The 50636-nt window shown below is 68.1% G+C and carries 39 protein-coding genes and 7 pseudogenes; 20 read left to right on the plus strand and 26 right to left on the minus strand.

Translation table 11 applies throughout. The features are described from left to right. Both AB0G13_RS16060 and AB0G13_RS16065 read right to left on the minus strand, forming a co-directional pair. Positions 1-536, minus strand: a 536-nt coding sequence (locus AB0G13_RS16060; protein WP_357874597.1) for a transposase family protein, incomplete at its 3' end; no start/stop codon positions are given. A 61-nt stretch (positions 537-597) separates the two neighbouring features. Further along, the gene (locus AB0G13_RS16065; protein ID WP_357874601.1) at positions 598-1032 is read right to left on the minus strand and encodes a hypothetical protein; all 435 of its coding nucleotides are present in this window, start codon (positions 1030-1032) and stop codon (positions 598-600) included. Positions 1033-1239: 207 nt separating this feature from the next. On the opposite strand from AB0G13_RS16065, the pseudogene AB0G13_RS16070 reads away from it, so the two are divergent. Further along, positions 1240-1511: pseudogene (locus AB0G13_RS16070) on the plus strand (DUF6112 family protein). A gap of 256 nt (positions 1512-1767) precedes the next feature. Here the strand turns inward: AB0G13_RS16070 and AB0G13_RS16075 are convergent. Further along, positions 1768-2646 carry a MaoC/PaaZ C-terminal domain-containing protein gene (locus AB0G13_RS16075; RefSeq protein WP_357874604.1) on the minus strand — a complete coding sequence of 293 codons (879 nt, stop codon included), beginning with the start codon at positions 2644-2646 and terminating at the stop codon, positions 1768-1770. A 77-nt stretch (positions 2647-2723) separates the two neighbouring features. Then, positions 2724-4373 (minus strand): condensation domain-containing protein, encoded by a 1650-nt coding sequence (locus AB0G13_RS16080; protein ID WP_357874607.1) that lies wholly within the window; start codon positions 4371-4373, stop codon positions 2724-2726. Between the two features lie 230 nt (positions 4374-4603). Between AB0G13_RS16080 and AB0G13_RS16085 the strand changes: the two genes are divergently transcribed. After that, positions 4604-4924 carry a phosphopantetheine-binding protein gene (locus AB0G13_RS16085; RefSeq protein ID WP_357874609.1) on the plus strand — a complete coding sequence of 107 codons (321 nt, stop codon included), beginning with the start codon at positions 4604-4606 and terminating at the stop codon, positions 4922-4924. Between the two features lie 218 nt (positions 4925-5142). Here the strand turns inward: AB0G13_RS16085 and AB0G13_RS16090 are convergent, their stop codons facing one another. The 4 genes from AB0G13_RS16090 to dpgA all read right to left on the minus strand — a co-directional run bounded on the left by AB0G13_RS16090 (position 5143) and on the right by dpgA (position 8197). After that, positions 5143-5448, minus strand: a complete 306-nt coding sequence (locus AB0G13_RS16090; protein WP_357874611.1) for a hypothetical protein — start codon at positions 5446-5448, stop codon at positions 5143-5145. A 245-nt stretch (positions 5449-5693) separates the two neighbouring features. Next, positions 5694-5996, minus strand: coding sequence for a serine hydrolase domain-containing protein (locus tag AB0G13_RS16095; protein ID WP_357874614.1), 303 nt, complete (start codon positions 5994-5996; stop codon positions 5694-5696). Between the two features lie 318 nt (positions 5997-6314). Beyond that, positions 6315-7058: an enoyl-CoA-hydratase DpgB gene (dpgB, locus tag AB0G13_RS16100; RefSeq protein WP_357874617.1), complete on the minus strand. Its 744-nt coding sequence runs from the start codon at positions 7056-7058 to the stop codon at positions 6315-6317. Next, on the minus strand, positions 7055-8197 hold the full coding sequence (gene dpgA / locus AB0G13_RS16105) for a 3,5-dihydroxyphenylacetyl-CoA synthase DpgA (protein WP_357874619.1): 1143 nt from the start codon (positions 8195-8197) through the stop codon (positions 7055-7057). Before dpgA ends, dpgB begins: the two co-directional genes overlap by 4 nt. Positions 8198-9133: 936 nt before the next feature. Between dpgA and AB0G13_RS16110 the strand changes: the two genes are divergently transcribed. Next, a complete protein-coding gene (locus tag AB0G13_RS16110) occupies positions 9134-9682 on the plus strand; it encodes a dihydrofolate reductase family protein (RefSeq protein ID WP_357874621.1) in 549 nt (182 codons plus the stop codon). 430 nt (positions 9683-10112) lie between these two features. Here the strand turns inward: AB0G13_RS16110 and AB0G13_RS16115 are convergent, their stop codons facing one another. The 4 genes from AB0G13_RS16115 to AB0G13_RS16130 form a co-directional block, all read right to left on the minus strand. Beyond that, on the minus strand, positions 10113-15146 hold the full coding sequence (locus AB0G13_RS16115) for an amino acid adenylation domain-containing protein (protein WP_357874695.1): 5034 nt from the start codon (positions 15144-15146) through the stop codon (positions 10113-10115). Between the two features lie 17 nt (positions 15147-15163). Next, positions 15164-15373 (minus strand): MbtH family NRPS accessory protein, encoded by a 210-nt coding sequence (locus tag AB0G13_RS16120; protein ID WP_357874624.1) that lies wholly within the window; start codon positions 15371-15373, stop codon positions 15164-15166. Between the two features lie 208 nt (positions 15374-15581). Next, positions 15582-16880, minus strand: a complete 1299-nt coding sequence (locus AB0G13_RS16125; protein WP_357874627.1) for an aminotransferase class I/II-fold pyridoxal phosphate-dependent enzyme — start codon at positions 16878-16880, stop codon at positions 15582-15584. Positions 16881-17123: 243 nt separating this feature from the next. After that, the gene (locus AB0G13_RS16130; RefSeq protein WP_357874629.1) at positions 17124-18794 is read right to left on the minus strand and encodes a hypothetical protein; all 1671 of its coding nucleotides are present in this window, start codon (positions 18792-18794) and stop codon (positions 17124-17126) included. A gap of 461 nt (positions 18795-19255) precedes the next feature. Between AB0G13_RS16130 and AB0G13_RS16135 the strand changes: the two genes are divergently transcribed. Together AB0G13_RS16135 and AB0G13_RS16140 are read left to right on the plus strand one after the other, a co-directional pair. After that, positions 19256-20506, plus strand: a complete 1251-nt coding sequence (locus AB0G13_RS16135) for an NAD(P)/FAD-dependent oxidoreductase (protein ID WP_357874632.1) — start codon at positions 19256-19258, stop codon at positions 20504-20506. Between the two features lie 107 nt (positions 20507-20613). Further along, on the plus strand, positions 20614-21411 hold the full coding sequence (locus AB0G13_RS16140; RefSeq protein ID WP_357874635.1) for an alpha/beta fold hydrolase: 798 nt from the start codon (positions 20614-20616) through the stop codon (positions 21409-21411). Between the two features lie 775 nt (positions 21412-22186). Here AB0G13_RS16140 and AB0G13_RS16145 read toward each other — a convergent pair. Next, positions 22187-23050 (minus strand): AraC family transcriptional regulator, encoded by an 864-nt coding sequence (locus tag AB0G13_RS16145; protein WP_357874638.1) that lies wholly within the window; start codon positions 23048-23050, stop codon positions 22187-22189. Between the two features lie 453 nt (positions 23051-23503). On the opposite strand from AB0G13_RS16145, the gene AB0G13_RS16150 reads away from it, so the two are divergent. Together AB0G13_RS16150 and AB0G13_RS16155 are read left to right on the plus strand one after the other, a co-directional pair. Continuing rightward, complete coding sequence (locus AB0G13_RS16150; protein ID WP_357874698.1) at positions 23504-24886, plus strand: FAD-dependent monooxygenase; 1383 nt, start codon at positions 23504-23506, stop codon at positions 24884-24886. 17 nt (positions 24887-24903) lie between these two features. Continuing rightward, complete coding sequence (locus tag AB0G13_RS16155; RefSeq protein ID WP_357874642.1) at positions 24904-26064, plus strand: epoxide hydrolase family protein; 1161 nt, start codon at positions 24904-24906, stop codon at positions 26062-26064. 261 nt (positions 26065-26325) lie between these two features. Here AB0G13_RS16155 and AB0G13_RS16160 read toward each other — a convergent pair whose 3' ends face one another. Beyond that, the gene (locus AB0G13_RS16160; protein WP_357874703.1) at positions 26326-26799 is read right to left on the minus strand and encodes a hypothetical protein; all 474 of its coding nucleotides are present in this window, start codon (positions 26797-26799) and stop codon (positions 26326-26328) included. Between the two features lie 7 nt (positions 26800-26806). Beyond that, a pseudogene (locus AB0G13_RS16165) lies at positions 26807-27009 on the minus strand (DUF1702 family protein); the annotation flags it as partial. Positions 27010-27496: 487 nt separating this feature from the next. Here AB0G13_RS16165 and AB0G13_RS16170 point away from each other — a divergent pair. Then, on the plus strand, positions 27497-28324 hold the full coding sequence (locus AB0G13_RS16170; RefSeq protein WP_357874645.1) for an AraC family transcriptional regulator: 828 nt from the start codon (positions 27497-27499) through the stop codon (positions 28322-28324). A gap of 135 nt (positions 28325-28459) precedes the next feature. Here AB0G13_RS16170 and AB0G13_RS16175 read toward each other — a convergent pair whose 3' ends face one another. Beyond that, the gene (locus AB0G13_RS16175; RefSeq protein ID WP_357874648.1) at positions 28460-28645 is read right to left on the minus strand and encodes a DUF1702 family protein; all 186 of its coding nucleotides are present in this window, start codon (positions 28643-28645) and stop codon (positions 28460-28462) included. A 33-nt stretch (positions 28646-28678) separates the two neighbouring features. On the opposite strand from AB0G13_RS16175, the gene AB0G13_RS16180 reads away from it, so the two are divergent. The 3 genes from AB0G13_RS16180 (at position 28679) to AB0G13_RS16190 (ending at position 30779) form a co-directional block, all read left to right on the plus strand. Next, positions 28679-28924: an MFS transporter gene (locus AB0G13_RS16180; protein WP_357874651.1), complete on the plus strand. Its 246-nt coding sequence runs from the start codon at positions 28679-28681 to the stop codon at positions 28922-28924. Positions 28925-29054: 130 nt separating this feature from the next. Beyond that, positions 29055-29378 carry an MFS transporter gene (locus tag AB0G13_RS16185; protein WP_357874654.1) on the plus strand — a complete coding sequence of 108 codons (324 nt, stop codon included), beginning with the start codon at positions 29055-29057 and terminating at the stop codon, positions 29376-29378. 522 nt (positions 29379-29900) lie between these two features. Beyond that, positions 29901-30779 (plus strand): S41 family peptidase, encoded by an 879-nt coding sequence (locus AB0G13_RS16190; protein ID WP_357874657.1) that lies wholly within the window; start codon positions 29901-29903, stop codon positions 30777-30779. 215 nt (positions 30780-30994) lie between these two features. Here the strand turns inward: AB0G13_RS16190 and AB0G13_RS16195 are convergent, their stop codons facing one another. Then, a complete protein-coding gene (locus AB0G13_RS16195) occupies positions 30995-31177 on the minus strand; it encodes a hypothetical protein (protein ID WP_357874659.1) in 183 nt (60 codons plus the stop codon). A 597-nt stretch (positions 31178-31774) separates the two neighbouring features. Here AB0G13_RS16195 and AB0G13_RS16200 point away from each other — a divergent pair. Further along, entirely contained in the window at positions 31775-32227 is a 453-nt protein-coding gene (locus AB0G13_RS16200; RefSeq protein WP_357874662.1) for an SgcJ/EcaC family oxidoreductase, read from the plus strand. Positions 32228-32756: 529 nt separating this feature from the next. Here the strand turns inward: AB0G13_RS16200 and AB0G13_RS16205 are convergent. Next, positions 32757-33131, minus strand: a pseudogene (locus tag AB0G13_RS16205) (transposase); the annotation flags it as partial. Positions 33132-33588: 457 nt separating this feature from the next. Between AB0G13_RS16205 and AB0G13_RS16210 the strand changes: the two are divergent. Continuing rightward, positions 33589-33843 carry a hypothetical protein gene (locus AB0G13_RS16210; RefSeq protein ID WP_357874664.1) on the plus strand — a complete coding sequence of 85 codons (255 nt, stop codon included), beginning with the start codon at positions 33589-33591 and terminating at the stop codon, positions 33841-33843. Between the two features lie 49 nt (positions 33844-33892). Here the strand turns inward: AB0G13_RS16210 and acs are convergent, their stop codons facing one another. From acs to AB0G13_RS16225, 3 genes are all read right to left on the minus strand, one after another. Further along, positions 33893-35872, minus strand: coding sequence for an acetate--CoA ligase (acs, locus tag AB0G13_RS16215; protein ID WP_357874666.1), 1980 nt, complete (start codon positions 35870-35872; stop codon positions 33893-33895). A 140-nt stretch (positions 35873-36012) separates the two neighbouring features. Further along, the gene (locus tag AB0G13_RS16220) at positions 36013-37017 is read right to left on the minus strand and encodes a methyltransferase domain-containing protein (protein ID WP_357874669.1); all 1005 of its coding nucleotides are present in this window, start codon (positions 37015-37017) and stop codon (positions 36013-36015) included. Between the two features lie 74 nt (positions 37018-37091). Then, positions 37092-38432 (minus strand): extracellular solute-binding protein, encoded by a 1341-nt coding sequence (locus tag AB0G13_RS16225; RefSeq protein WP_357874672.1) that lies wholly within the window; start codon positions 38430-38432, stop codon positions 37092-37094. A 323-nt stretch (positions 38433-38755) separates the two neighbouring features. On the opposite strand from AB0G13_RS16225, the pseudogene AB0G13_RS16230 reads away from it, so the two are divergent. Then, positions 38756-39204, plus strand: a pseudogene (locus AB0G13_RS16230) (transposase family protein); the annotation flags it as partial. 224 nt (positions 39205-39428) lie between these two features. Here the strand turns inward: AB0G13_RS16230 and AB0G13_RS16235 are convergent. After that, positions 39429-39536: pseudogene (locus AB0G13_RS16235) on the minus strand (enoyl-CoA hydratase-related protein); the annotation flags it as partial. 262 nt (positions 39537-39798) lie between these two features. Next, positions 39799-41271: an FAD-binding protein gene (locus AB0G13_RS16240; protein ID WP_357874675.1), complete on the minus strand. Its 1473-nt coding sequence runs from the start codon at positions 41269-41271 to the stop codon at positions 39799-39801. 459 nt (positions 41272-41730) lie between these two features. Here AB0G13_RS16240 and AB0G13_RS16245 point away from each other — a divergent pair, with 459 nt between their 5' ends. The 4 genes from AB0G13_RS16245 (at position 41731) to AB0G13_RS16260 (ending at position 46091) form a co-directional block, all read left to right on the plus strand. Then, positions 41731-42048: an AMP-binding protein gene (locus AB0G13_RS16245; protein WP_357874678.1), complete on the plus strand. Its 318-nt coding sequence runs from the start codon at positions 41731-41733 to the stop codon at positions 42046-42048. A 94-nt stretch (positions 42049-42142) separates the two neighbouring features. Continuing rightward, on the plus strand, positions 42143-42313 hold the full coding sequence (locus AB0G13_RS16250) for an AMP-binding protein (RefSeq protein ID WP_357874681.1): 171 nt from the start codon (positions 42143-42145) through the stop codon (positions 42311-42313). A gap of 666 nt (positions 42314-42979) precedes the next feature. Beyond that, on the plus strand, positions 42980-44548 hold the full coding sequence (locus AB0G13_RS16255) for a 4-hydroxyphenylacetate 3-hydroxylase N-terminal domain-containing protein (protein ID WP_357874700.1): 1569 nt from the start codon (positions 42980-42982) through the stop codon (positions 44546-44548). Between the two features lie 553 nt (positions 44549-45101). Next, positions 45102-46091 carry an LLM class F420-dependent oxidoreductase gene (locus AB0G13_RS16260; protein ID WP_357874684.1) on the plus strand — a complete coding sequence of 330 codons (990 nt, stop codon included), beginning with the start codon at positions 45102-45104 and terminating at the stop codon, positions 46089-46091. Positions 46092-46612: 521 nt separating this feature from the next. Here AB0G13_RS16260 and AB0G13_RS16265 read toward each other — a convergent pair. Then, positions 46613-46972, minus strand: a complete 360-nt coding sequence (locus tag AB0G13_RS16265) for a hypothetical protein (protein WP_357874686.1) — start codon at positions 46970-46972, stop codon at positions 46613-46615. A 401-nt stretch (positions 46973-47373) separates the two neighbouring features. After that, complete coding sequence (locus AB0G13_RS16270; RefSeq protein WP_357874689.1) at positions 47374-48570, minus strand: MFS transporter; 1197 nt, start codon at positions 48568-48570, stop codon at positions 47374-47376. A 441-nt stretch (positions 48571-49011) separates the two neighbouring features. On the opposite strand from AB0G13_RS16270, the pseudogene AB0G13_RS16275 reads away from it, so the two are divergent. Both AB0G13_RS16275 and AB0G13_RS16280 read left to right on the plus strand, forming a co-directional pair. After that, positions 49012-49739, plus strand: a pseudogene (locus AB0G13_RS16275) (transposase family protein); the annotation flags it as partial. Positions 49740-50225: 486 nt separating this feature from the next. Further along, entirely contained in the window at positions 50226-50369 is a 144-nt protein-coding gene (locus tag AB0G13_RS16280; protein WP_357874692.1) for a hypothetical protein, read from the plus strand. An 84-nt stretch (positions 50370-50453) separates the two neighbouring features. On the opposite strand, the pseudogene AB0G13_RS16285 reads toward AB0G13_RS16280, so the two are convergent. Then, a pseudogene (locus AB0G13_RS16285) lies at positions 50454-50636 on the minus strand (HAD family hydrolase); the annotation flags it as partial.

Here is a 50636-nt window from a genome sequence, read left to right on the forward strand (position 1 = left end):
AGCCGACCGATCGGGTCGCAGATCACGAGGGCTTTCATCGTGTTCAGCCGGGCCTTGCCGGACACGAACCGGTGCCGACCCGCCCGGCCCTCGACTGGTCGGCGGACCCGCACTTCGGTGGCGTCCATCAACGCCCGCGGGTGGTGGCCCAGATAGGCGACCACGTCGGCGAGGGTGCGCAGCCGGACGCCGTCGTGCACCCGGCAGCCACGCTCCGCCAGCAACGGCCGCACCTCCGCGACGCTGCGCGTGATCGTCGATCGGTGCACCCCGAACCACGCGGCCACCACATCATGAGTCAACCCGTGCCGCAAGTGCACCAGCGTGGCCAGCAAGCGGTCAGTGAACCCGAACCGGTGCTTCGCGCCAGCACCGATGCTGCGACGACGTGCTCGCGCGGCGAGCCGGTCACGGTGACGGGCCTGCCACCGCGGCGCCAGTTCAGCGACCAAGCCCTCAATCACCTGCCGGGACAGCCCTGTCATCCGACGATTCATCATGATCGCAGCACCAACCATGGCACGAACAACGATCATCGATACTCAAGGACTCGCAACCGTGCACGAGGTCGTTAGGGATCCGGCCAATGGCTTCGGGTCAGGTCCGCTTGCGGCTCGCGATCTCGTCAGAGAGCTGCTGCACGTGGGCGGGGTCCGCGTCCCGGGCAAGGGCGACGTAGTGGTCCATGACGGCCGGCCGGTAGCGCACGGGCAACGTCTGTCCTGGGGCGAGTCGGGTGAGCTCGGTGATCGTGAGGTCTTCGTCTGCAATACCGCGGAACGAGATGCCGTCGGCGGTCTCCACGTCGAACATTAGGACCACGCGTGGACTGCCGTCGCTGCTGACCTCCCGCCAGTCGACGAGAACGCCGAGCGCAAGCGCCCCCGTACGCAGTTCCGCATTGCGCTTCCGTGCATCACTGCTCAGGAGCGGGTTCGGGGCGACGCCCGGGAACTCGGGCCCGACGCCGAGCGATTCCCGACTCAGGTCGGGCCTGAGCTGCGCCATCAGATCGTTGAGCTTCTTCTTCAAACCGAACATCCTGACCCCTCCCTCACATCGGTGCCGGAATCTCGGCCTGGCGCTTCGCCCTCACTGCGATTTTACGTCGCGGCCATTCCCGACCTCCGTCGCATCGCCCCGTCCCGATGGGGTCGCCGTCTGCGGTCGCGGACGGGCTCGGTCGGTGCACCTGTCTGTCGGACGAGCCACGTCCGCACGCCGACAGGAGGACCAAGCCTGATCGATATTGACCCCAACAGTAGCGGGCTTCCGGGGATCGCGCAGTTGCGCGACATCGTGGGCGCGGTGATGACCGTCGGCCTGTTCCTGAGCGTGCTCGCGCTCATCATCTCGGCGATCGTCTGGGGTTTCGGAGCCAACAGCAGCAACCCTCATCTCGCGTCCCGTGGCAAGACCGGGGTGCTGGTCTCGTGCGGTGCCGCGATCCTGTGCGGAGCGGCGGTCACGCTGATCAACTTTTCTGGACCGTCGGCCAGGCCGTGAACTAGATGGACCAGGTGGACCATGTTCCGCCGGAACTCCCCCCGGCGGCCCAGAGTGTCCGCGTTACACCGGAAGCCGCCCACCGGTTCGCCGCACGCGGGGTTGTCGAAACGTGGCGGCGGCAGCGGTTTCGGATCTCATTCACCATCAGTCGCTCCCCCGCGGTCCGCGGTGTCCGGATGGTGGCGTGTCGAGCACCTCCGCGGCCTCGACGATCCCACCTCGCGAAGCGCGCGCCGGTGGGATCGTCGAGGCGCGGGGTCACCCCCGCGCCTCGACGGTGGTCGTTTCGCGCCCAGGGATTCGCGGCGTCGCGGGACCGCGATACCGCAGCCGACCGCGGTCGATGACCACGGTCCCGTCCTCCTTCGCGGTTCGGAACGAGGCGGTGCCGTCGTCACCGCGCCAGATCGAGACGACCAGCGAGTCACCCGGCGTCACCGGAGCGGTGAACCGGCCCGACATCGATATGAACCTGGCCGGGTCGGAGCCGCACAGCTCGTGCAGCAGCACCCGTCCGGTGAAGCCGTAGGTGCACGGACCGTGGAGGATCGGCCGGCTGAAGCCACCTCGCGCGGCGACCGCCGGGTCGGTGTGCAGAGGATTCCGGTCGCCGGAGAGCCGGTAGAGCAGCGCCTGCTCCTGCCTCGTGCGCAGCACGATCCGGCGGTCGGGATCCTGGTCGGGCGGCTGCCACGGTGCGGAGGCGCCACGGTCACCCCCGAACCCACCCTCGCCCCGGACGAACATGCCGAACCGGGCGGTGACGAGCGGCTGACCGTCGGCGACGTCGACGGCGACGCTCTTGAACTCCACCAGCGCGCCCGACCCCTTGTCGTACATCCCGGTGACGGTGGAGGTGACGAGAACCGTGCCAGCGACCGGCAGGGGCCGATGCAGCTCGATGTGTTGCTCGGCCTGCACCAGCATGGCCCGGTCGAAGACGCCGATGCTGCGCGCCACCGGGGCTCGTGTCAGCAGCACGCCGTAGGTGGGCAGCACCTTCTGCTCGACGCCTTCGCTGTTCTCCGTGGTGAACGCGAGCTCGCGCAGCGGGTCGCCGAGACCCGCTCCGACACCCACGGCGTACAGCAGCGCGTCCGTCGAGGTCCAGGATCGCTCGTACGGTTCGCCGGGCACTCCGACGAGGCTGTGATCGAGCGGCATCAGGAGTCAGCCGGCTGCCCGGGCGGGGACGGTCACGATCCTCACCCCACTCACGCGGTCGCCAGTTCGAGCCGCTCGGGCCCACCGCTGATGATGTCGAGGAAACACTCCTTGATCCGGTCGGCGAGGCTGGCGTCGTGCATGTCGGTCCGCACCTGCAGGGCGATGTCGAGGCCCTCCGGGATCGGCGACACGATGAGCATGGCGGGGAAGTGGGACTGCGTGGAGAGCGCGCCGCCTTCGGTCACGAGCGTCCCGGCAGCGTCGCCGAAGGTGAGCTCGGGTGTCGGGACGTAGTTGAGAGCCACCAACCGGTCGAGCTGGATCGTCTTCTCGGAGCCGCCGAGAGCGCTGCCCAACTCCTCGGGGACGACGAGGACGTCGCGCGCGGCCATCGCCCCCAGATACGCCTCGCGCGTCCGCGCGAGGATGTTCGCGCCCGAGCGGGACGGGCCGTTCGGGCGCAGCACGATGTTGGCTGCCCGGTTGGTGACGGTCCCGTCGATCACCTTGCCGGACCTGTTCGCGACGGCGACCATCACGCCGAAGTCAGGCGTCCCGCCTGCCCGGACGAGGGACTCCACGTACACCGCCGCCACACAGACGGATGGCGGCATGCCATTGTCCCGGGCGTACGCCTCCCAGCTCTCCATCTGCGCCTGCGGCACGACGAACTCGCGCAGGGCGGACGGCCCCGGGAGCGAGTAGCGCGAGCCCTCAGGCATCGGGGGAAGCTCCGACACCCCGTCGCTGCGCCCGGGAAGCCGGCAGGGCGGGAGCTCATGGAGCTCGTCGCGCCAGTACCGGCGCTGCGCCTCGGTGTCCGCCGACGCGAGCTGGTGCCGGAAGTCGCACGCCATCTCCGCGAGCGACGCGGTCCGGCTCGGCCACCGCGGCGCCTCCCCGGCTGCGCGCGCCGCGTACGCCGCGGACAGCTCTGCCGTCACGATGACCAACGAACGGCCGTCGAACCCCGCGTGGTCCGCCGCCAGCCCGAACAGGGTGCGCCCGCTCTGCCTGCTGCGCACGACCGCGCACCGCCAGATCTTTCCCTCGTCGAGCCGGAGCGGCCTGCGCAGCGTCCGCCGCAGCGCCTCGAGCGCAGCGTCGTCACTGCCTTCCTCGCCCAGCCGGTGGAACTCCGCCTGTCCCGGATCGGCCGGCACCTCGGCTAGCCCGAGCTCCGGCCCGCTGAGGTACCGGGCGTACAGCGCCTGGTGCCGGCGGTGGACATCGGTCGCGGCGCTCTCCAGGACCGCCTCGTCGACCTCGCCGTCGACCCACCAGGCCATCTCGACCACGATCTTCTGCGGAACCGTCTCCGCCTGCACCGGAGTGATGGCCACGAGCTCGTCGCCCTCGGCGGCGAGCGGCTTGGCGGGGGCGTCCTGTTCACCGCTCGCGTCACGGGCCGCGTCGATCCACGCCGCGAGCTGCGCGATGGTGGGGGTTCGGAATATCTGGGTGAACCTGACCCGCACCCCGGTGACCTGCTCCAGGCGGGCGCAGGCGATCGTCACCGACATCGAGTCGAGTCCGAGATCGAACAGGGAAGCCGCGCGCGGCAGGCCAGGGAGGTCGAGCATCTCCGCGAGGACGCGCTCGACCATGACCTCCGTCTCGCCGTGGGGGCGATCCCCACCGGCGACACCGGACGACGGAGCGGCATGGGAGGTCTCCATGGCCTTCTGCTGGATCATTTCCACTCCTCGTAACGGATGGGAAGGGCTGGCAACGACGATTGGCCAGAAGCTGAGGATTGCCTGTCCTTCGCCGGCGTCGCACCTCTCGGGTTGCTCCCCCGCGTCCCGGCGCCGATCGGCCGGTGGTCGAGGTGGGCGCACGTGCGGAGATGCTGTCGAGCGGCCAGCCCCGCCACGGTGGATCTGCGAGGAATGTTCCGTTCCGTGCTCGCGGATGGGGGAAGAAGATGGGTACCGCTCGGGAGCAGGTCGTCGCGCAGGCCGCCCACACGCCCGACGCGCAACGCTACGAACCGGTGTTCACCAACCCGACGGCGTACCGGGCACCCGAAACGCCACGGCAGGAAACCCTGTGCGCGTTGTTCGCCGAGACCCTCGCCACGACCCGCGTCGGGCTGGACGACGACTTCTTCGACCTCAGCGGCCAGTCCCTCGACGGCATCCGGCTGATCAACCTGATCAACAAGACACTCGGACTGGAGTTGTCGATCGACGAACTGTTCGACCACCCCACCGTCGCCGAACTGGACCAGCACCTCGCCGGCTGAGCATGCCCGGCCCGGTGGTGCACACGGGTGCCAAGCACCTCGAGAGTGGGGAGTGATCCATGGGCACGGAACTCCCCGACCCGGCGGACATCGGCAGGCACTACGACGAACGGTCGCCGATCGAGGACGAGTTCCGCAACGGCCAGGCATGTACTACTGGTACGACGAGGACGACAGCGCGACGCTGACCGAGGCCGTGGCCCGGATCGGTCGCAGGGTCACGGACAGCCTCGGCCTGCGTGCGGGTGAGCACGTGCCGGACGCCGGACGCGGTCCCGGGAGACGGCGGTGTCGCTGGCCCGGCCGTGCGGGGTCCGGGTCACCGGCATCACGGTCAGCGCGTTCGAGGTGGAGAAGGCCACCGAGCGGGCCGCGGCTCGGTCGTCGATCGCCTGGTAGATCGTGGTCCAGAAGTCGTTCCACATCGGCAGCGTCTGGTCGCCCATGTGCGCCCGCTGCATGATGACGATCGCCGTCATGTCCTCGGCGGGATCGTTGTACCGGTGCCGTGGAAGCCGGACCATCCGTAGCTGCCCACCGAGGGGCCCAGGCGCGTGCGCCGGGTGGCGACCGCCATCCCGAAACCCCAGCCCCGGTTGTCGAAGTAGCCCGGCCCGAACCCGGAGACCCCTTCTGCGCCGGGGTCAGGTGGTCGGTCGTCATCAGAGTCACCGACGGTCGCGAGAGCACCCGCTCGCCGCCGTGGACACCGCCGGCGAGCAGCGCCGAGGCGAAGGCGAGGAAGTCGTCGGCGGTCGAGACGAGGCCATCACCGCCGCACTCGAACGTCACCGGCCGGCTGAACCGCCGTCCGGCGGTCGTCGACGACCGCCTCGCCGGTGGGGGCGCTGTCCCTGGCGTACGACGTCGCGAGCCGGTCGAGACTTCCACTCTCCACGCTGAAGGCGCTGACCTTCATGCCGAGCGGTTCGCAGATCCGCTCACGCACCGCCTCCTCCAGGGACTTGCCGGTGGCCCGGGCGATGAGCGCGCCGGTGGCGTGGGCGGCGGAGTCGTACATCCAGCGCTCACCCGGCTGGTGGACCAGCGGCAGCTCGCCCAGGCGGCGCACCCACTCGTCCAGATCCGTCCTGCCGATCGCGATCAGCGCGTCGGCGATCGGGACCGTTCCCGTCTCGGCGAGGACCGTGCCGATGCCGAGGTGAAGGTGAGCAGGTCCCGCAGCGTGATCGGCGGACCGCCGGAACGGTGTCGTCCAGCGACCCGCGGGGAACGAGAATCCGCCAGCCCGACATCCTGCTCCCCCGAGCCGCTCGGTGAAAGAACCGTCTCCCCCCGTTCGACATCGCAGCTCAGCCTCGGCGACGGGACAGCGGATCGATGATAGCCGTCGACCACCGTCCGCCCCCGGATATCACCGGCCAGCCGCTCAGGTCGCGCCGGGGCCGGAGGTCGTCGCCGTGGCGGCCGACCGCCGCAACGCTCGGTCACAGGCGGCGAGATGGCGGCCGAGGGCCTCCTCGAAACTGGTGGTCGCGGCGTCGAACATGAGCTGCCGACGGACAGCCAGTTCGGTGCCCGAGAACGGTCTCGTCATCGCCGCCACGGCGACCAGCGCATGGGCCGGATCCTCGGCCAACTCGTCGATCAGGCCCAGGTCGACGCCTTCGGACGCCTCGATGGCGGCGCCGAAGAGAATCGTCCGGCGCATCCGCGTCCCGCCGACCTGCTGGGCGAGGCGGAAGACCGCCATTCCCGGCCAGGTGGCCTCCCCGTACACCGACAGCGACAGGCGGACGTCCGGTGTCGCGATGCGATAGTCCGTGGCGAGCAGGGCGTCCAGGGCCACGCCCCCGCAGTCGCCGGAGGCGATCGCGACGGTCGTGACGCCGAGGCGCTCGAGCCGGCGCAGGGAACGTTCCCACTTCGTCACCAACGCCACGTCGAGGCGGCTCGTCCAGCCCGCGTCCGGCGCGCCGGACACATGGACGGGAAGGATGGTCGCGGCCTCGACCGACTCGACCGCTGCGCAGATCGCCTCCACCGCGGCGACGCATGCCGGCGTCAGCGGTTTCGAGCCGTTGATGTGGAGTTCGAGGTCACCTCGTGCGCTGTCCACGGCGCCGGCGGCATGGTGGTCGTTGCGGCCGGTGCGGACCGTCTCCGCTGTCACCACTGGATCAGCGCCGTCTCGATCGTGGAACCTGGACCCATGGTCATGAGCACTCCGTAATCGCCTGGGGCGGTGACGTTCTCCTGCTGGAGACGTTCATAGGAAAAGAGGAAAGAGCCGCTCGACAGGTTGCCGTAGTCACGCAGGACCCCGGTGGTGTGCCGGACGTCGTATCGGGTCAGCCCCAGGTTCACCATCACGGCGTCGACGACCTTCTTGCCGCCCGAGTGCACCAGCCAGTGCCTGATGTCACTACGCAGCAGGCCGGTCTTCGCCAGCAGGCGGTCGATGACGAGTTCCGCGTGGGCGCCGATGACATAGGGCACCTGTGGATCGAGGTAGAAGCTGAACCGGCTCTGTTCGCGGTCCCAGTCGTAACGCATGGCCTCCAATGCGTCAGGGATGAGGCAACTGGCGAACTTGAGGATGCGAGGCCGACCAGGTTCGCCCAGGGCGCCGGAACCCGGGCCGGCGACGACCGCGAGCGCGGCGGCGCCGTCGCCGAACAGGCTGTTCACCACCGCGGTCCGCATCGTCGAGTCCAGCGCGTACGCGGCCGAGCAGGCCTCCGTGCACACCATCACGGCCAGTTCGCCGGGATTGGCCATCGCCCAGTTCGACACCGCGTTCAGTGCGTTGAGTCCCGCGTTGCAGCCCATTCCGACGACATCCGTGCGCGCGCAGTGCCGGTCGATCCCCAGCTCGCGAATGAGCAGGGCGCTGATTCCTGGCGTGAGGAATCCTGTCGAGGTGACGCAGCACAGGTAGCGGATGTCGGACACTGCGGCGCCCGCGTCGTCCAGGCACGCGCGCAGCGCGCGCACGCCCATGTCCACGGCCAGCGCCTTGTGTTTGTCGAGCAGGTCGCCCTGCGCCTCCGGCAGCCGGGTGCCGTCCTCCCCCAGCGGCGGCAGCGCCAGATAGCGTCGCTGGATCGCGCTGTTGAGGAATATCGAGCGTATTCGCGGATCGGAGATGTCGAACGCGTCCAGCACGTCCTGCTGCGAGAAGGACGTGGACGACACGGCCGAGCCCACGCCGGCCATCGACGAGGCGTACGGGCTGGATGGGAACCACGGAGAATCTGCTGCCTGCGTCCGGCCGCCCGTGTTCCGGGTACTGGCGACGTCGACCGTCATTGACAAGCCCATGATTGCTCTCCATCTCTGCCGACGGCCGGTAGCTGGACAGCCGTGCGCCGTGACCGCATCCGAGCCACCCATGGCCTTTCGGCCGAAGTTGCGTTCGCACCCATAAGCCGACGATGGGGCCCGAGACGCGGCGGTCGCATCTCGGAGGTTGCCCGGGCCTCGCGTCGAGGCCGTGACCGGGCTGTTCAACGGTTGGGAACTGATCCTTTTCCGGTATCCGGCAGGGCAGCGTCGCGTCGCAGTCATCGTCGTCGCCTGCGCCGTGGCGGGCATCTTCCGATGTGCGGTGCTCTCGCCCTCGTCACCGTCGACACATGAGTGGCGTGCGCTTCAGGCAAGCGCGAAGATGCCGTGCCCCGAGCCGCCGTACAGAATCGGATTCGGGAATTCTGCGGGCGCGTCGGACCGAGAGCAGAGGACGAGCGAATGCACGACTACGTGATTGTCGGCGGCGGTTCGGCCGCTGCATGCTCGCGGCGCGGCTCAGTGGGGATCCCGACGTCAAGGTTTGCCTGATCGAGGCGGGGCTGACGGACGCCCCGGGGGCGTGTGCTGGGTGGCCCGGCTGGAGTTGCGAAAGCTTCACCCGCATTTCCTGCGCGCCGAGAGCAACGGGCGCGGCGCCTCCGCGCACCACGGCGTCGGCGGGCTGTTGGCGTTCAGCGCGGCGGCAATACGGATCCCGCGAGTACGCCGGCGCCAGATGAAACGAGTGCCCTTCGGGACATCGCGAGTGCCAAGATGGCTTACTCGTCGCCCAGTCGACCTGTGCCCGGGTGCGATCCACTGCGGGCCAGTCAATTCGTCCGGGCCGATGCAATACTTCCGCGCCATCCGAGGCCTGGCTTCCGTTCCGTGATCAGCAGCCGGCGACCGGCGCAATGACCTCCTTGGCTGCCCGAAGTCTGGTGTTACCCTGACGCGATGAGACCTCTTCGGTATTCCATCAACGTCACATTGGACGGGTGCTGCGACCATCGCGAATCACCCGGAGGCGAGGAAATTCATCGACACTATGCCGAGAACCTCGCCCGGGCCGATGCCCTCATATTCGGCCGGGTGACCTACGAGATGATGGAGGAGGCGTGGCGGCCGGCGGCGGGGCCGGGAACGCGGCCCGAATCGACGGACCACTTCGCCCGGACGATCGACGCGGCGAAGAAGTACGTCGTGTCGAACACGCTGGACCAGGTCGACTGGAACGCCGAGGTGCTGCGTGGCGACCTGGGGAAGGCCGTTGAGCAGCTCAAGCAGGAGCCGGGCAATGGCTTGTTCCTGGGCGGCGTGAAACTTGCGCTCGCGCTGGCAGAGCTGGATCTGATCGACGAGTACGAGTTCGTGGTCCACCCGAGACTGGCGGGACACGGACCGACTCTGTTTGCGGGGCTCCCAAAGTCGCTCGACCTGAAGCTCGTCGACAAGAAGCAGTTCGAGTCGGGCGCGGTCGCGATGCGGTACGAGCCGAGGAGATGACAGAAGCACCCGGGGATCCTTATTCGAGAGATCTTCACCCGGACGGTATTGGTTGGACAATCCGACCGCACCAGCACGAGATCGCCAATGCGTTCTCCTCCTGGTGCGGTCGGATTGTCGTGACCGCCGTCGCGGCGCGGATTCCCTCGCCGCGGCGCGGCCCGCGTGGTCGAACGCACCGACCCGATTCCGGGCGGCGCCGCCGCTGTCCGCGGGCGGACGGCCAGGTCGACGGCCGCGGCAGGGCAGCCGGCAGCTGATCGACCTCGTCACCACCACGGGCGCGAAAAGGTCTCCGGTGTGAGATTCGATCAGACGAAACCTCACACCGGAAACCTCTTCAGTTCTCGGTCACCGTCGCGCCGCGACCTCCAAACGCCCGGCCCGGCTCACGACACACACCCTGATCCGGCCGGCGCTGTCGCCACCGTCACACAGCACTGGGGCTCGTGCCGCGTTGGTCCACGCCGGGCAGCGGCGGCTGGCTGATGACGCCGTTGACCGAAGGGTTGGCGAGGAAGGTCTTGAGGGTGATCTTGATGCCGTACTGGTCTTCCAGCCGAGCCAGCAGGACGGCGGCGAGCAGGGAGTGGCCACCCAGGTCGAAGAAGTTGTCGTCGACTCCCACCCGGTCGACGCCCAGCGCCTGGGCGAACAGCTCACACAGCTTCGCCTCGAGTGGCGTGGCCGGGTCCTGGCCGCTGGACGCGGCACTGTAGTCCGGCGCCGGCAGCGCCCGCCGGTCCAGCTTCCCGTTCACCGTCAGCGGCAGCGCGTCCAGCACCATCACCGCCGTCGGCACCATGAACTCCGGCAGCGTCCTGGCCACTTCCTGCCGTGCCGCCGCCGGATCCACCCGGCCGCCGGGTTCCGGCACGACGTACGCCACCAGCCGCCGGTCACCGGGCCGGTCCTCCCGCGGCACCACCGCGGCCTGGCCCACCCCCGGCTGCGCGACCAGCGCCGCCTCGATCTCGCCCGGCTCGACCCGGAACCCCCGGATCTTCACCTGATGGTCGGCCCGCCCCACGAACACCAGCAGGCCGTCGTCGGCCCACCGGACCAGGTCCCCCGTACGGTACATCCGTTCGCCCGTACCGAACGGGCACGCCACGAACCGCTCCGCCGTCAGCTCCGGCCGGTTCATGTAGCCCCGCGCCATTCCGGCGCCCGCGATGTAGAGCTCGCCCGTGACCCCCACCGGCACCGGCTGCAGCGCGCTGTCGAGCACGAACAGCCGCATGTTGGCCATCGGCCCGCCGATCGGCACCGGCCGCGCCGCCTCCTCGTCCGAGAAGTCGGTCATCATGTGCAACGTCGTGAACGTCGTCAACTCGCTCGGCCCGTACCCGTTCACCATCAGCACGCCCGGGCACCGCTCGACCACCCGCCGCAGTGCGACGCCGGACACGGCGTCCCCGCCGACCACGACCATCCGCAGCCCGGCCAGCGCCGACGGTTGTTCCACCGACACCGCGTCGAACAACGCCGAGGTGAGCCACATGGCCGTCGGGGCCGTCGAGGCGATCACCTCCGCCAGGTCGGCGATGCTCATCTCCTCCGCCGGCGCCGCCACGCAGGTGCCTCCGCGCAGCAGCGCTATCCACAGCTCGTACGTCGCGATGTCGTACGAGTGCGGCGAGTGCACCAGCATCCGCTCGTGCACGCCGTCCGGCCACGCCGGGTCCAGCACCATGTCGACCACGTCCCGGTGCGCCACCGCGACTCCCTTGGGCACCCCGGTCGACCCGGACGTGTAGATCACGTACGCGAGCTGGTCCGGGTGCCGCACCCCGTCCGGGAGGTCCACCCGCGTCCCGGTGTCGGCGTCCGCGGCCGTGGCCAGTACGACCGGCGATTCGGGGCTCGCCTCCTTGGCGATTCCCGTCAGGTCCTCGTCGCACAGCACCGCCACCGCATCCACCTCGTCGGCCACCAGGGCGATCCGCGACACCGGCCAGGCCACGTTGGCGGGCACGTACACCCCGCCGGCCTTGAGTACGGCGAGCAGCGCCACCCAGAGCTGCGCCGACCGTTTCATCACGACGAGCACCGGCGACTCCGTCGTGACGCCCGCGGTCGTCAGCACCGCCGCCAGTCGGCTGGACCGCTCGTCTAACTCCCGGTACGTCAGCCTCGTCCGGGCATCGACGACCGCGACCGCGTCCGGGGTGCGGGCCACCTGCGCCGCGAAGGCCTCGGTTATCGTCGTTCCGGGAGCGTGGTGGACGGTGTCGTTCCACTGGCGCAGGATCAGGTCCCGCTCAGCCGGCGTCAGCAGTTCCAACTCGCTGATCCGCCGGCCCGGGTCGTCGGCAGCCTGGCTCAGCAGCCGGGTCAGCCGGCCGGCGAGGGCCTGCACGGTGGACGCGTCGAACAGGTCCAGGGCGTACTCGAACGCGCAGCGGATCCCGGTCGGCGAGCCGTCGGCGGCGTACTCCCCGCGGAAGAACATGGTCAGGTCGAACTTGGCCGTCTCGCCCACCACCGGCTCGGTCTGCGCCAGCAGACCCGGCACCTGCCAGTGCTTGCTGGTGTCGTCATCGGAGGTGAGCATCACCTGGAACAGCGGGTGCCGCGAGGCGGACCGGACCGGGTTGAGTTCCTCCACGAGGCGCTCGAAGGGCACGTCCTGGTTGGCGAACGCGGTCAGGTCCAGCTCCCGCACCTGGCCCAGCAGCTCGCCGACGCTCGGGTTGCCCGACAGGTCCACCCGCAGCACCAGCGTGTTACCGAAGAATCCCACCAGATCGTGGACGGCCTCGTCGGTGCGGCCCGCCACCATGGTGCCGATCGGGATGTCGGTGCCCGCCCCGCTGCGCGACAGCAGCACCGCGAGCCCGGCCTGCAGCACCATGAACAACGTCACCTGGTGCTCGCGCGCCAGTTCCTCCAGCCTGCGGTGCAGTTCGGCGTCCAGCTCCAGCTGGACCATGCCGCCGCGATGCGTGGGATGCGCGGGCCGCAGCCGGTCGGTCGGCAGGTCCAGCTGATCGGGCAGGCCCGCCAGCGCGGAGCGCCAGAACTCCAGCTGCCCCGCCAGCACGCCGCCGCCGTCCCGGTCCTCGCCGAGCAGCCGGCGCTGCCACAGCGTGTAGTCGGCGTACTGCACCGGCAGGTCCGCCCACTCCGGCGCCCGCCCGGCCAGCCGTGCCCGGTACGCCTCGCTCAGATCCCGTACCAGCACCCCGGCCGACCAGCCGTCGCTGGCCGTGTGATGCATCACGACGAGAAGCACATGCTCCGCGGGCCCCAGTCGGTACAGCCATGCCCGCACCGGCAGCTCGTTGGCCAGGTCGAAGACGTGCCGTACGGCCCCCTCCAGCAAGCCCGGCAGGCTCGTCTGATCGGCCTCGGCCACCGTCACCCGCGGTACCGCCGCCGCCGCGTCCACCACCCTCTGGTACGGCTGCCCGTCGGCGACCTGGAAGACCGTGCGCAGCGCCTCGTGGCGACCCGTCACGTCCCGCAGCGCCGCGGTCAGCGCCTCCGCATTCAGCCCGCCGCGCAGCCGCCACGCGAACGGCACGTTGAACATCGCGTTCGGGCCGTCGTACTCGTTCATGAACCACAGACGCTGCTGCGCGAACGACAACGGCAGTCGCTCCGGCCGGTCCTCCACCCGCACCAACGGCGGCCGCGCACTGTCCGCCCCCGCCAGCGACCGCGCCAGCGACCGCACCGTCGGGTTCTCGAACACCACGCGGATGTCCAACTCCGCGCTCAACACCGACCGCACCCGGCTGATCAGGCGGGTCGCCAGCAGCGAGTGCCCGCCCAGGTCGAAGAAGTTGTCTTCGACGCCGACCCGGTCGAGGCCCAGGACCTCCGCGAAGAGCTCACCGAGCACTGCCTCGTGCGGGGTGGCCGGATCCTGGTCGCCGACCGCCGCACCGAAGTCCGGCGCCGGCAGCGCTCGCCGGTCCAGCTTGCCGCTCACCGTCTGCGGTAGCGCGTCCAGCACCATCACCGCGGCCGGCACCATGTACCTCGGCAGCGTCCTTGCGGCCTCCCGCCGTACCGTCGCCGGGTCCACCCGGCTGCCGGGCGCGGGCACCACGTAACCGACCAGCCGCGGCTCACCGGGACGGTCCTCCCGCATCACCACCACGGCCCGGCCTACTCCCGGCTGCGCGGCCAGCACCGACTCGATCTCCCCCGGCTCGATCCGCAGGCCCCGGATCTTCACCTGGTCGTCAGCGCGTCCCACGAAGACGATCTGGCCGTCGTCGGCCCATCGGACCAGGTCTCCGGTGCGGTACATGCGCTCCCCCGCATCGAACGGGCACGCCACGAACCGCTCCGCCGTCAGCCCCGGTCGGTTCAGGTACCCCCGCGCCAGCCCCGCACCCGCGAGGTAGAGCTCGCCGGTCACCCCCGCCGGAACGGGCCGCAACTCCTCGTCCAGCACGTACACCCGCGCGCCCGGTAGCGGGCGGCCGATCGGCAGCGGTCCGTCGACCAGTTCGAGTTCCGCCGCCATGTCCCCGGCCGTGGCGTACACCGTGGCCTCGGTCGGCCCGTACGCGTTGACCACCCGGGCGCCGGGCACCGCCGCCCGCACGGCCCGCAGCACCGGCGCGGTCAACGCCTCGCCCGCAAGCACCACCGTCTGCGCGTCCGCGGACGCGGAGGGATCCGCCGCGGCCAGCACCCCCGTCATCGCCGAGGGCGCCGTACTGATCAGGCTGCCGGACCAGCGGCCACGCGCCAGCACCAGCACGTCCCGCACCACTTCCACGCAGCCGCCGCAGGCCAGCGGTCCGAACACCTCGAACACCGACACGTCGAAGCTCAACGACGTCGACGCCAGCACCCGGCTGAACTGGTCCGCGCCGAACGTCGACGCTGCCCAGGACGCCAACCACGCCGCGGAGTGGTGCTCGACCACGACACCCTTGGGCTGCCCCGTCGACCCCGACGTGTAGATCACATAGGCGGGGTGGCTGGGCAGCAGCGGCGCGACACGGTCCGCATCAGACAGGTCGGTGGCGGGCAGGGCTGCCACGGCAGCGTGGATCGCCGGGTCGTCGACCGCGATCACCCGCGCGCCGCTCACGCTGTTCGATGCCACGCCGAGGGTGGTCGCGGCCACGTTGCGCGAGGCGAGGATAGCCGTCGGAGCGGCGTCGGCGAGCATGAAGGCGATCCGGTCGGCGGGGTAGGCGGGGTCGACCGGCAGGTAGGCGGCACCGGACTTGAGGACCGCCAGGACCGCGACGATCAGCTCCGCGGAGCGTTCCATCGCCACGGCGACCAACCGCTGCGGGCCGGCACCTTGCTTCACCAGGTACCGGGCCAGCCGGTTCGCCCGCGCGTCCAGCTCCGCGTACGACAGCACCGTGTCCTCGAACACCACTGCGACCGCATCCGGGGTCCGGGCCACCTGCGCCGTGAACAGCTCACCCAGGACCTCCCTCGCAGGAGCAGAAGAATCCGCCGTCACCTGGTCACTGATGTTCATCGTCACGATTGCTCCGCTCACCCACGGTCGGCTTCGATCAAGCTCTTGGGCCGCATGTCGGTCCAATGCTCTTCCACGTACTTGAGGCAGTTCGAGCGGGAATTCCTTTCGTACGCGGTGACCCAGCCGTCGGGAACGGCGATGGCGGCGGGCCACAGGCTGTACTGACCCTCGTTGTTCACGAGAATCAGGTACAGGGCGTCAGGGTCTTCGAATGGATTAATCATGGCATCTCATTCCGCTAGTCGGTGACGCCGACGGATCGCTTGCCAGAGTCACAGGCAGACCTGCCTGTCGCACCTTCACGATTGCCGACGGGTGACATCCGTTTCCTGTCGAGCCCGTACGTATCTCGGAAAGTGCGCGGGGCGGCACTCGCCCACCCGTTCCGGTCGAGCTGTCAGGACCATCGGGCGGGAGCGATCTGAAAAGGCACTACTGGTTCACGCTGAGATAGCTGTGGAGGCGGCGGACGCCTTCGGCGACCGTGTCCTCGCCCTTCGCGAACGCGATCCGGATCTGCGGTGGGCGCGTCCGGTCCGTCGAACCGTAGAAGCACTGGCCGGGCACGACGCCGACGCCGCCCTCCCGCAGCAGGCGCTGGACCAGTTGCGATTCCTCCTCCCCCCGCAGCGCGAAGGAGGTGGCGTCGCACATCACGTAGTAGGCGCCGGCGGGCCGCTGGAACTCGATGCCGCATTTCTCGAGTCCGTTGACCAGGATGTCCCGTCGCCGCCGGTAGACGTCCCGCAGCTCGTCGAAGTAGCTCTCCGGCAACGAGAGCGCCGCGACACCGGCCGCTTGGAAGGGGCTCGGGGCGGCGATCGTGAGGAAGTCGTGCACCCGGGCGACACGCTCCATGAGATTCTGCGCCCCGGTCACCCAGCCGACCCGCCAGCCGGTCACGGAGAACATCTTCGAGAGGGCGTTGATCGTGATCGACTGCTGTTCCATGCCGGGGACGTCGGAGATCCGGGCGGGTCGCTCACTCGTGAAGTAGAGCTCGTCGTAGATCGCGTCATGGATGACGACGATGCCGAGCCGCTGGCAGACATCGGCCAGACCCTGGGTCTCGTCCCTCGTGAAGACGCGCCCCGTGGGATTGTGCGGTGAATTGACGATGACCGCGCGGGTGTTCCGGTCGGCGACGGCGGCGACGGCTGCGGGGTCGAGCTCCCAGTCGGGGCCCTTCAGCTGGACGTACCTGGCTTCCACACCGATGAGTCGCAGGTTGACCGCGTAGGACTCGTAGGCCGGCTCGACGATGATGACATTGGACCCCCGCTCCGCCACGGCGAGGAGCGCGGCCAGCATTCCTTCGGTGGCCCCGCAGGTCACGCAGATCTGCGTTTCCGGGTCGTAGGGCTCCGGCATGTTCCAGCGGCGCTGCTCGAATTCACTGATGGCCTGGAGGAACTGCTCGCTGCCGCGGGGTGAGGTGTACTGGTTGTCGTTCGACCGGATGGCCGCGACGGCGGCCTCTGCGAGGCTCGACGGAAGCGGGTAGCTCGGTATTCCCTGCGCCAGGTTGACGGCGTTCGCGGTCTGGCAGGCGCGGGTCATCCCGCGGATCACCGACTCGCCGACAGGAATGTTCTCAGGCGACCTGAACATGGTGTCCAGGTCCGGCGTTCTCGACATGAGCTGGTTCCTCTCCTGACATGGACGCAGCCTTCGGCGCGACTGATCACGGTGTGGTACGGCGAACTGATCGAGATGCCCGCCGGACGTCACGGGCGCGCCCGGCGGTCCGCATACAGCCGATCGCCGTCCACTGGGACCGCCGGTCGCGGCCGGCCGCGGGACGCGCTGTGCCACGCGAGCGGATGGCCGTGCCGCGGTCGCAGGTCGCGGACCTCACCGGCACGTCGCCGGCGTCGGGCGGCAGAGTCGACGCCGGGTCGCCACCACGGGACGTCCAGCCGCGGGCCGAGCCGCTCGGCGGTCCGGTCGGGATCGGGAGTGCGGGCCCACGGTTCAGTCGAGCTGAGAGCAGATCTCGTCGAGGAGGCGATACTCCAGGGCCTCGTCCTCGTCTCGGCCGCCGAGCATGTAGTAGCCGAACTTCATGTGCTCCGTGACGCCGTTCAGCTCGGCGATCCCGTTCCTCAGATCGGTGATCGCGGCCTCGACGTCCTCGAGTTCCACCTCGGTGTTCTCGCGGATGTACAGGGCCGTCAGCCGCCTCGCCGGAAGGATCTCACCGTGCGAGGCCCGGACCTGGGGATGCGTCTTGTAGCTCTCCCAGTACATGCGCGAGCCGGGAATGATCCCGGGTGGTGCGACGGAGATACTGGTGATCAGGTCGCGATAGGTCTCGGCCATCGAGAGCCAGCTGTCCACCTCGCTGCGCAGGTTCTCCAGCGTGGTCCCCGGCAGGCCCATGATCCCCGACGCGAAGAGCTTGTAGTCGAGGGAACGCGCCAGCTCCAGCGCTTCGGAGATCCGCTCCGGCCCCTTGTTGATGCCCTTGGAATCCGCCTTGAGCAGCTTGGGGTCGAATGCCTCCAGCCCCACGTTCCACGTACGCACGAACCCCTTGCACAGCTCGGCGGACTCCAGGAACTCGTACACCAGCCCGTAGGCCAGCATGAACCGCTGCTTCTGCAGGATCGGAGACTTGGCACAGGCCTCGGCCATGTCGTTGAGGTAGGAGATGTTCCCGTCCCACTGCTCGCTCGAGAAGCCGAGCGTCGAGTCACCGCAGGCGTAGACGTTCGCGCCGAGATCCCCGACGATCGTCTCCAGCACCGGGATCGCCGACGCGACGTCCACCGTCTTGGGGGTCAGTCCCTGGATCGAGCAGTGCATGCACCGGCGACCCGGCCGCTTGCCCCAGGTGCACCCGCCGTCGAGCGGAACCGTGACCATCCGCTTGAGGTCGTAGTGCTTGGCGTACCAGACGTTGAACGCGCGGTCGTAGTGGTTCTCGAGCTGGTCCAGGATCAACCGGTAGTCGGGAAGAATCCGCCGGTTCAGCGGGAAGGTCCCGGCGTCCTGATTCACGACCTCGCCACCGGGCACCCGGTACGCCAGGGACGGAACCTTCCGCAGATCCAGCCCGCCCTGCAGGTGTGTCAGCAGACCCATCATCGTGAAGGGGCCGTTGTTGCCGGTGCTGACGAAGTCCACCACGCGGCTGCCGTACTTGCCGGTCAGCGTCTCCTGGTAAAGGATCCCGGCATGGTCGTTGCCGAACACCACGACGGCCTTGGGGTTCACTCTCTTGATCTCCGCCGCCACGATCATCGCCCACAGGGTCGTCGCGGTGTAGACCGAGAACGCCGCCACGTCGGGCGGATCCTCGTTGATCGCGGCCCGCACCTCCGGCCAGCCCAGATGCCCCATGTCCATGTAGCGCCAGGCGATGTCCGGGAAACACCTGGCCTGATAGGTGATCATCTCTACGAGGCTGGCATGCGGATACACCGAGCCCTCGTTGCGGTAGCGGTCCTCCTCGGTCAGTCCCTCGCCCAGGGCGTCACCGGCGTTGTGGGCGTCGCGGTGCGCGGAGGTGAGCGGCAGACCGAAATACCACACCGAGCCGAGCTTCCTCAGCGGATTCACCGCTCCCGGGCTGGGATAGTCCCAGTGGTAGCGAGGATCAGCGCCGACGAATTCCTGAACGGGCTGAAGACTCATCTTCATCGCCAGAACCTCCAGCTGTTGATACGTGAGCCGCAGGGTTCTCGGCGGACAGTCGGTTCTCGCCAGGGCCCGGAATCCCCGTTCGGACGTACCGGGGAATGGGCCGCCGAACCCGGCGGCCGGGGAGTCGCGGACGTCCGCAGCGACCACACGCGCGGACACCCTGCGATCTTCTGTTCCTGACCTGCCAGTGGAAGAACTCCCGGCCTCGTCATCGTCCTGCTCTCCTTCACCGACGGTCGTAGCGGAAGCGTGGATGGAGCACCACGGGGGTGGCCGCTCCCGGCGACCGCGCGTCCATCTTCGACGCCCCGACGGGCGCGTCGCCTCTCTGAGCGTGCGGAGGTTCCGGGCCCCGACGCGGAGGGCGCTCCCCCGGCGAGACGGGACGCGACCAGCGCTTGTGGCTGGCCAGCACGGAGAAAGTTGGTTGGTCTCGTCACCCGCCCGACCATGAAGCGGTGACCTACGACGCTGTTGTGGTTGGGGCGCGCTGTGCGGGTGCGACCACGGCGCTCCTGCTGGCCCGGGCGGGACACCGGGTGCTCCTGCTGGATCGCGCGAGGTTCCCGAGCGACACCCTGTCCGGGCTGTACATCCATCAATCCGGCGTCGAGCGGCTGGCTCGCTGGGGCCTGCTGGACCAGGTGCACAAGTCGGGCGCCCCGCCGTTGCAGACCGTCACCTACCGCGTCGCCGACGTCTGCCTGAGCGGGCCGGCGCCGACGCTGCCGGGCGTGGTCGGCGCCTACGCGCCGCGTCGCTACGTGCTCGACACGATCCTCGCCGAGGCTGCCGCGGCGGCTGGCGCCGAGGTGCGCGACCGCACGACGGTCACCGGCCTGACCACCGACGACGACGGCCGGGTGACCGGCGTACGCCTGCGGACGGCGGACGGCGCCGAGGTGACCGAGCGGACCCGCCTCGTCGTCGGCGCCGACGGCATGCGCTCCACCGTGGCCAGGCTGGTCGACGCACCCCTGTACGCCCAGCACCCCAACCTGACCTGCGTCTACTACACCTACTGGGCGGGCGTGACGGGGGCCGACTTCCAGATCTACGAGCGCCCCGGCGGCTGGGTGGCCGCGCTGCGTACGCACGACGACCTCACGCTGATCGCCGCGTACCTGCCGCAGGCGCAGTTCGACCGCGTCCGGCGCGACGCCATGACCGCCTACCGGGCCACCATCGCGACCACCGCACCCGACCTGTGGCAGCGGCTGGCCGACGCGACGATCACCGACCGGCTGTACGGGACCGGCAACCAACGCAACTTCTTCCGCCGCGCCAACGGCCCGGGCTGGGTCCTGGTCGGCGATGCCGGCCACCACAAGGATTCCATCAACGCCCATGGCATCAGCGACGCGTTCGTACAGTCGGAGCTGCTGGCGGGCGAACTCGGCGGCGACGACCCGGCAGCGACCATCGGCGATCCGGCCCGGCTCGACGCCGCCCTCTCGCGCTTCGCCGTCGCGCGGGACGAGCACATGGCCCCGAACTACCAGACCAACCTGGTGACGGCGCGCCTCGACCCCACCCCCGACCGGATCGCCATGCTGCGCGTCGTCCAGGACTCGCCACAGCTCACCGAGCGGTACCTCGCCGTGGTGGGCGGAATCCTGCCCCCGGAGGGGCTCTACACCAGAGACCTGCTCGCCCAGTTGTCCGCGCAGGCCGGGGGCGTGTTCGCGCGAGATCACATTGCCCGATGAGAACCTGCGCGCCGGCGGCGCGGTCACCATGAACGGTCCGCCGAGCCTGACTGCCCCGCGCAGGGAGAAATTTCAGCACCGTACGCCAGCACGAGCGAAGGGGCGACATGACGCATTCAGAGATCGACGAACTGATACTCCGGCGGCTCAGCGCCGGTGATGCCAACCCCATCCTGGTGGCCGACTTCCAGGCGTTGTCCCTGGCGCCCCGGATGAGCGAGATGCTCAGCGAGAGCGTTCAGGACAGGCCGGTGTTCCAGATCGACCCGATCGGCGTGTTGACCGGGTCGCGCCGCTACGTCCCGCTGCCGGAGCTGGCAGCGACCTGCGTGGACGAGTTCCTCAGGTTCGGTGCGGACCGTGGCCCGGCCTTCGTGGTGGGGCACTGCAGCGCCGCCGCGCTCACCCTGCGCGTCGCGGACCTGCTGGCGTCCAGCCGTCCGGTCACCGCCGTCCTGGTGCAGCCGGCGTGGCCCGACGACGAGCTCGTGGCAGACAAGTTCGCCGAGTACCTCAGCAAGTTCGGCAAGGCCACCCGCGCGTGCCCGGAGCTGAACGGCGATCCTGAACAGGTCGTCGCCGAGATGGAGCAGATCTTCCGTGACGAGATGAACGCCCTGGCGGCCAGCAGGGACCTCGCCGGCTCGATGGCAGCCTTCTCGGACCTGCTCGTCTGGTACCGCGGCTGGCTCGCCTTCCTGCTGGCCTGCCGCAACGACACGTCGACCGATCGGGCCGCCGCCCGGGCGGCGGTGACGGTGATGTCCGACTCGCCGTCGACCGTCACGGCCAGGGGCCTCAGCAAGGACGCGTACCAGGTGTGCGAGCTGTCGACGCCGCAGCCGGCGGGTAAGGTCACCCGGGAGCTGGCCGACATCGTCGCCGCGTACATCGAGTCACACTGACGGCGTGTCTCGGGCGGCGACGCGCCGCCCCCTGGCGGTAGGCCGGTCCCACTGTGGACGCGTGTTGGGTTTGCCAGTGGTGACTGGTGAGGGCTGGTCGCCCCGGTGCGGCTGGACAAATGGCGGCCCGGGCGGGGCGCTTCCAGTGAGTCCGCCCGTCCCGTTCGGGGTCGGGGCGCCGGCCCCGCCCCGCTCGGTGGCGTGACCAGAAGCTCGCCCGGCCCGTGGGCTGCGGGTCGTGAGCCCGCCCGACACTCCCTCGTCGCCTGCCCCTGGACGGTCGCGACGGCCCGCACGGCCCGGCCACCTCCGCGGTGGGGCTGCGGGTCGTCGGCAGTCACGGCCCTCCGGCGAGTGCGCGCTTCCGGGCCGGCGCCGTCACGACGTCTCCCCCCGCACGGTAGGCGGCCGCGAAGGCCATGGCCGCGTTCCAGGACGCCCTGACCAGCGGCGGTCGGACAGCTCACCACAACCGGCTCGACCGTCGCCCGCGAACAGACCGGCGGCGGACGCACCCGCGCCGATGAGGCGCTGGCCGCGCCACCACGCACCTCGGCGTCGCGCCGCCGCGCCCACAGGCACCCCCAGCTGCTCGGCCTTCCGCCGTCGCGCCGTGGTGGCAGAACTGCACACCGGGGCGGGCCCGCGTCGAGGCCACGTTCGGCGCCTCGCTGGAGCATCACCGCTACGAGGCGCCCTGCCCTCGATCGCGACAGCGCCTCAACCGAGCTCGGGCCCGCGCCGCCCGTGGATGTCCGGCGCCTCGCGGCGTAGGTCAGGCGGCGGAAACTGCCGCGCCGCGGTAACCGCCGTTGCCGCCGCGCTCCGGCCTGCCGGCAAGCGGACCGGCCGGTGTCCGCGCGAAGCCGGTCTGGTCCGCCCCGGGTACGCGCCGGGCCATCGACCGCACGTCCGGCAATGCCAGCAGCACCGGGGGGTCGAGGAAGTGGACCGGACGCAGCCGCAGGTCGGGCAGGGTCAGGTCGTCATCGTCGCGAAGCTGCACGGGCCCGTGCCGCAGCAGGTACGGCTGCTCGTCGCCGGCGGCCGGATCGTCCACCTCGCCGGACCGCAGGGAATGCGCCAGCAGGAACCACGATCCTCCCGGCACCTTGTCCAGCAGGAAGGGACCGGGACGCTCCAGCACGGTGTAGCTCACCGGCCGGCCCTGCGGGATCGGCTGCGGGAACAGGCCGACGAACGTGTGGCCGATCGGGGCGTCCGGGGCGGAGAGGACGGTGCCGCTGACGGTCGACGACGGGATCCGCGCCGTGTCCGACTGATCGTCGACGGCTACTGCCGGAACGCTACCGCCGAAGCGGCGGTATGCGCTCGGCGATATGCCGACGCTGCTGGTGAACCGGGTGCTGAAGGTGCCGACACTGTTGTATCCGACCAGGTGGCTGATGTCGATGACATTCAACGAGGTCGAGACGAGGAGCTGCTTTGCCTTTTGCAGCCGCAGCGCCGACAGGAATCTCCTCGGCGACAGGCCGGTGACCCGTTGGAAGACGCGGCAGAAATAGAACTTGCTGAACATAGCGGTACGGGCCATGTCATCGATGGTCAGCGGCTCACCGAGGTTTTCCTGCATGGATCTGATGACTCGGTGGACAGCTCTCTCGACTGACTGGTCCATATCCCCTCCCTAGCTCCCGAAGTGCCTGCTCTCGGGTGGCGTACGGCACTCTCGGGATGGATGTGCAGCACCGGCACATCGACTAGGAAACGCAAACAGGAACCGGATCACGCACCCCGGACAGGGAGCCCGCAAACGCCCGTAAGTCATCCCGGAGTCGCTGACTGATCACACTGAAGTTTCCTGTCCTGCCGGCTGGAACTGCACCTTTAAAAGTGCCGTCAGCCCTCTGCGGTTTCCTGCCACTTCCCCACCAGCGATGACGGCAGGGCGGGCGGGATCCACACGGGACGACCACTCCTCACCTAATGAGTCCGGTGCGGCGCCTTCGGCCGTGCGACCGCACCCGTTTCCGAAGCACAACGGAAGGTGACCGGCACGCCGCGATCGCCGATGCTGGCTTGAACCGTGGCTCTGCCGAAGCTCGTGGCCGCGGAGGAGAAGGAGATCGAGATGCCTGAACAGCTCGTACCTCGTGCTGTGGTACTCGGCGGCAGCTTGGCCGGCCTGCTCGCCGCCAACGTGCTCTCCGAGGTGTACCCCGAAGTCCTCGTGGTGGACCGTGACGAGCTGGCGGGAGTGGAAGGCCCCCGGCGCGGCGTCCCGCACGGCCGCCACGCCCACGGTCTGGTCGCCCGCGGTCAGCAGATCCTGGAGCAACAGTTCCCCGGCCTCCTGGCCGACATGGAGGCGGCCGGCATCCGGCCGGGTGACTTCAGCGGCAACATCCGCTGGTACTTCAACGGCATGCGGCTCAGCCCGGCGCAGACCGGGCTGCTCTCCGTGCCCTGCACCCGGCCGGTCATCGAACGGGTCGTCCGCAGCCGGGTGCAGAAGGTCGGCGGCATCCGGTTCCTCGAGCAGTACGACATCCTCGGGTTGGAGACGACGCCCGACGCAGGCCGGGTCACCGGCGTACGGGTGCAGCCGCGCAACCGGAGCGCGGACGTCGAGGTCCTCCACGCCGATCTGGTGATCGACACCACCGGCCGGGGGTCACGCACGCCGGCCTGGCTGGAGGAGCTCGGCTACTCCCGGCCCGCCGAGGACAAGGTGGCGGTCAACCTGGCCTACACCACGCGCCACTTTCGGGTGCCGCGCGATCCCTTCGGCAGCGACATCGCCGTCATCGCGGCGGCGACCCCCTCGCATCCGCGCGGCGCGTTCTACTACCGGCTGCCCGGCGACGACGGCCGCGTCGAACTGTCGCTCACCGGCGTGCTCGGCGACCATCCGCCGACCGACCCGGAGGGCTTCCTCGACTTCGTCCGGTCGCTGCCCGTACCGGAGATCTACGAGTCGGTCCGCGAGGCCGAGCCGATCGACGACGCGGTGATGTTCCGCTTCCCGGCGAGCGTCCGGCGCCGCTACGAGCGGCTGACCCGGTTCCCGAGAGGTCTGCTGGTCATCGGCGACGCGGTGTGCAGTTTCAACCCCGTCTACGCCCAGGGCATGGCGGTCGCGGCCATCGAGTCCCGCATCCTGGCCGAGCAGCTCCGCAAGGGCCCGGTGCCGGAGCCGCAGGAGTTCTTCCGGGAGATCGCCCGCCAGATCGATTCGCCGTGGGACTTCGCGGCGACCGCGGACCTCGGCTACGCGGGAGTGAAGGGTGACCGGACTCCCAAGGTACGCATGATCAATGCCTACGTCGCGCGGCTCCAGCGGGCCGCGGTCCACGACCCGAGCCTCACCGAGGCGCTCATGAGGGTCGCCGGCCTCATCGACGAGCCGACGGCTCTGCTCCGTCCCGACAGGATTCTCCGGACACTGCGGCACTCCCGCGCCCGGGGAAGCCGGGCATCCGCCCCCGCGCCGCTGCACGCGGCCCGCGACTGACACAGGAAGGTTGTGAGATGCGTCCATTCCGCATCGACGTTCCGCAGGCCGATCTCGACGATTTGCACCGGCGGATCGATCGGACGCGCTGGCCGGACGAGATTCCGGGCGTGGGCTGGGATCGTGGTGTGCCCCTGGGATATCTCAGGGAGCTGGCCGAGTACTGGCGCGACAGTTACGACTGGCGGGCGGCCGAGGCGCGCCTGAACGCGTACCCGCAGTTCGTCACCGAGATCGACGGGGTGAGCGTGCACTTCCTGCACGTCCGCTCGCCCGAGGAGGGCGCGACGCCGCTGATCCTGACCCACGGGTGGCCGGGCACCGTGGCCGAGTTCCTGGACGTCATCGGGCCGCTCACCGATCCCGTCGCGCACGGCGGTGACTCCGCCGACGCCTTCCACCTGGTGATTCCGTCGATTCCCGGGTACGCGTTCTCGGGCCCGACCGGTCAGGTGGGCTGGGACACCGGCCGGGTGGCCGGCGCCTGGAAGGAGCTGATGAGCCGCCTGGGCTACGACCGGTACGCGGTGCAGGGCGGCGACTGGGGAATGCCGATCTCGCTGCGGCTGGGTCTGGCCGATCCCGAGCACGTCGTCGGTGTCCACCTCAACATGTGCGTGACGTTCCCGCCGCCCGATCCCGCGGCCATGGCCGGCCTGGGCGAGGCCGACCTGGCCCGCTTGGAGTTCACCGCCAGGTTCATGCAGGACGGGACCGGTTGGCAGCGGATCCAGTCCACCCGGCCGCAGACGCTGTCGTACGCGTTGACCGACTCGCCGGTGGGGCAGCTGGCCTGGATCGCCGAGAAGTACAAGGAGTGGACCGACTCGGCGAAGGTGCCGGAGGACGCGGTGAGCCGCGACCACATCCTCACGGCGGTCTCCATCTACTGGCTGACGGCGACGGCCGGATCCAGCGCCCAGCTCTACTACGAGTCCAGCCACATGGACGCCGACTTCGTCCGTACCTGGGCGGGGCCGTGGCCGCTGACGATGCCGGTGGGCGTCGCGTCGTTCCCCAAGGACGCGGTGCGGCCGGTGCGCCGGTTCGCCGAACAGATCCTGCCGACCCTCGGCCAGTGGACCGAGTACGACCGTGGGGGACACTTCCCCGCTCTGGAGCAGCCCCAGCTTCTGGTCGACGACATCCGCAGGTTCGCCCGCTCGCTCGCGCGCTGACGGACGGGGAGCCAGGACACCTGGTGGCAGAGCGCGGCGGCGTGCCGCAGCCCGCGCGGGCCCGGAGGCCGTTCGTGCCTCACCGGGCCCGCGCGGGTGTTCCGGCGTCGGACGGGCCCGGTCCGGCGGCGCCGGACCGGACGTCGTGCATCGCGCCGGTCAGCTCGCCCATGATCTCGGCGTGTCCGCCGAGAAGAGGTCGGTGCGGTCGGGTGGCTCCGGCGGCATCGAGCGGGGTGCGGGACGGTCCGGTTCGTCCGGTCAGCGGTACGAGCGCCGTGGGTGAGCCGTCTGCCGCTTCGAGCTGGTCGCCGGCCACGCGCAGGTGCGGATGGCGACGGAACCAGCCTCTTGGTCGAGGACGTCGACCGCCGCGCGGGTGATCGGGATGCGGTAGTGGTGCTTCGCCCAGTCGGCGACGTTGCGCGGGCTGTTGAGATGTTGCATGAATGCCAGCGCGCCGTCCCGGTGCAGCCCTGCCACCACGCGACGAAGGCCATCGTCTCGCTCGAGGCCAGGTTGGTCGTCTCCGGCCGGCCGGACCGGCCGTTGTCGTGGTCGGCGATCAACCCGCCCCGCTGCGCGACCGCCTGCAGGAAGGGCCAGTAGAAGTTCGGCCGGGTGATGGCCGTGGGTGGGGCCACCGGCCATCTTCCTGATCGCCTGGCAGGCCACCGTCACCTCGCGCCAGGTGCGCGGCGGCTCCGCCACGCCCGCCTTGGCGAGGAGGTCCATGTTCGGCGAGGAACCGGGCGTCGTGCCGCGACCGCCCGGGCAGGGCGTCGCGGATCGCGAAGACCATCGCCGCGCCCTCGTAGGCGAAGCCCGGTACGTGGCCGGCGTCGACTCGACCGCGGGCGCCGCCTCCGGCGGACCGTCCGCCTCCGCGGCGGCCGCGATTCCATGCCGGAACCAACTGCCGACCGTCTCGAGGCGGTCACGCATAGGTGGGCAGAAGTTTCTCCTGCATGCCGGCCACAATCGCCACGACGACCTCGGCAGTGAACGCGAAGAAATCGACCCCGAGCACCGCGGCAAAGGAAAGTGGAGAGTGGGAATCACCATTTTCCGCAGATCAACGCAACGCAGGAGATGGACGCGGAGGCCCCACCGATACCACGATGACCACCATCGGCCCCCGTCCGGAAGCGACATCCGGACCTCCGCAAAGGAGCGTGAGCTTCACGATTGCGCGCCGTGCTGGACTCGTCATTGACGGTGTTGCCATCGCCCGAAGGTTCGGCTAACCTCGACGCGAGCAAAATCCCCCCGCCCCAGGAGGCAGGAAGAGGCCATTCACGGATACTCCCATAAGCTCTGGCGGCCTTGACCGCTGCCACTCTGCCGACACACCTAGCAAACCGGACTCGCCAGGGCCGTCCGCTATGCAGTGTCAACATGACGACATTTGCCGGTCATCGGGGGAACCGCTGTGGACGATCCAATCGAGAAGGCTGTGCGGCGGGCCATCGCCGCCATGCACGAGAAGCTCGGCGAGCAGCTCACGGTCGACGACATGGCCCGCGCCGCCATGCTCAGCAAGTTCCACTTCACGAGGGTCTTCCAGCAAGTCACCGGCGTGACGCCGGGCCGCTTCCTGTCCGCCCTGCGCCTGCAGCGCGCCAAGCGCCTACTCGTCTCCACCTCATTGAAGGTCGCCGATATCAGCATGCGGGTGGGATACAACAGCGTCGGCACGTTCAGCTCCCGATTCACCCGGAGCGTGGGGATGCCGCCCACGACGTACCGCCGGCTGGCCGGCTTCGCCGCGCAGATCGGGACCGACCCCGACTACCGATTGGGGCACCCGCACAACGCCCGCGTGCACGGCCGCGCCCAGGCGCCCGAATCGCATGCGGACAGCCCGGTGTTCCTGGGCCTGTTCCCGGACCGCATCCCGGAAGGGCAACCGGTCCGTTGCACGATCCTGCCGCGCCCGGGCCCGTACCAGCTCGACTGCGTACCGCCGGGCAACTGGTTCGTCCTCGCCCAGTCGGTCAACGGGGAACCGGACGCCGATGTGGACGCCGGCGACGGCGACCAGACCGTCTGCGTCGCCACCTGCGGGCCCCTGCACATGCGGGGCGACGCCGTTGTGCACGCCGACGTCGACCTGCAACCGGTCCGCGCGATGGATCCTCCAGTACTGCTGGCGCTGCTCGACCAGCGCAAGCTCGCGCTGGCCCGGATGGCCGAGGAGCGGGTGGGCGCGGTGTCGTCGATCGGCGCCGCGGCCGCGTCGGGCCGCTCCGCCGCGTGAGCGGTCCGACCTGACTAAGACCTGACGAGGTCAACGGTCCCAGCCCGACCGCGTCAGGCGGGCTGGCCACGGAACGACCGGACGAAGTGCGACCGAATCGTGGCGCGCCACAACTCCTACCGCAGCAGCCGTCGCTTACCGGCCCGCCGTCGCCGCCGCGTCCGCCAACAGCGCCGCCGCCTGCGCCGTCAGGCCGGTCAGCGCGACCGATGCCGCCTCCGAGTGCTCGGGCAGGTAGCCCGAGCACGTCCGCGCCTTCGCCGCGAACACCGAGCGTTGCCACAGGCCCTGGTCCCGATATCCGCCGTCTTCCCCGCCCACCGCCGCGGCGGCACCTTCGGCATCTTCACCGCGGTGGCCGGCGTCGCCGCGGTCAGCGGCCCCACCCTCGGCGGCCTGCTCGTCACGGAGGCCGGCTGGCAGTCGGTCTTCCGCCTCAACGTGCCGGTGGGTCTGGCCGGGCTGCTGCTCGCGGCACGTTACCTGCCCCGCGTGCGGCCGGCCCGGGCACACCGGATCGACGCGGTCGGCGTCGCGCTCGCCACCGGGGCAGGACGCCGTCCGCTCGCCCTCGGCGAGATCCGGTCAGCGTCTCGTTGACGTACGGCCTGCTGGCCATCGTGTTCGGCCTCGTCAAAGGGCAGCGCTACGCGTGGGGCCGAGTGCTGGGACCGGTCGGCGTCCCGCACATCCTCGTCGCCGGCGTGGCGCTGCTCGCGCTGTTCGTCTGGTGGGAACGGCGGGCCGCCGAGCCGCTGCTGCCGTCGCACCGGTCGCCGGCCGGCTCGCCGATCGGGTGGGTGGCCGGGTCCTCCTCCTGGCCGGCCTCGCCGTGCAGGCCGTCGGCGTGCCCGGAGTCGCGGTGCTGCCCGGTCCCTCGTCGTCGTGGCGCACCTTCGCCGGGCCGCTCGTCGCGATCGGCGTCGGCATGGGCCTGTCCATCGCGCCCACCACGACCGAGGCGATGCGCGGCATCACCCCGCAACGCGCGGGCGCGGCGTCGGCATGCTCAACACCGCCCGCCAGGCCGGCGCCGCACTCGGTGCCGCGCTGATCGGCGCCGTGCTGCAGAACCACCCTGCCCGACTCCACGCACCGCGCCGCGTTCCAGAACGGCCAGCCGGCCGGCGCTCGCGGTGGTCGCCGGCGTGTTGCTTGCCGGCGCCGGGCTGGCCGCCGCGATGCGGCGCCGCCCGCGGGTACCGGTGCGTCCCGCGAGGCGGGAGAGGTTGCGCAAACCGCAACGCCGAAGGTGACGAACGTGCACCCCGACCCGTGCACTGGTTTGGCCGGTGCTGTCGACAGCGGGGAGCCTGATGCGTATCTCAGATCTCAGTAGGCAGACAGGCGTACCAATCGCAACGATAAGGCTCTCCCGCAGGGAGCGCCTGCTTCCCCCGGGCACCCCAACTGACCGATGGATGGTCCAGGCGCACCACGCGACACTGCGCTTCGGCGCGATCGCGCATGTCAGCCGCGCACTGTTGCGAACTGCCCCGGCCGACGCCCCGGGCCGGCCGGGCCGCGGCGACGGTACCGCGGCGACGGCCACCCACCTCGACGAATGTGAGCTCTCATGATCGTCACCCACACCGGAACGGTGAGCGTGCGCCCGGTCGAGCGGGCGATCGAGCTGCTGCGGGAGATGTACGTCTTCCCGGAGCAAGCGGAGGCGGCCGCCACGACACTCCGGCAGCGGCTGGCCGCCGGCGCGTATGACGGTCTGGACGAGTCGACGCTGGCCAAACGCCTCACCGAGGACCTGCTCGAAGTGTGCCCGGATGCGCACCTGTGGGTCCGGGTGCGTGACGAGCGCCGCGCTCCCGCCAAAGCAAGCATCCGCCGGGTCGAGATCCTCGACGGCAACATCGGATACCTGGACGTGCGCCGCATCAGCGGCTCCACGGACGGCGGCCGGGCGATCGTCGGCTCGATGGAGCTGGTGTCGCGCACCGACGCGCTCATCCTCGACCTGCGTGGAAACGGAGGCGGCTCACCGGACGGCGTTGCGCTGTGGAGCAGCTACTTCCTTCCGGCCAAACCGACTCACCTCAACAACATCTACGACCGGGTCACGGGCCAGACCCGGCAGTTCTGGAGCCTGGCGTGGCTGCCCGGCGAGCGATACCTCGACCGCCCGCTGTACGTGTTGACGAGCGACCGGACATTCTCCGGCGCCGAGGAGCTCTGCCTGAACCTGAAGGTGCGCGGCCGTGCCAGGCTGGTCGGCGAGACGACGCGTGGCGGAGCGAACTTCGCCACCATCTTCGCGCTGACGCCGACGATGGAGATCGCCGTGCCGCACGCCTATTCGATCAATCCGATCACGGGCGGCAACTGGGAGGGCACCGGCATCGAGCCCGATCTCGCAGTGCCGGCGGCGACCGCGTTCGACGTGGCGTACGCGGAGCTGCTTGAGCGCGCGCCGGGGGAACCGGAGCAACGCGGGCACTGAGTGACCGCGTCGGGGATCAGCGCCAGCCCTCACCCCGCCACCTGCTCGGCGGCAAGCGCGGACCCCTTCGATCCGGGCGCGTACCCTTCGCCCACGCCGTGTCGCGCGATGTGGAGACGTCGTCGCTGAACGGGGCGACCCCGCAGTCGTCGCACGTGCCGAGCCGGTCGGGCGGGATGTGCTCAGCGGCCCGCAGCACCCGCTCGCGCACCTGCTCAGCGGTCTCCAAGCGCCGGGTTGATCGGATCGGTCACCCCGACGAAGATCCGCTGGTGGGAACGGGCGTGCGCGGCGATCGCGGCGAGCACCCGCGCCGGCTCGGCCTCTCTGGCGAGCTGCACACAGAACACGCCGGCCTCGATCGCGAAGAGGCTGGGCAGCAGCTCGACGTAGTCCACTCGAGGCTGTGTGTGGAGTGTCAATCCCCTTAAGGCGTGAAGGACTGCTCCATGCGGCTTCGGCTCCCCGAGCCTCGGTCATGTATCGCCCGCAGTTGATGGGCGGCATGCCCTGACAGGCGCTGTGCCGGCGGTGACCCGGCGCCCGCCCACCTGCCGGCCGGTCGCCAATCCGATAAGGACGGCCGCGCGCCGACCGGGACCACCGGGCCGAGTAGCTCCTCGACGAGGTGGAGGCCGGTCCGTACGACGCGCTCGAGTTGCCGCACCCGCGCGCGGTGCTCGGCCGGTTCGACGACTAGGACGCGGTGCTCGCACCGGTCGAGGCACTGCTGGCCGCGCGCTCGGCCGGTCGGACGGTCGGCCCGCCAGCCGAATTCTCATATTCTTTTCCCGCAACTCGGTGTCGCACCTTTGCGCGATGCGCTGGGCGATACCTGGCACCACTGAGCGCGGCAATACCGAAGATGCACCGATGCGGTCGCGGTGCGACTGTCGTAACGTCGGCGGCCGTCGTCTGCGCCCGAATACACCGAGGTCCGCGCACCACGCCACGGCCGAACGAGCCGCCACCATCCTCACGGAAGCGAGAACGGCATGACAACGAAGAGCTCCGCACCTACCGGCGCCAAGACCGCGGACCAGACCGCGGCTCAGGCGGCGGACCAGGCCGAAATCGCCGCCCTACCCGCCCGCATGATGGGGACGTGGGCAGCGCACGACACCGAGGGCTTCGCCGATCTGTTTACCGAGGACGGAACGCTCATCCTACCCGGCGTATACAAGAAGGGCCGCGCGGAAATCCAGCAGTTCATGACGACCGCATTCGCTGGCCCCTACAAGGGCAGCCGGGTAATCGGGCAGCCCATCGACATCAAGCCGCTCGGCGCCGGTGCGGTCGCACTGATCACCCAGGGCGGCGTAATTCCGGCTGGGGAGACGGAACTGCCCGAGAAGGCCGCGATCCGCGCCTCATGGATTCTGGTGAAGCGCGACGGGCAGTGGCGCCTCGCCGTTTACCAGAACTGCCCGCGCAACCATCCGGAGTAGAGCGACCAAACCTGGAGAACGACGACGCACCGACCAGCACCGCGCACACCGCGATGAGGGCTGTCAGCGGGTAACACGCCCCGCGTGGGTCGCGGGGATCCCGGACTGTCGATATGGCTCGCAGCAGTCCCACTGTCTCACCATCGGTGCCCACGGGTAGTGGCCTGTCAGAGGTGCCGGCGAGTGGACAATGCCGGGATCGGGCACTGCATCCATATCTCCGTCCCGTCCACATCGTGGCGCTAGTGGTGATCGTGATTTCCTCGCGACGGCGGGCACCTTTGTGGTGTCCGCCGCCGGCTTGCCGGCACGCCCCGTCACGGGAAGCAATCCGGTCGATCGGGCCACGCTCGCGACAACACCCGACGCGGTCGAGGTGACTGGCTCCGGAACGCCCGACGCCGGCCGGTCCCACAAGCCGGCAATTGGCGGTGCAGGGCGGGGTTGGTTGCCTTTGACGGTCAGGGGTCCAGTCGGCGCCGCGTTCAACGAGGTAGGCGACGTGATCGCGTCGGCAGTGCAACGCGTCGACGGTGATCACGGTGTCGCGCAGGTCGCCGATCTGGTCGAGCAGAGGCTGGAAGTGGGTGATCTCGTTGGTCATGCCGTCGACGTCAGTGCTCGCGAGGACGACACCGGTGTCCTGGTCGCAGGCTGCGAGGACGTGCCGGGCGGTCATGTGGGTGGTTCGTGAGCCGCGCCAAGTCTTGCCGTCGACCGCGATCGCTTTTTTCGCGGCTCGTCGCCCGGTCGCGGCCCGGGTGGCGAGCCAGGCGCCGATGGCCGCGGTGAGCAGGTCCCGGTCCAGGGCTTGCAGCAGCCGGCGGATCATCGCCTCGGATGGCCGGCGGTCAGGATCGATACCCAGAGCTATCACGGTCGCGGCCGGGAGGTCGTCGACCATTCGGCGATCGCGGTGTAGGAGCGGTAGCCGCCGCCATGACTGACATCGACCCGCCGGGCGGCGACGGCCGCCCGGCGGGTCCGGCCACGACAGCGCAGACCGCTGCGTTCACCACGACCGGCAGGCGATGCCGCACATCACGACGAGCGCGTGGATCCGACAGATGAGCCAGCGCCGCAGGTAATCCGCCAGTGTCGGGCAGGCCACCAGGCGGTGGACACGACAGGGCAGAGATCAGCGACGATCGTGACGCGGGCATGGCTCACTTCGGACAGATCAACAAGCCTCGAAGACCTCGATGATCTTCTGAACCGGTCATGCGGGCCCTGCTGCCGCCAACAAGGGCGCGCCTCCACCAATCATCTCAAGCCGGACACACCCACGACTTTGCCGGAGCCCTGGGGTTCCGGCGCAGTGGCCACGAGATGATTTTGGTATGCCTGACCGACGATGTCGTGTGCGCGTCCACGGCACACGCACGACCTCGGGTAAGGCAGAGTTCGACGACGAGATCGAGAATCCGGCGTTCGAGGGCAGCCCTCAATTGACCGTCGAGCGGACGATTGAGGGGCCCGACGTCGTCGTGGTGACGGGCACGGGTGTCGGCCGCCACCGCGAGGCCGGGCCTTTCACATTCGCATACAACGACCATTTCACGTTTCGCGACGACCTGGCCGCCGAAGTCGACTCCTATGCAGTCTCTCTGCCCTGATAATGTAGCGGTCAAGGCGAGGGACGCGCTGACGCGAGAGGCTCCAGGATCAGTCTTCCGCCATTCCGGACCCCGCTCTGATCATATCCATGACCGTCGAGTCAAGAAGCGTGCTGACGTCGCCCAGCGTGCGATTCTCGGCGACGTCCTTCAGCAGGCGTCGCATGATTTTGCCGGAGCGGGTCTTGGGCAGTTCGGCTACGAACGTGATCCAGCGGGGTTTCGCGATGGGGCCGAGGGTCTTGGCGACATGGTTGCGCAGGTCGACCTTGAGCTGGTCTCCGGTCTCGTCAGCGGTGTCCACGTTGCTGCGGGCGATGACGAATGCGGCAATGGCCTGGCCGGTGGTAGGGTCGGACGCGCCCACCACGGCCGCCTCTGCGACCGAAGGGTGCGATACCAGCGCGGATTCGACCTCGGTGGTGGAGATGTTATGGCCAGAGACGAGCATGATGTCGTCGACCCGGCCGAGCAGCCACAGCGCGCCGCCCTCGTCCCGTTTCGCGCCGTCGCCGGCGAAGTAGATCCATTCGTCACCGGAATTGGCGCCAGCGCCGAATTGGGACCAGTAAGTGTCGACAAAGCGTTTGTCGTCGCCCCAGATGGTACGCAGCATCGCGGGCCATGGCTCGCGTAGCACGAGGTAGCCGCCGCCGCCGTTCGGCACCGACTCGGCCGCGTCGTTGACCACGTCGGCGGAGATGCCCGGCAGCGGGGTCATCGCCGAGCCGGGCTTCGCGGCGGTCACGCCGGGCAGCGGCGAGATCATCATCCCGCCGGTCTCGGTCTGCCACCAGGTGTCCACGACGGGGACGTTGTCGTGGCCGACGTGCTCGCGGTACCACATCCAGGCCTCGGGGTTGATCGGCTCGCCGACGCTGCCGAGGACGCGCAGCGACGACAGGTCGTACTTGGCCGGGATGTCGTCGCCCCACTTCATCATGGTGCGGATGAGGGTGGGCGCGATGTAAAGCGTGGTGACCTTGTATTTGTCGACGATCTCCCAGAACCGGCCGTAGTGCGGGGTGTCCGGAGTGCCCTCGTACATGACCTGGGTCGCGCCGTTCGACAGCGGACCGTAGACGATGTGCGAGTGCCCGGTGATCCAGCCGATGTCGGCTGCGCACCAGTGCACGTCGGTTTCGACTTTGAGGTCGAAGACCGACCAGTGGGTGTACGAGACCTGGGTCAGGTAGCCGCCGCTGGTGTGCAGGATGCCCTTCGGCTTACCGGTCGTGCCCGAGGTGTAGAGGATGAAGAGCGGATGCTCGGAGTCGAACGCCTGCGGCTCGTGCTTGTCGTCCGCCTGCTCGACGGTCTCGTGCCACCACAGGTCCTTCTCGCCCCAGGCGACGTCCTCACCGGTGCGGCGGACGACCAGCACGTGCTCGATGCTCGAGCATCGTGCGACGGCGTCGTCGACGGTGGGTTTGAGCGCCGACGGTTGGCCGCGCCGGTAACCACCATCCGCGGTGATGACGACTTTCGCGCCCGCGTCCTGGATCCGGGTGGCGAGCGCGTCCACCGAGTATCCGCCGAAGACGACGCTATGAGTGGCGCCGATGCGGGCGCAGGCCAACATCGCGACCGCGGCCTCCGGGATCATCGGCAGGTAGATGGCCACCCGGTCGCCGGCCGTCACGCCGAGCTCGGTCAGCGTGTTCGCCGCCTGGCTGACGCTCTTGAGCAGGTCCGCATACGTGATCGTACGGGTGTCGCCGGGCTCGCCTTCCCAGTGGATGGCGACCTTTTCACCCTTGCCCGCCTCGACGTGGCGGTCCACGCAGTTGTAGGCGATGTTCAGCTCGCCGCCGATGAACCACTTGGCGAACGGCGGATTGCTCCAGTCGAGGACCTGATCCCATTTCTTCACCCACGTGAGCCGCTCCGCCTGCCGTGCCCAGAACGCCGGCGCGTCGGAGGCGGCGTCGTCGTAGGTGTCCGCCGTGGCGTTGGCACTGGCGGCCAACTCAGGCGGTGGTGGGAACGTTCGCGTCTCGGTGGAGAGATTCTCCAGCGGCGTGGTCATGGTGGCAGCTCCTCTCGCGGTTTCAGCGCGCGACCTCAGTCCAGCCGAAACGTCGCCGGCGGGCATCTCCGACCGTGCTGGGCGCCCGGGATGGTCCAGCGGGGCCGCCGTGGGCGGGCTTCCGCTGGACCACGACGCGATCACTCGGGCTTGCGGCCCCAGGCCTGGACGTACAGGTGCGAGATCACGGTGGTGCCCGGATCGACGAGGTGACGTCGCAACGCCGCGTGAAGATCGTCGAACTCTTCTCTGGTGATCAACTCGCTCGCGATGAGCCGGTCACGCAGGTTCTCGGCGAAGTCAGCGAGGACCACACGCCGCGGGTGTCCGGGTTCGTGGTCGATGTAGACGACGGGTCGCACCTGGACGTCAACGAGGCCTGCGCGGCGGAGCAGGCCGGGCAGCCGCCTGCCGACGAACAGGTCGATCGTGTTCCGGTCCGCGTACTGCTTGAGGACATCCATGAGCCGGGTCCACGACTCGGCGGGCGGGTCGCACACCTGCCCCACCCGATCGCCCTCGTGGAACGCGACCCATCCTCCCGGGCGGGCCAGCCGTACCGCCTCGGCGACGATCTCCTCAGGCCTCGGCACGTTGTGCAGGATCAACCGCTCGGTGACGAGGTCGAAGCTGTTGCCGGGGAGGCCGGTCGCACGCGCATCGCCGTGCCGGACGTCGACGTTGTCCAGCGTGCGGTCCACCACGAACTTGCGCGCGAGCTCGACCGACTCCGCTTCGCGCTCGACGCCGATGACGGTTCCGTCCGGCCCCACCCGTCGCGACAACTCGTCCAGGCAGCCACGGGGTCCCACGCCGAGTTCCACGACGGTCTTACCGTCGAGCGGTCCGACCTGGTCGAACAACCAGGCCGCCTCGGATTGGAAGTCCTCCGCCTGTTCCCGTAGCCGCTCGTGCTCCGCGCTCCGGTAGCCAAGAAAGTACTGGTCCTCGAGAATCATCGATGCTGACTTCCCTCGTTGATCGGGGCCGCGGCGCGGCCGGTCGAGTTTGGACCCGTTGCGTGAGATGTCGAAGTGCCGTGCCCAGAACGCCGGCGCGTCGGGGCCTGACCGCGGCACGTCACCATGGCGTGATCCCGCGATGGTGAGGTTCGGGGTGGCCTGCTGCGCCGTCTGACAGACCATCGAAGACCAGCGCTAACGAAGTTGGCAAAGGCTCAGTCATGAGCGCTGGGTTTGCTACCACCTGGGAGATGAACTCAAATGCTGACGGTGTAATCGCGAGGGGTCCGACGAGGCGGCCCGTCGCAGTATGAGTTGTAAGCTTCGAGGATCTGTTGAGCCTCTTCGCTCGCACCGGCGAACCTGGCGACTGGCTCGGCATCGTTGAGCAGCACGTCATGCATTGCGGAGGTCAACTTGCCGACGATGGCGGCGTGGTCCCCCATGAGGGGCCCGAACGACGCTGGCGAGCCGTCCGTTTCCTCTGCCTGCTCACTGGCCGGCCGAAGATTGGGATTGCGAACGAACCAGTCCTCGGCGGCGAGGACATCGATCGACGGCTTGGTGATTGGAATGCGCCAGTGGAGCTTGGCCCACTCCGCGACGTTGCGCGGGCTGTTCAGGTACTGCATGAAGGCCAGTGCGCCGTCCTGCTTCTCCTTGCTGAGGCCCGAGGCAAGCCAGAGCGAGAATCCGCCTAGGCTGTTGCCCGCGAAACGGACCTCGTCGTTGTACGGCATACGGCTGGCCTCGACGGTGAATCCGTGACGCTCACCTCGCTGCATCAAATGCGTGGCATCGACGGATGACGTGATGAGTAACGCGACCTCCTGGTTTTCGAATGCCTCGAAGCAGCCAGGAAAGTCCCCTATTACTCCAGTGTACAGATAGTGGCCGTTTCGGTGGAGGCGTCGCCACCACTCGACATAGGCCATCATCTCGTTCGAGGCGAGGTCAACCTTCTCCGGCCGCGCGGACCGGCCGTTGTCGTGATCCGCGATCAGCCCGCCTTGCTGTGCGACCGACTGCAGGAAGAACCAGTAGCAGTTCGGCCATGCGATACCGTGCGATGGTCCATCGGAGAGCTTCGCCACCGCCTCGCACGCGGCCTCCACCTCGCGCCAGGTGCGCGGTGGCTTGGTCACACCAGCGCGGTTGAGGATAGTCATGTTGGCGTACAACACCAGGGTGGACGCCGTCCGGGGCATGGATACCAGCTCGCCGGCGTAGCGGAAGAAGTCACGCGCCGCAGGCAGCATGCTCTCGAGCACGACCGGCTCACCGAGAATCTCGGTTCGCCCCGCGATGGCTCGCTCAATGGGCGTGAACAGGGGCGCCCCATCGCTTCCCAGTGCGTCCATCATGGTCCGCGTCAGAGTGAAGTGAAACTCCGCGACATCGGGCGGATCCCCCTGCTCAGCGGCTTGGGCCACGATTCCGGGCATCGTGTAAAAGTCGTGCGCCTTGATTTCGACCAGATATTCCGGGTGCTTCTCGTTGAACTCGCGGGCAGCGGTCACCGCGATGTCTGGCTGATCTGCCATCTTGTAACTGGCAGGATCACTCAGCCACACGCTGATCCGGGTCTTCGTGGTCATTCACTAACCCTCCATCATAATGATTGCGGGCCAATTCTTTGGTTGCAAGAAGCTAGCTCGGGCAAGCGTCTCAGTAGCGCGGCACTGGCCGCAACTTCGAGTTTGCTGGGCCTACGACTCAGCTGTGTGGCGCGCTTGTGCCTTGTCAGAGATGCGATCGGCCGCTTCGGCATTGACGACGGGCACGTCCCGGCTAATGGACCCTTTACAACCTGATCTTGCAGCGCAGGGCGGGTGTGGCGAACCCGAAGCTCGATGAGGGCGAGGCTCCCAGGTAAGACAGCAGTCGACCAAGATCCGAGGCCCTGACCAGGGCCTCGCCTGTGCTGTCCCGCCCCTCCACGATCTCGCTGTCCAGCCGAACTCTGAACCACCTCGTTGACCTCATCCGAGCGCACCGTGATCGGCGTCGATCCCGGTGGCGGCGTCTCGGTCCGGGCCGACAGGCGCTGCTCGTCTTGGCCCACCTGCGCAACTGTGACACCTATACCCGGCTCGCCGCCGGGTTCGAGATCGGTGTCGCCACGGCCTGCGCTACGTGCAGAAAGCGATCATGCTGCTCGCAGTGGTCGCCGAGGACCTGGCCCCTCACCGGTACTGCCGGGCTCGGCGCACGACCTCACCGCCGCCCGCATCCACAGCTTCATCGACGCGCTGACCAGCGCGGACGTGATGCCCTCCACCAACAAGGGCTATCAAAACGCCCGTGGCAGCGTGCGTACCTCGTTCAAACGGTGCCGCTCTCCGACCGAGACTGTCGCGCCGGGAGAAGGGAGGATATCTTCGACCCAGCTCGGCACGCTCGCGTCGAGTTCGGCGGCGGGCACCACCTCGTTGACCAGCCCCAGCTCGTGGGCGCGTGCGGCGTCGAAACGGCGACCGGTGATCAGATGCCCGATAGCGAACGGTAGGGCACCTGCCGGGCCAGTCTGAAGACCCCGTCCCCCAGCGATCAGACCGTGCCTGACCTCGGTGGGTCCGAAGGTCCGACCGATCCGAAGCGACGATGACGTCACAGGCCAAGGCCAGCTCGCAACCACCGTCAAGGGCGGACCCGTCGACCCGCCCTATCAGCGGCTTGGCAGGACCGAACCGCTCGGTCAGCCGGGGCCAGCCCGGCTGACCCCGGCTACCGAGAGTGGACGGAGCGGCCTAGCCCAGTTCAGTCAGTGCCACCAGTTCCTTTGGATCCTGCCCTACCGAGAAGGCACGCTCCCCCGTTCCGGACAGCACGCCGACCAGATGTCGTCATCGACTTCGAAGTCGTCCCAGATCTCTCTTCATGCGTACGCAGATATCGCGTTCAGCACATGTGGCCGGTCCAGAGTCACGTAGGCGACCCGTTTCTGCTTCCGATACCGGACGTTCAGTTCGGCACGATCGACAAAGCATGGCGGAACACATTCTGGGGATCGTATCGTTTCTTGATCTGCTGCAAGCGCGGATAATTGGATTTGAAGTAGAGTTCCGCCCACGACGTCCCCGACGTGTTCCAGGCCGGGTCGGCGAGATCGGCGTCCGCATAGTTGATGTAACCTCCGGCATTTATCGCGTTCGGCACCGGAACCCCGCCAGTCTCCGAATAGACGTCGCGGTAGAGCTCGCGAATCCATCTGATGTTTTTCGCGTCGTCGGCGGCCGCGTTCCATCGGCCCCCCGTGAAGTATGCCCGTAGGACCGAGTCCCGGTCTGCCGTCGCGGTCGCACCTGGGGCCACTGCGTTGATTTTGCCGCCGTACCCAGACATGGTAAACGCTGCGCCCGAATTTGTGGGCTCGGGGCCAGTCAGATGACGATAGATAGTCGCAATTTGGCTGTCCGAATATCCCTTGCGCAGGTTGGCGGACTTGTCCTTGGAGCGTGCATAGGGCTGGTGTTGCCAGTTCCGGTCGTCGAGGTACGGCACGAACTCGGTGTTGTCCGACACGGGCTGCACTCCCACACCGGACATGACCGCCTCGCAGTGTGCGTCGATGAGGCTCTGGGCGCCCGGCACCCCACTGTCGACACCCACGATAAAACCGACTGGCCCCGCCGACTGGTGGAAAGCGAAGAACCCGCCCCAGAGATTCGCATTCGGAGAATCGGGGATGCTGTTCTGCTCGTACCAGTTGCAGTAGTTTCGGAAATATTTCAAGAACGACGCGCTCGTCAACTGATCCCAGGTCATCGTGAGTGACCTTCTTATCATGGTCGCGGGCGCTCGAGGCAGCAGTTCGGCGGGATCGTTCGAGTCCACACCCGGGGATCGCAACCAATATCGCGTCACGACGCCGAAGCTTCCGCCTCCGCCACCGGTGTGCGCCCACCAGAGATCTCGATTGGGGTCTCCCTGGTCACGCGTTGCGACAACAATTCGACTTTTTCCCGATCCATCGACGGCCACGACTTCCACAGCGTACAGGTGGTCGGCCGCGAGACCGTACCGGCGCGACAAGAATCCGTAGCCGCCGCCAGCGATGTGGCCGCCGACACCCACGCCGGGGCATATTCCTCCTGGGATGGTAACGGCCCATCCTTTGACGAGGGCATTGTAAACCTGGCCGAGTGTTGCGCCACTTTCGACGGCGAACGCCCGCCGCTTGGGGTCGTAGTAGACATCCGACATCTGCGAGAGATCTATCAGTTCCTGGATGTCGGGAGAGGAGGTGAAGTTCTCGAAGCAATGCCCGCCGCTGCGTACCGCAATTCGCTTGTTCGCTCCGACAGCATCGCTGACAACGTCGGCAATCTGCTTTGCCGTTCGCACGAGGTGTACGTTTTGAGGATTTCCCTGGAATCGCCTGTTCCAGGGAGTGATGAGACTCGGATACCGCGGATCATTGCTACCGACTGCCACCGCTGCAGGAGACGGCGCACAATTCCCAGTCGACAACGATCCTGCGTGGGTATCCGGCGGTGCCGCACCTGCGCTGTTCCCGTTGAGCCCGAGGGTGATCCCCCCGGCAACCGCACCTGCAAGAAGCCCACGGCGACTGATCTCCGCCATCTTCGGTCCCCCCAATCGTCGCATCAGCAGTACATGCTGACAGCGGCGCCCCCCAGCGGTCTACTTCAAACTTGCTCGATTTGCCGATTCACTTGGCTTTTTTGGAGGTGCATCGCGGAGGCCGACCTGCGACAGTGACAAGCGCGAGTGGCTTCTCGACATGTGCCCCAACGCCCAATCAAGGCCGAGTGCGAAGGAGTCGGGCGACCGTGACACCGAGCATCAATGGCCAGATAACGTCCAATCCCCACCCAGAGGAGGGGATTTTGTGTGGGCTGTTGGCAGCGCAGGCGGCACGGACCACGCCAGGTGGCCGCAGTGGTGTCTGATACCACGTCCCTGTCGTATGCGGAGCTGGACGTGCGGGCGAATCGTCCGGCCCGGTACCTGGTGAAGCGTGGAGCCAGGCCAGAGCGGCTGGTCGCGGTCGCGATGGAACGGTCCGCGGAGCAGATCGTCGCGGTCTTGGCGGTGCTCATGGCCGGCGCTGCCCACCTGCCCGATCGACCCGGCCTGCCCCGCCGATCACATCGCGTTCATGCTCAGCGACGCCACTCCCGCGGTCGTCCTCATCTCGCGGACCATGGCCACGACCCTGCCCGGCGGACTGGTGGTCGTAGTGGATGACCCGGCAGTCCAGGCTGCCGCCGCCAGTCTGGCTGGGACCGGCGTGTCTGACGTAGACCGAGTCGGACCGCTGCGGCTATGGCATCCGGCATGAGTGATCTACGCGTCGGGGTCGGCGGGGCGACCCAAGGGCGTTGTCGTGGAGCACCGTTCGGCGGTGTGGTTGGTGTCCCGGGCGGCCTCGACGTTCGGCTCGGACCGGTTGCGCCGAGTCCTCTCCGTAACGTCGCTGAGTTTCGACGTGTCGCTGTTCGAGCTGTTCTGACCACTGACATGTGGTGGGTATGTGGAGGTGGTGCGGGATGTTCTGGCGCAGGCGCAGAGCAGCTGGTCGGGAAGTCTGATCAGCACGGCGCCGACGGCAATGACAGGGATACTGGCCGACGCGGAGGCGCCCCCGGTCGCGCAGACAGTCGTCCTGGCGGGCGAGGCGTCGACCGCGCCGGTACTCCGGGCGGTGCGGTCGGCGGTATCTGACTGCAGCGTGACAAACGCGTACGGGCCGACCGAAACCACGCCACGGATCCTGCTGGCGAGCTCCGGCCGGACGTTCGTGAGTCGAATCAGGGCAGCACGCACGAGTGATGGGCCGGATGCTTCTCCGATGCCGCTGTGAATTTCACTTTGGTCGACGTTCGGGGTTGCGCCCTGCAACACAGGAGATGCGCTTACATGAATGGTCACGGATAATTGGTGGTGTGGCCGTCATTTCCAGGCATGCCGCAAGTCGACCTTTGATGGAGGTTCGAATGTCTGAAAAGCTTGCCATCGACGCCTGACCGCCGAGGCTGACTCCCCCACTACGTGGACGAGCTGTTCCGTCTCGCCTGTCGATTCGAGAAGGCGCACGTCGAGTGCAGCAGCCGCCCAGTATGAGCAGCGTCCTCACACCCTGATGCTCACTCGTCGATCGCCTACTCGGAGGAACGATATCGTGGATCCAAAGAACATGAATGAACCGCGGAAGACACGGCCGATGACCGGTGCCGAGTACATCGAAAGTCTGCGTGACGACCGGTGTCTCTATCTCTACGGCGATCGCGTGAAGGATGTGACCAGTCATCCTGCGTTCTACAATCCAGTACGGATGACCGCGCGGCTTTACGACGCATTGCACGACCCAGGCATGCGTGACGTGCTCACTTCGCCCACCGACACGGGCAGTGACGGTTTTACCCACAAGTTCTTCACCACGCCGCACACGGCGGAGGACCTGGTCGAACACCAGAAGGCCATCGCCGCGTGGGCCCGGATGAGCTACGGATGGATGGGGCGCAGCCCCGACTACAAGGCGGCCTTCCTCGGTACGCTCGGCGCAAACGCGGACTTCTACAAGCCGTTCGACGAGAATGCGCGGCGGTGGTACGCGGAGTCCCAGGAGAAGGTCCTTTACTGGAATCACGCGATCGCGCATCCGCCGGTCGACCGGAATCGTCCTCCGGACGAGGTGGGTGATGTCTTCGTACACGTGGAAAAGGAGACCGACGCCGGACTCGTCGTGAGCGGAGCTAAGATGGTCGCCACCGGCTCGGCGCTCACGCACTACAACTTCATCGCGCACTACGGCCTGCCGGTCAAGGACAAGAAGTTCGCGCTCGTGGCGACTGTCCCGATGGGAGCGCCGGGGCTGAAACTGATCTGTCGGCCGTCCTACACAGCCAGTGCGGCTTTGATGGGAAGCCCCTTCGACTACCCGCTCTCCTCACGGCTGGACGAGAACGACACCGTCCTCGTGCTGGACAAGGTGCTCATCCCGTGGGAGAACGTATTTATCTATGGCAATATCGGCAAGGTTCAGTTGTTCACCAGCCGATCGGGCTTTTCCGAGCGTTTCACGTTCCAGGGCTGCACCCGCTTGGCGGTGAAACTCGAGTTCATCGCCGGCCTGCTCGCGAAGGCGGTGGAACTCACCGGAGTCAAGGATTTCCGTGGCGTGCAGACACGGATCGGTGAGGTGCTTGCCTGGCGCAATCTTTTCTGGGCGTTCTCAGACGCGGCGGCCCGCAACCCGGTGCCTTGGCATAACGGCGCGGTCCTGCCCAATCCCCGGTACGGTCTGGCATATCGGTGGTTCATGCAGATCGGCTACCCCAGAATCAAGGAGATAGTCCACCAGGACATCGCGAGCGGCCTGATCTACATCAACTCCAGCGCCGAAGACTTCAAGAACCCGGAGATCCGGCCGTACCTGGACCGGTATCTCCGCGGCTCCGACGGCAGCGACGCGGTCGAGCGCATCAAGCTCATGAAACTGTTGTGGGACGCCGTCGGTACCGAGTTCGGCGGGCGCCACGAACTGTACGAACGAAACTACGCGGGCAACCACGAGAGCACCCGGATCGAGCTACTCTCGGCGCAGCTCGCGAACGGTGAGATCGATGACTACAAGGCCTTCGCGGACGAATGCCTCTCCGAATACGACCTGGACGGCTGGACGGTGCCCGACCTGTCCGCATTCGAGGAGCTCCACGAGGTGCGGGACCGGACGCTGAACGGGTGACGGCGGCCGGGTTTCTGGTGCACTCGTGCGCACACCTACCTACCACGTGTTCGAGACAAGCACGGGCCATCATGATCCGGCGTCGCTGGGCGAGCGCGGCTACCAGCGCCCGCCCGCGATGTGATGCTCATCGACGCGTGTGGCGAGCTGGTCAACAACAGGGTGGATCGGCAATGAATGGCGCGGCAGGCATGGTTCCTCGTGACGATCGTAAAGCGTGTAGGAACCTTCATGATCAATGCGAGGGCCGTGCCGCACCACGATCAAACCCCATGTGTCGCCCGATTAGCCAACTCAACCACGTCCACACGCGACTTTGCCGGAGCCCTGCCGGGGCCGCGAAGCCGTTCTGCACTTCAACGCTTGTGCGGAGCACGACAGCGCCTGCACCAGGAGCGGGTGCTCAGTTCGCGGCGGCGAGCCGAAAGCAGACCAACCAGGAGCCACGCCAGTTCGCGCGGCACATCCAGATGGCAGCACAGGCAATGATGGAGCCGTAGCACCCAACACGCTGGGAGAAGCATCCGGGCATGCCGATCGATAGGGTCTGGATATGCGATTTGGTCTCCTCTTACCTCAGGGCTGCAACCTCGACCTTGTCGATATACCGGTGACCGAGCAGTGGTCCACGATCTGTGACATCGCCCAGGCCGCTGATGCCGGGCCGTACGAGTCGATCTGGGTCAGCGACCACTTCCACACGGTTCCGGCGCCGAGCAACGAGTCGACCTTCGAAGCGTGGTCGATGATGGCCGCGTTCGCGGCCTGCACGTCCAGGGTGCGGCTCGGGCAGTTGTGCACGTGCATGGGCTTCCGAAACCCGGCGTACCTGGCCAAGATGGCGGCCTGCATCGACGTGATGAGCGGCGGCCGGTTGGAGATGGGCGTCGGCGCGGGCTGGTTCGAGGACGAATGGCGTGGCTATGGCTACGGCTTCCCCAGCGCCGCCGATCGGCTCGGCATGCTCGATGAAGGCGTGCAGATCATGCGACAGTTGTGGACGACCGGCACGGCCACGCTGGCGGGACGCCATTATCAGGTTGATCATGCGATCAGCCGGCCACTTCCGATGCAGGAGAGCGGGATTCCGTTGTGGATCGGGGGCGCCGGTGAGAAGAAGACGCTGCGGACGGCAGCGAAGTACGCGCAGTACACGAACTTCGGGGCGACGACCCTGGACGTATTCGTGCACAAGTCCCAGATCCTGGCCCAGCACTGCAAGGACGTGGGCACCGACTTCGACGCGATCACACGGTCGGCTTTCTTCCTCGTGACCATCGGCGAGACCGAGAAGGACGTCGCTGACAAGATGGCGAGGTTGAAGTCCCACTATCAGCCGCTGATGCCGACCGATGCGCTCGAGCCCTGGCTGGGCGAATTTGCCCGCGGCCTCGCCGGCACGCCCGAGCAGATCGTCGAGCGGCTGACCAAGGCCGCTCAAGCCGGGGTCGGCTATGTGATCGTCTACTTCGCAGACGCCGCCTATGACCGGACGAGCATGGACCTGTTCGCCAGCAAGGTGGTACCGGAGCTGATCGGTTAGGCGACTGTTCGGTCGCGCGTGCTCTACCTGTCCTGTGGTGCTGACCGTATGGCCGCTCAGGGGACAATAACGGAATCTGGATAACCTCCCGAGCACGCCGGCCCGGCCGGTGTCATGCACGCCGATCAGCTGAGACCCTTGGTCGATTCCCTCTGCGGTAAGAGGAACAGTCAACCAAGGCTTCGTTCATGATCAACCGGGCGACGCCACCAAAATCACGCCAGCCTTACCGGAAAGGGGTGCCCTCGGCGTCGCCGTGGGCCTTGCGCCAGGCCCCGGCAAAATCGTCAGGTGATGCCGAGTAGGGCCAGCAGGCGGGTGCTGTCGCGGGCGTGATGTCGGTTGGCGGCGGCGATGTGGTGACCCCGGTCAGGCGTAGGGCGCCGGTGGCGGCGGTGCAGAGGGCGGCGATGGGCTTCGGGTCCGGTGCCGGTGCGGATCTGGGATCGGTCTTCGTCGTAGGTGACGCCGTACCCAGTGAATCTTGCTTTTGATGTTCCAGTGGCCGCGGATCCACGCGGCTAGTTGCGCCGGTTTCGCTTGGTGCACGCGCAGGTCGGTGATGGCGCAGACGGTCTCGGTGGTGAAGCGCTTCGGCTGGTCCAGGCGCCGTCTGCGGCGGCGGGTACGCAATGCTTGGGCGGCGTGGGGAAGTCGATGCCGGTGGAGATCGTCAGGGCCTTGAGGGTGCGGATCTCGCGGCGGCCGTGTCCGCGGTCGGTGTCGCGGAAGGCGTCCGGGACCGCTTGCCAGGGCACGCCGGCGAGTTGGCGGTGCAGGTTCGGCTGGTTGCCTTTGACGGTCAGGATCCAGTGCGAGCCGCGTTCGGCGAGGTGGTCGAAGTGCTCACGCCGGCAGTGCAGCGCGCCGGCGGTGATCACGGTGTCGCGCGGGTCGCCGATCTGGTCGAGCAGCGGTGCGAATCGGTGATCTCAATGGTCCTGCAGCCACGCTGACCGGCGCTGGTCTCACACCGAAGCCCGTCCCTTACCGTGACGGTTCAGGATCCCGGGGTTGATCCCCAGGTCAGTCGCCACCTGGGCGATCGGCTTGTTCGTCTCGCGGACGATCCGGGCAGTTCCCTCACAGAACTCCCGTCGAACCGCCGCCTCTTCTCTGGCATGGCACATGATCCTCATGGTCCATGCCTGCACGGTCGTGGGGGAACCTCATGCATGAGGTTCCCCCACGACCGTGGGGGAACCTCATCACCCTGGAAACGGCCTCATAACCGTGATCACGTCACCGGAGCGTGCCATTCTTGTCGGATCACCTCACTCAGCTACGCTGGCGCGGCCTCCCGAGTCGGCGAATCCTCCGATGCGGGCCTGGTCCGCTCGCCCCACCGTGCCACGGCAGGCGCCAGCAGGCCCACCAGGGCGAAGAACACGCCGATCCCGATCAGACCTGGCCTGCCGAGGGTCAGGATGAAGCTGAGGAACAGCAACGGGGCAAACGCCTCGCCGATGCCGGCGCCGATGCCGAGGAAGCCCATGTACTGGCCCTGTGCGTGCGCCGGCGGCAGACCGAAGTTGAGGGCGAACGAGCCCGCCATGTACCACAGTTCGCCGTAGGTGTGCACCAAGACGGCCGCTACCAGGAGTACCACCGCGGCCCAGCCGGGCAGTCCGTTCGCAAAGCCCATCGCGGAGCAGCTGATCAGGAGGATCGCTCCAGCGCGCCGGATTGCGACGCCACCTTGCCGGATCGTCTGCACCTTGTTGCCGACGCGGACCATGAACAAGACGATCAAGGTGTTGTTGATTAGGTAGAACACCGCTACCGTCCAGGTTGGAGCCTTCGTGGCGTCGACCACCCACAACGGCAACAGCATATTGATCATGAAGAGCTGGAGGTTCATGGCGCCGGCCACCGCCGTGTACGCGACGAAGGGCCGGTCGGCCAACACGCCCCAGCGTGACACGGTGGGCGGCTTCGGCAGCGGCGCATAGTCCGGCAGCCGGGTGAACACCAGCAAGGCGACCAGGAAGCTGAGCGCGTCGAGAGCGATCATCACCTGATAGGCGGTAGGAGTGCCGATCTGGATCACGACGGCACACCCGGCAGTTCCCAGGCCCATGGCGACGAACTGGATCGCGTGCATCCTGGAGCGGAAGCTGACCGCGTCATCGCCGGCCACCCGGCGCAGGAGCGATTCGGATGCCGCTACGGACGCCTTCATCGCCAGCATGTCGAGGGTGGCCGCGATGACGAGTTCGGTGAAATTGTCAATGAAAATGAAGTAGGTAGCCGTGCATGCCTGGATCACCAGCATGACCTTGACCGTCTTCACCGGACTCCACCGGTCGGCCAGGTTGCCGACCGGGACGCCGCTGATCAGGCTAATGGCGACGCCGATGGTGAGGGCGGCTCCCACCTGCGAAGCGGGCAGTCCCACGATCCGGGTGAAATACAGGCTCATGCTCACGACCAGCAACCCGAAACCAAACATGTTGATAAAGGTCGCCAGCGCGTACACTCGCTTTGGTCCAGCCTCGGGGATAAGGGACCTGAGTTCCCCGATTGGGTTAAACTTCGGCATGCAGAACCACCATTCCTCGCCGTCCGCCAGCGGATACTACCTTGTCGGAGCCGACGATACTACAGTTTCGGAGTCGAACTCCCGGCGCAACTCCTAGATTGCTCTCCTTCGGATAAACGAGACGTGCTCCTGTTTCCATCTGCTCCATGGCGTCGGACTTCCCCGGCAAGCCCCTGACCTGGGCAACAAGACAAAGAAGAGTCGCTGGGTTCTTGTCGGTTGACCTACCGGTCGAGCGGTGACTTACGACGCTGAGCCTTCTTAATCGCGATCAAGGACGGTTGACTAGGCAGGCAGCATCGGCGTGTCGATGCTCCGGATAGGAGAAGCTGCCGGTAGGACAGCAGTCGACCAAGGCGCACTCCCACGCGAGCTTCGTTGCTGACCTGTCCTGTCGGCATCCCGCTGTCCACGCGCAGCCTGACCCGCCTGACGAGCTGATTCGCGACCGGCGTCGCGCGGTCGGTGGCCGCTGGCGCAGGCTGCCTGCGCAGCGACAGGCGCTGCTGGCTTGGGCCCAACTGCGCAACGGCGACACTTCCACCCGCCTCGCGCCCGGCTACGAGGTGTCGGTCAGCACCGTGTGGCGCTACCTACGCGAGGCAGTCGACCTGCTCGTCACCTGCCCCGACAGCCTCGCCACCGCGATGTGCCGGGCCGCCCGGCTTGCGTACGCCATCCTCGACGGCACGCTTGATCGGATCGACCGGGTCGCCGACCAACGCCCCTGCTACTCGGGCAGACACAACCGCCACGGGGTGAACGTGCAGGTCCTGGCCGATGCCGCCGGGGCGGCTGGCCTGGGCGTCGCCTGCACTTGCCCGGCGCGGTCCACGATCTCACCGCCGCCCGCCCCCAGCCTGATCGACGCGCTGACCAGCGCAAACGTGCATATCTTCGCGAACAAGGGCTATCAGGGAGCCGGCGGGAGCGTGTGCAGGCCCTTCAAGCGCCACCGACAACGACCTAAACCGTGCACCGCCAGCGGGCCGTCAACCGCGGTCATGCCCGGCTCCGCGCTCGCGGCGAGCGAGCCATCGCCACGCTGAAGACCCTGGAAGGTCCTGGTCAAGCTGCGTTGCTGTCCCCGCCGCGCGACGGCGATTACGTCTCGCTGTTGTGGCTGGGGCGCGTTGTTCGGATGCGACGACGGCGCTCCTGCTGACTCGGGCGGGGCATCAAGTGCCCCTGCTGGATCGCGAAGCTCCCGAGCGACACCCTGTCTACGTCGTACATCTATAAACCCGGCGTGGAGCGACTCGCCCGTTGGGGCCTCCTGGTCCGGTGCTTGAGTCGGGCTGCCCGCTGTTGCGGACCATCTCCCCGTCGGTACGTGCTCGACGCGATTCTGCTCGAGGCTGCCGCGGCAGCCGGTGTCGAGGTGCCCGACGGGACTGCGGTGACCGGCCTGACCACCGATGGCGAGCGGGTAACCGCGTCCGTTACACCACAGCGGAGGGCGAGGCGACCGAGCGGGCCGACCTCATGGTCGGCGCCGATGGATTGCGCTCAACACTGGCGAGACCGGTGGACGCGCCTTGTATGCCGAGCGCCCCAGACTCACCTGCACCTATTACACCTACTGGGCGGACGTGCCGATCGACTTGGAGATCCATGAACGCCCCGGCAACTGGGTGGCCGCGCTTCGCACGCACGACGATTTCACGCTCGTGGCCGCGTACATGCCGCAGGCGCGATTCGCGCACGTTCGACGCGACGCCAAGGCTGCCTTCTAGTGCCGGCCCGCCTCGACAGAGGCGAACCGGAGCACTTTCATCTTGACTTCGGGTACTGCTTCGCCACGTCCCTGGACAGCACAGCTAGGCCGTGCTCCGGTCGAAGAGGTCGGCCGTCGCAAGGTCGAACAGGCTGTGTACGCGAAGGATGCCCTCGGGCGCCGCGGCCCCATACGTCTGCTGCCGGTCCAGCCAGCATCCCCGTAATCCCGCGGCGGCGGCGGCTAAGGCATCGCCCTGAAGATCGTCACCGACGTACAGAACCTC

Source organism: Micromonospora sp. NPDC023633 (assembly GCF_040640035.1).
Classification (GTDB): Bacteria; Actinomycetota; Actinomycetes; order Mycobacteriales; family Micromonosporaceae; genus Micromonospora.

Excerpts from the sequence above, each read along its gene's own strand:
- dpgA (WP_357874619.1), bottom strand. The coding sequence starts at position 8,197 with ATGACGGTCGACGTCGCCAGTACCCGGAACACGGGCGGCCGGACGCAG.
- AB0G13_RS16140 (WP_357874635.1), top strand. The coding sequence starts at position 20,614 with ATGACGCATTCAGAGATCGACGAACTGATACTCCGGCGGCTCAGCGCC.
- AB0G13_RS16190 (WP_357874657.1), top strand. The coding sequence starts at position 29,901 with ATGATCGTCACCCACACCGGAACGGTGAGCGTGCGCCCGGTCGAGCGG.
- AB0G13_RS16085 (WP_357874609.1), top strand. The coding sequence starts at position 4,604 with ATGGGTACCGCTCGGGAGCAGGTCGTCGCGCAGGCCGCCCACACGCCC.
- AB0G13_RS16115 (WP_357874695.1), bottom strand. The coding sequence starts at position 15,146 with ATGAACATCAGTGACCAGGTGACGGCGGATTCTTCTGCTCCTGCGAGG.
- AB0G13_RS16120 (WP_357874624.1), bottom strand. The coding sequence starts at position 15,373 with ATGATTAATCCATTCGAAGACCCTGACGCCCTGTACCTGATTCTCGTG.
- AB0G13_RS16200 (WP_357874662.1), top strand. The coding sequence starts at position 31,775 with ATGACAACGAAGAGCTCCGCACCTACCGGCGCCAAGACCGCGGACCAG.
- AB0G13_RS16090 (WP_357874611.1), bottom strand. The coding sequence starts at position 5,448 with ATGGTCCGGCTTCCACGGCACCGGTACAACGATCCCGCCGAGGACATG.
- AB0G13_RS16130 (WP_357874629.1), bottom strand. The coding sequence starts at position 18,794 with ATGAAGATGAGTCTTCAGCCCGTTCAGGAATTCGTCGGCGCTGATCCT.
- AB0G13_RS16145 (WP_357874638.1), bottom strand. The coding sequence starts at position 23,050 with ATGGACCAGTCAGTCGAGAGAGCTGTCCACCGAGTCATCAGATCCATG.
- acs (WP_357874666.1), bottom strand. The coding sequence starts at position 35,872 with ATGACCACGCCGCTGGAGAATCTCTCCACCGAGACGCGAACGTTCCCA.
- AB0G13_RS16225 (WP_357874672.1), bottom strand. The coding sequence starts at position 38,432 with ATGACCACGAAGACCCGGATCAGCGTGTGGCTGAGTGATCCTGCCAGT.
- AB0G13_RS16155 (WP_357874642.1), top strand. The coding sequence starts at position 24,904 with ATGCGTCCATTCCGCATCGACGTTCCGCAGGCCGATCTCGACGATTTG.
- AB0G13_RS16160 (WP_357874703.1), bottom strand. The coding sequence starts at position 26,799 with ATGGACCTCCTCGCCAAGGCGGGCGTGGCGGAGCCGCCGCGCACCTGG.
- AB0G13_RS16110 (WP_357874621.1), top strand. The coding sequence starts at position 9,134 with ATGAGACCTCTTCGGTATTCCATCAACGTCACATTGGACGGGTGCTGC.
- AB0G13_RS16260 (WP_357874684.1), top strand. The coding sequence starts at position 45,102 with ATGCGATTTGGTCTCCTCTTACCTCAGGGCTGCAACCTCGACCTTGTC.
- AB0G13_RS16220 (WP_357874669.1), bottom strand. The coding sequence starts at position 37,017 with ATGGTCTGTCAGACGGCGCAGCAGGCCACCCCGAACCTCACCATCGCG.
- AB0G13_RS16150 (WP_357874698.1), top strand. The coding sequence starts at position 23,504 with ATGCCTGAACAGCTCGTACCTCGTGCTGTGGTACTCGGCGGCAGCTTG.
- AB0G13_RS16080 (WP_357874607.1), bottom strand. The coding sequence starts at position 4,373 with ATGATCCAGCAGAAGGCCATGGAGACCTCCCATGCCGCTCCGTCGTCC.